This is a genomic window from Ascidiimonas aurantiaca (assembly GCF_037646345.1).
In the GTDB taxonomy this organism is placed as follows: domain Bacteria; phylum Bacteroidota; class Bacteroidia; order Flavobacteriales; family Flavobacteriaceae; genus Ascidiimonas; species Ascidiimonas aurantiaca.
On record NZ_JBBEWR010000003.1, the window covers coordinates 1 to 57,671 of the forward strand.

A 57,671-nucleotide genomic window follows, 5' to 3' on the forward strand; every position below is an offset into this window, starting at 1 on the left:
ATTTATGACTACATTCTGAGTTTGGGTAGTGGTATTTCCGTTACCGTCATCATACGTCCAGGTCACTACAGTGGTACCCTGAGCGGTGATAGGAAGGGTCGCATCGTTGGTAACGATCACTGTACCCCCACAATTATCGTTAGCTGTGGGCGGCGTCAGGGACGTTACTTCACACTGTGCGGTCACATCGGGCAGATTAGCCACATCGGGAACCGGGTCTGTAGTATCATTTATGACTACATTCTGAGTTTGGGTAGTGGTATTTCCGTTACCGTCATCATACGTCCAGGTTACTACAGTGGTACCCTGAGCAGTGATAGGAAGGGTCGCATCGTTGGTAACGATCACCGTACCCCCGCAATTATCAGTGCCGGTAGGGGCTGTTAACGAAGTTACTGCACATACGGAATTTACATCGGGCAGAGTGGCTACGTCAGGTACCGGATCTGTGGTATCATTTATCACTATATTCTGAGCTTGGGTAGTGGTATTCCCGTTACCGTCATCATACGTCCAGGTCACTACAGTGGTACCCTGAGCAGTAATAGGAAGGGTCGCATCGTTAGTAACGATCACCGTACCCCCGCAATTATCGGTAGCCGTAGGCGGTGTTAGGGAAGTAACTGCGCACTGGGCGGTCACATCGGGCAGAGTGGCTACATCGGGAACCGGGTCTGTAGTATCATTTATGACTACATTCTGGTTTTGGGTAGTAGTATTTCCGTTACCGTCATCATACGTCCAGGTCACTACGGTAGTACCCTGAACATTAATAGGAAGAGTTGCGTTATTAGTAACGATCACCGTACCCCCGCAATTATCGGTAGCCGTAGGCGGTGTTAGGGAAGTAACTGCGCACTGGGCGGTCACATCGGGCAGAGTGGCTACATCGGGAACCGGGTCTGTAGTATCATTTATGACTACATTCTGGTTTTGGGTAGTAGTATTTCCGTTACCGTCATCATACGTCCAGGTCACTACGGTAGTACCCTGAACATTAATAGGAAGAGTTGCGTTATTAGTAACGATCACCGTACCCCCGCAATTATCGGTAGCCGTAGGCGGTGTTAGGGAAGTAACTGCGCACTGGGCCGTGACATCTGGCAGATTAGCCACATCGGGAACCGGATCTGTAGTATCATTTATGACTATATTCTGGTTTTGGGTAACCGTATTGCCATTACCGTCATCATAGGTCCAGGTCACTACAGTGGTACCCTGGGTAGTGATAGGAAGGGTCGCATTATTAGTAACGATCACGGTACCGCCGCAATTATCGGTAGCCGTAGGCGGCGTCAGGGACGTTACTTCACACTGTGCGGTTATATCGGGCAGAGTGGCTACATCGGGAACCGGGTCTGTGGTATCATTTATGACTACATTCTGAGCTTGGGTAGTGGTATTTCCGTTACCGTCATCATACGTCCAGGTCACTACAGTAGTACCCTGAGCGGTGATAGGAAGGGTCGCATCGTTGGTAACGATCACGGTACCTCCGCAATTATCGGTAGCCGTAGGCGGTGTTAACGAAGTTACCGCACATACGGAATTTACATCGGGCAGAGTGGCTACGTCAGGTACAGGATCTGTGGTATCATTTATGACTACATTTTGAGTTTGGGTAGTGGTATTCCCGTTACCGTCATCATACGTCCAGGTCACTACAGTGGTACCCTGAGCGGTGATAGGAAGGGTCGCATCGTTGGTAACGATCACCGTACCGCCACAATTATCAGTGCCGGTAGGGGCTGTTAAAGAAGTTACCTGGCATTCTGCATTTATATCTGGCAGATTGGCAAGATCAGGTATAGGGTCTGTAGTATCATTAACGATCACGTTTTGATTTTGTGTTGTGGTGTTACCATTGCCGTCATCATACGTCCAGGTCACTACAGTGGTACCCTGAGAAGTAATAGGAAGGGTCGCGTTATTAGTAACGATCACCGTACCGCCGCAATTATCAGTAGCGGTGGGTGGTGTTAGTGAGGTAACTTCACACTGGGCGGTTACATCAGGTAAATTAGCCACATCGGGAACCGGGTCTGTAGTATCATTGATAATTACATTTTGCGTTTGTGTTTCTGTGTTCCCGTTTTGATCGTCATACGTCCAGGTAACTACGGTAGTACCCTGAGCAGTAATAGGTAACACAGCATCGGAAGTCACGATTACCGTACCTCCGCAATTGTCGGTAGCGGTAGGGGGCGTCAGGGACGTTACTTCACACTGGGCGGTTATATCGGGCAGATTGGCCACATCGGGTACAGGCGGGGTGGTATCGGTCGAAGCACAGGTAGAAGTAAGGGTTAAAGAAGACGGTATGGCGTTTACCGCTGCGTCATACGCTGGTTCCGTAATAGCATCTCCAAAAGTATAATTAGCCGGATCGGTTAATGCCAGTTTGGCACCAGAAATACCACTTCCGGAAAAATCGTACGAGCCGCCGTAAACGGCATTGTCTTGCTCTTCATCAGCCAACGGACCTGCTCCAAGGCCTAAGGCTGTTCTGGGTGAGGTTGTATCATCCAGTCCAAGAGGTAAGCCGGTTTCATTATTATCGCTTTTATTTCCGGTAAATAGTGTGGAAGCCAGGTTTGCCGCAAAGATAAACTGAGGATTATTACCGGCATTCGTGCTTCCCCCGGCACTGGAAGCATCCTGAAAGGCAATGATCTGATCACCTGTGGTGGATATCGCAAAAGATCCCGTTATACGGGAATCAGTATAGACTCCAAAATCAGAGCTTGAACCGGAAAATAGAATGATATCACCGGCAGTAAGGCCTCCCACAGGAACGGTATAGGAAAAAGCCCCTTCTATACAAGGAGTGTTAAACCCGGAACTGTCGGCCCCGCAATCAGTAAAGTAAATTACTGTACCGGCATCCATATCTACGAAAGTAACAAAGGCAAAATTATCGGGGGTATCTCCCTGTGCCCAAATAATGGCTATGTCACCTGCATTAAGTGCTGTTTGTGCATGGATATTGGTGAAAATACCACAGAAAACGACTAAAAAAAATGAGAGTTGAAAGGATAGTTTTTTCAATGTTTTTATTGGATTTGGTTAGTGACTATATTGAAAAAACCCCGAAAAAGATCGGGGCTCGTATTCAAATTGAAGGCTTAGTTCCTTGAAGGAAAGAGCCCTACCAGTGCAATCACATAATTTAATCCCAAATAAGGGTTTCTAATGTTGAAAGACTGGCTTCCTCCAGCATTTAGCGTGTTTCCGCCTATGGCAACATTTCCGGTAGCAGGGTTTGTACCCATAGTACCACTCGTACTAAAAGTATTATAAGGAGTAGAATCTCCAGAAACTCCAAAATTACGATTGTTGGGGTCTCCGTTATCCCCATCTTCTTCATTCACCTCTATTGCACCTCTTAGTGTCGAACCACCGTGATTGTGTATAGGCATTTCTAAAATACTGAGGGTATGACGCTCAAATCCGGAGCGTTGTCCTAGTTGAATTGGGGTTAAACCAGCTCCTGTTCCAAAATGAACAGCACTTCTTCCTCTGAGGTCAGGAAGTTGAAAGGTAGTACGGCCGTTTCCGCCATACGTAGTTCCCAGAATAGCAAAAAGAGCAGAATTATCTGCTATTGAAAGTACCTGGCCATCACAAAGTGCCCAGCCTCTGGGGGCAAAATTGCCGGCAAATAACATAATTTGCCCAATAAAAGGTTGATCCATAAGATAAAGTATTTAAATTCTTTATAAAATTACCGGGTTTAAATTCGTCTAATATAAGTATATTCACTCAAATTTAAAAACAAGTATTAATACTTAGTATAAATAGTATTAATTTTTTTATCGAATTATAGATCAATAGCTTAAGAATTAGCTATGTTTTACTTAAAACTTCACGTACATAAATATAATTAAATAATATAAACTTTGTTGTTAATCATGATCTTTGTTTGTTAAAAAGGCAGGAATATGGTCTTAAATATATTTTTGCAACGCATTACTACTATCGTGAGCAAGCTATGCATATTTAATGATTTTTTAACGGGTGAAGATGTATAAAATACGTAATATCGCTGTCTAATCTTCTTTTAAAAACACAGTGCTTTAAGGTTTATGATCGATCAAAAATTTAACGAAATCTCTGAATACAAAAGCTTACGTGAATTTTCAAATTATGTTTCCCAGCTTCTTGAGAATAAATTATGGGTCAAGGTACTGGTAGCCATGCTGTTGGGTGCACTGGCAGGCATGGTATTAAGCCCTGCGACCGGATGGGTACCGGAAACACTGAGTCTGGCGTTGGGCGACTGGCTGGCACTTCCCGGAAAGTTATTTCTTAAACTGGTACAAATGATCATGATACCTCTTGTAGTTACCAGTATTATGACGGGAATCTTAAGTGCGGGTATCGATAATCTGAAAAAAATGGGATTGGGTATTACCCTTTATTTTGTTTTTACTACGGCTGTGGCCGTTTTCATAGGAATTGTGTTTTCCATTCTTTTAAAACCGGGTACATATTTCTTTGAAAAAAGCGGCGCTCCCGAAAACCAGCCGGCACAGCAGAATATGGCTGCTGTGGAAGATATGGAAAACAAGTCTGCCATCTTAACCAGTATTCCCGATGCCGTGACCAACCTGTTGCCAGACAACCCCCTGGCCAGTATGGTATCGGGAGAAATGCTTCCCATTGTGCTGTTCTCTATTATTATAGGTATTGCCATCACACAAATTAAGCAAGATCAACGTAAAACGTTTACCGGTCTCTTAAGCGCTACCCAGGAAATATGTATGACTGTGGTTAACTGGTCTATGAAGTTAGTACCCTATGCAGTATTTGGCCTGGTAGCACAGCTTATTTCTACCATAGGGGTTTCCAGCCTTAAAAGTCTGGGATATTATGCTATGGCCGTTCTCTTAGGTCTTTTCACTCTTATGCTGTTCTATTTGGTAATAGTACGTTTTTTCGGAAAAGTAACTCCTTTGCATTTTCTAAGAAGTATTCGCGATCTGCAGTTGCTGGCATTTTCTACTACCAGTTCTGCCGCAGTAATGCCGCTCTCTATTAAAACAGCACAGGAAAAACTGGGTGTAGATAAAAGTACCAGTAATTTTATTATACCTATTGGGGCCACCATAAATATGGATGGCACGGCACTTTACCAGGTAATCTCTACTATTTTTATTGCGCAGGCCTACGGCATAGAAATGGGAATGCCTACCATTTTACTACTCACGATAACGGTAGTGGCCGCTTCTATTGGTACACCGGCTATTCCCGGTGGAGGTGTGGTGATCCTGGCTTCGGTACTTACCAGTGTTGGTATCCCTACGGAAGGAATTGTTTTGATCATAGGTGTAGAAAGAATATTGGGAATGTTCCGTTCTGCAGTCAACGTCACCGGCGATATGACCGCATGCCTGGTATTTAACAGACGTGAAGAGCAAGCCCTCCTAAAAGAGGATAAAAAAATAGCTGTGAATGTATAAAAGCAGATGCTTTGATTACAGAGATCTTTGTTTTTATAAGCTCTGGCAAAAGAAGCAGGTGTTTTTCCGGTTTTTTGCTTGAACCATCGGGAAAAATAGGCGTATTCTTTGGATCTACTTTTTTAAAAACACTAAAAATTAAAACAAAACGAGCCAGATTACGCCTCTTTCTCTGCATATAAATTTTCAAAAATCCTTTTTAGAGATCATATTATCAGTGATTTACACCCTGTACATTTAAGAGTTAACCCGGGTATTTTTCGGGTAATTATCCCCTTTCTATCAGAATAATTAACTACTACCTTAGTGATCTGTATTAAATTATTTTCCCGCTAACCTGTATATGACAAAGGTGGTAGCTACTACCGCCATTTCCGGATAGTATAGATCCGATATCTTTCCCTCCTGCCTGCTATACCGGTAAACGCTATAGAAAACGCTGTAGTTGCTTACTTTTTTTGCAAAAATTAAAACCTAAAAATATGGCTTGTTTAAACCTTACAAACGGATTATTTATTAACAGCAGTGCAGATCTGCTCTGGAACAGTGCCAATACGGTACTCAATTTGCCCAATGGAGCGACACTTACCTACACAGGCAGTGGCCCTAATCCTGGTATAGCAATAAGTAAAGGAGGTGATAATGAATTTTTTAGTAAACCGGCGACAGGCAATATTCATTATATGAATTTTGGTACTCCCAAAAACTATCTGCTTGTTCTCACTACGCAGGACAGTGCCGGTATGAGTACCCGCAGAGTATCGCTGGTAGATACTTCAGGATCTTCTATTCAAACTGCATTATTACTAACTGTTAATGCCAATACTTCTCAGTCATTGCCTGTAGTGCAAATGAGTCCGGGAGGTGGCCATTTGTTCTTTCTAAGGGCCGCAACCAGTGCGGGAACGGTAGCAGGTATGCAGATAGGGAGGTCAGACAATGGTGATACGCTTTGTTCTGCCGTGCCGTTTACCCCTTCGCTGGAACTGTTTGGGGAGGTAACACCCACGGCAATCCTTATAAAAGAAGGGGGCAGTACCATAAGCAGTTGTGCAAGGCCTGAGGCCGACTGTGATGTAAGTCCCGGTTCTCATACCTTTAATGACGTCGTGTTAGGGCCGGGCGTAGATCCATCTCTGGCCACACAAACGGAACAATTTACTATTGAAAATAACGGTACTGACTGCCTCTCTATAACTTCTATTTCTAATGCAGGGCCTTTTTCGGTGTCGGGTACATCCCAGCCACTGCCTGTGACCCTGGATCCCACGGAAAGTATCACGGTAGATGTTTTGTTTGCTCCGGGAAACCTGGGCAATTACAGCGAGCAGTTGCCCATTAATCCAACCCCATCAAACGGCGACACCTATCTGGAATGTAACGGGGAGGCACGTGCACCGGAACTCAGTATTTCTTTTTCGGGCAGTGTTTCGTTTGGTAAAGTGCCGTTGGGGGCTTCGGCAAACCGAATGGTCTCTATTTTAAACAACGGAGAAGCCACTGTAAATCTCAGTATCCCGGCATCACCGGGAGGCATTCCCTTTGCATGGGGGCCTTTTGGAGGGCCCCTTGCACCCGGAGCCAGTTATACGCTTACCATTACATTCGCCCCTATGGCTGAAGGCTCTTTTAACCACAGCATTATTTTTACCGGTAATGATCCCGACAGTCCGCATCAAATCAATCTTTCAGGCACCGGTTGTGTAGCTAATGCCGAAATGCAGGTGCTTACCCCTCCCGGGCCGTTTATTGATTTTGGGAATGTACAAAGAGGGTTTCGCACGGTGCGTATCATTCGTGTTCGAAACAACGGGGACGGCCCTCTTAACTTCAGTGCCCGGATACAGGGAGGAGACGACACGCTTTTTGGCATTCAAAGAGAAGGAGAGTCTATTACCAGTCCGCTTGCTACCGCTTCTTTTACCGTTTTACCCACCGATGCCTGTGGCGGTACTTCCGGAAGCGGAGAAGTTCTGTTTGGGGTTACTTTTTATGCAAATGATGCCCCTCGTACAGCACAGAGCCAGCTCGTTATATACAATCATAACGCTACCAACGGACTGCCGGCTGAGCTTACCTACGACCTGCAAGGCGAGATCACTGCACCGGTGGCGGTAGATGTTCAACTGGTTATGGATCGTTCAGGTAGTATGAGTGATCCTTCAGGAGATCGTATTAAAATTGATACCGCCATAGATGCGGGGCAGTTGTTTGTAGAAATGATGCGACCCGATGTGGAGGACCGCCTGGGGATTGTCAAATTTAACGATACCCCGGAACTGGTGAGCTCCATTCAAAATATTACAACGGCTAACCGAGCTGCCATTCGCGGGCAAATTAACCCTACGGAATTTAACCCTACAGGGTTTACTTCTGTAGCGGGCGGAGTACGGGTGGCTATAAAAAATATAGACGATACACCACGTACCACAGTGCCAGATGCCCTAAATACATCTGTTGTAGTACTTACTGACGGTATAGATAATACTCCTTATAATGATCCTGATGGCAATACATATTCCTTACTGGGAGGTGACGGCGCCCTGCCATTACCTACTCCCTCCGGAAAACGACTGTATGCCATAGGGATTGGGAACAGTATTGATTCGGCCCGGCTCAGTGTTTTGTCGCAGGCCACAGGAGGCAGTTTTCTGCATGTAAGGGATTTTAGCGGAACCGATTTTTTCTCACTTGAAAAACACTTTACCCAGATCTTTATGGAATCGGTAGATCTGTCTGTCATTAGCGATCCGGTATATACCATTCAGCCCAATGACGAGCACGTAACCCCTATTGATATTTTGAACGGAGATACCGGTTTAATGATAGTGGTGTACGATCGTGACTATATTCGTCTGCCGTTTTACCTGGAAAGTCCCTCCGGAGAGATCGTAACACTTACCCAGGTGCCGGCCGGTTTCCAGATACGGCCGGGTATTACTGCCACGGCCCGTTTTATGGAGGTTACCTTTCCCGAAGGAGCTCCCGAAAGATATGCCGGCCAGTGGAAGTTTATTGTTTATCACGACGGGAAAGCATGCGTATATAAGCCCAGGCAACCCAAAGAAACGCCGGTTACGCATGTGCCCAATGTAGATTCTCAGGAATTCGGTTTTGGTTTTCGGCCCACACGGTGTAAAGAAGGGTATGATAAACCGGTAATGTACGGTTTTGCGGTAGGAGCCGGTTCTAATTTCAGGATGTTCCCCTTTGTACAACCCGGTATTATAAAAGTAGGGGAATCTATTAAACTCAATGCGCTGATAAGTGAGTTTAGCCTGCCGGTAACAGGATGCACGGTAACCGTAAAAGCCGAAACACCGGGAGGTACGGTATATAATTATACGTTACTGGATGACGGACTCCATGCAGATGATGATAAAGATGACGGTAATTATGGTAAAGTGTTCACACAAACCTCAGAAGAAGGTTTTTATACCTTTACTTTTCGTGCCCATGGTTACAGTCGTGATAACGAGCCTGTGGTACGAGAAGCGGTACGCTCTAAATACGTAGAAGGCAATACACCTCTTATCCCTTCTGATGGAGGCAACCGGCCCGATGACGGTGACGGCAGTAGTACATCGCAAAGATGTTGTCGTACCATTACGTACCTGCTTTGGGTGATCATTGTACTTATCCTGATCCTTATCTATCTTCGCTGGTTTCGATAGAAGCTGATCCGATTTTAAAGTTTTCAAATAGCCTTTGACCATTTATTCAAGGGCTATTTTTGTTATTTAGCAGGCAGATCAGGAATTCTTTGTATAAAAGGAGCAGTAGTAAGGGTCCCTAAAAAGGCTTTTAGGGCTTCCTTTTCTTCACCGGTTAAATGCAGTTTTTTTAACAACGGAGAAGTTACCGGGAAAAGGGTATCTTTTTCCTGACTTTTTTTACGCCTCGGCCTGAGCATTCCCCCATTATAGGCATTAATTACCTCATCCAAATCTAAAAAGAGCCCGTTATGCATATAGGGCCCCGTCTGGCCAATCTCCCGTAAGGTGCCCGTTCTAAATTTCCCTACATCTTCTTTTTTACCGGTAATATTGTAAAGCCCCAGGTCCTCAAAAGGGCGACCGTAGTAAGACAGACCGGTATTGTGAAAGTGATTATCAGAAAAATATCCCGTGTTATGGCAATTAATGCATCGGGCCTTGGTTCTGAAAAGGTGCATGCCCCATACTTCCTCATCGGTAAGCTGTGTACTGTCTCCCTGTACAAAACGGTCAAACCGGGAAGTCCTTCCTTTTATGGTACGCTCAAAAGTAGCAATGGCTTTTCGAATACGTTTTTCGGTAATTACGGTATCTAAAAAGGCTTCTTTAAACAACGACCTGTAACCTTGTATGTGTTGAATGCGTTTTACCGCCAGGTCCAGATGAAAATTCATTTCAAGGCTGTCCTCTACCGGAAAACGTACCTGCGACTCCAGCGTGGCTGCACGGCCGTCCCAAAACAACGGTTGGGCCAGCCCCACATAAAACAGGGTCATCGCATTGCGTTTGCCCTGCTGGCGGTCATGCCCGTAACTCACTCTGCGGCCATCACCCCAGCCCAGTTCAGGATCATGACATGAGGCACAGGCAATCTGCCCGCTGCGGGATAACCTGGGATCAAAAAACAAAGTACGGCCCAGTTCTTTTTTGGTTTCGGAATACAGATTTTCTTCCGGAAAAACCACTTCAGGCACCACCCCAATATCCTCAAAATCCTGTACAAGCGTCGAATCCAGAAAAGGAGCGGGCCATTTTGCAGTATCGCCACTGCTGTAAAGAACCCGCAATTCGTTAATGTCATACTGATAGGGCTGATATACTTTAAAAGCAGTAAAACCAAGGAGTGCTGCAAAAACAATGCTGAAACCAATCTTTTTCATCTAGTAAAATAATCGCAAAGTTAATGAATGATCAAGACGCCTGGTATGCACATCCATAAAATCCCCCAGAGGAAAAAGAGCTCCTGTGCGTAAAGCTACCTGTATCTGTATGTTACGCGATGTAGAAAAATCGAGGTTTATGCCGGCATGAGCTGATATGGTATCTGAACTGAGATAAGCCATATCGGGAATAAGCACTTCGTTGTAATACCTTTGCAGGGCCAGCCCGGGAAAATCGTCAGGTTCTACCGACTCCAGAAAACCGGCATTACTGTTTATAAAATTCTCCTGTAAATTCAAATTTCCCGCTACACGCAATAACGGACCGATATGTAAATTTTTATTAGCCGTAAATCCTTTTAAAATATAGGCTTCCAGACCCAGGTTTTGTGTTTCGCCCAGTACTCCCGCCAGGGCATCACGCTGCCACAGCCTATGATAGGTGAGGTCTCCCCCCATATCCCATTCGGTACGGCCCCGGGTATTTTGCTGTAAATACGCAAAAGAGGCCCGTATGCGAGAACGCTCGGCCGCATAGGTTTTACCTGCTTTACTGGTTAAAAAATTACTGCCTTCCATATAAAAAGCCTCCACCTGAGCGCGCCATAACGAATGGTCGTTTATAAAATGGAACCAGGTACTCTGTACCTGAAATTCAACCGGCTCATACGTGCCAAAAAAATTGGCGGGGTCGTCTTCATCTTCTACAGAATTGTTCCTAAAAGTAATCTGTTCCCGGTTTCGTATAGAAGCATCTATAAGTATGCGGTTTTTATAAGTACTGTAGGCATACCCAATACTACCCCCGTAAGTAGTGTGGTTGCGCTGGGTGTTATTTGAAAACGGACTGATAAGGGAACCGTATCCCGCAACCCAGCGTACATAAATATCAAAATTGGCTATCTGGTTCTGTTCATTATTAGAAAAAGTAATCTCATTATCCACATTTGTGTATCCATAGAAAAAATGCGCCTTTACAAAATGCCCTTTGGTTATTTCATAGTTCGCCCCTGCCGTAAATTCAAGGTCGTTATAGGTTATTTTAGGACGTGGGTCCAAATTGGTACGAAAGCGGTTCTCCAGGGTATAGGCCACTCTGGCCAGTAAAGTAAGGGGTTTATTGGGTACAGGATACAGGATACCTCCGGTTACCCGGTAACGCTGATTGGACCAGTCACCGGGTTTGGAAACCCCAAAATAATGCGGATCTGGCATAATACCTTCATCTGGTAAAGTGTAAGAGAGATTCCAGCGCAAGCGGTCATAATATGTTTTTTCTATAGAAAAATCGCCAAAAAAGAGGAGGCCCAGAGAATCCCGATATATACCCTCTGTAGAAACCCCAAAGGTTTTTATGGCTTCCGGTTCGGCACCCAGTTTAAAAAGCCCGTCAGTTTTTTTATAAGATAATGATGAGGCCGTATAATCTCTTACCGGTATAAAGGGTAAATTATTGGGAGTCTCAGAAAAAATGCCGGTCATTTCTTCAAAGAAAATGGTGTTGGCAGGGTGATAACCGGGCATCCCGGTCTGAGCACTTAACTGCCAGCAACAGAACCCTAAAATACTTAAAAGATAATACGGCCTCATAAATTTACGGGATGTTTACTTCTGGTATGCTCAATACTTCAAAGTCATTGGTAGAGTTGTTGGTATCCTTATAAAAAATACGGCCTTCTGACTGGCTTTCTATTTTTCGGCGTACCGACTCCGAAGAATACGCACCTCTTATGGTACTGATCTCACCGGCGTCAATAGCATCAGAAAGTCTTTTGGGTTTGCCGCGGGAAGGATCATCTCTTTGTGTCTCTACCCCGTCAATAATGACTGAATTGGGTATGCGGAGAAAAGTAGCGGTAGTTTCTGAAAAGTTATCGGCACCTATACTGGGAAGCGGTACTGCTTTCCACCCTTCAAACTGGGTGTCGTCTGCAAAAAAGATAATAAACGCGTCTCTACCAAACGCATCCAAAATTAAATCCTGACTACTCACACTTTTAAATGCGATCTCTACATTAACCGAGTTGGGGTTGTCAATATCAGAATCCAGCCAGTTTTCTCCCTGACTTTCCTGGAAGGGCCTGAAATAGCCTTCAAAAGGGGCATTGCTAAGGTCTATGGTACGATTAGGTTCAGGCACTTCAAAAGTTACCGTTTCACCGTTTTCATCCTGTACTACCAGAGGTGCTCTGTGATTAAGTGCCGTAGCTGCCACGATCATACTTTTACCGGGTTCTAATGGATATTGGGTACCCGAACCAGGAATACGAAGCACCTCATCAGCATATACAAAATCAGTGTTAGAAGCGGCCCCGGCATCCTGGCCAATAGACTGGCTCCAGTCGTACTGGCCGTTAGGCAGGTGGTACTCTCTGGGGTTTGAAGGTACACGGGTGGTACCTCTTAGCTGTGCAAAATACAGCCCGTCAAGATATAAGGTCTGGTTAGAGTTGTTGTGAATTTCAAAGAACTGATCTCTCAAAGATGCTCCGAGCCGTACATCTGATCCGGCAAAGTAAATTTGCTTTAACACCAGATTCCCTATAAGTCCCGTAACCAGTTCCATAGAAGTATTGGCAGAAGTATTGGCATTGATCTGTACATTTTGTAAGGAAGCGTTAAACGTGACGTTCTGATTTACGGACTGCCCAAAGAACTGTTGGTAGGCTTCCGGGGTAAACACCCGGCTTACATTAATATTATATACCCCGGGAATAAGGCTCAGGGTTAGCAATCCGTCCGGGTTTACCGTTCCGGAATACGATCGTCCGTCCTCATTGTTTACCAGCGTAACCTGGGCTCCTTCGGCCGGGAGGTTCTCAAAATCGCTTCCATAACGAATACTCAGGGTATGGCTTATGGAAGTTATAAAATTATCGTCATCATTGCTGCAGGAAAAACAGCTTACCAGACATACTAAAAAAACTAATTTTCTCATGATTCTATATTTAAAAGGTATAATTAACAGTGGCTCCAAAACTTATTACCTGGTTTTGTATACTACGGTTCCCGTTTACTTCGACCACGGGACGGTGGTTTAAAAAATTATTAGCATACAATGACATACTTAAACCGCTTACCAGTTCTTTGGTAACCCGTAAATGAAAATTGTGATATGCGGGGGTAACGGCATCTTCCTCGGTAGAAGGGTTTAAGAACAGCGACTCAAACCGGGGCGAGGCCCGTTCTGCCTCGGGTATCGCAATGGTATTTAGTTCAGGATCTATATAAGCTATGGGGAAACGACTCGAGACCGCCGCATAGGTAGCGGTACGGGTAAACTGCTCTACAGTACCGGATATTAACAACCCTATTTCAGATATATGATGGGTTACTGTAGCCTGTAACCGTAAAATATCATTACGCACCGGTTCTCTTTCATATACACCATATAGCAAATTCTCTTCCAGGGGGTTCCGGTTAATGATCACCCGGGGCAGATCGTTGGTACTTTTACTAAAGGTATAGGTACCGTTAATATTGAAAGAGGTATTAATAGCCTTGATCTTGTCGATATTGATAAAAAATTCTACTCCTTTGTCAATAGACTCTACCGCGTTTACGGGCAGGGAATAGTCCAGAATAAAAGGGGAAAAACCGGTTACTTCATAGGTAGGAGGTGTATTGGGGTCACTAAATGTAAATTCTACTTCGGGGAAGTTAACACGTCTCAGGATATCATTATTGGTAAACCCGTTAGAGTTTTGGTTATAAAAGGCAGTAAAGGCAATGTCTATACCTTTGGGGTTATAATTTCCCCCCAGTTCATACCGCCAACTGGTAGAAGGTTCCAGGCTTAAACGGCCCAGTTCTTCTCTATAGGTTTGTACCAGGTTAAAAGAATAGGAAGAGGTACGAAAATCGGCTATCAATACGTCAAAATATTTATCTCCGGGGAAGAGTTGTGCCAATGAAGGGGCTTTTGTGGCAAAGCCCAGCGCACCGCGCACACTAAGTTTATCGGTGACCTCATAACCTATATTGATACGGGGGCTCACGCTACCTACCTGGTTTTGATAATCATAGCGTACCCCGAGATTGGCAAAGAGTTTTCGTTTATTGGCAAATTCATAGGTAATATTATCCTGAAAGAACAGCCCCCAGCGCCACTGCCCGTTTACCAGCGCATTAAAATCGGTAGCTCTGATACCCTCACCAGAAGTAATATTACCGGTGCCGCTTTTAAGGGTAACTTCTGAATGGGCATTTTCCGGCGAATAGCCCCGGCCCCGACCCCGGTTGTCACTGTACCATACATTTATACCGGTATCCAGATTATGCGTCCACCGGTTATGGGTCCATTTTTTTTCAATAATAATATTACCAGACAGGTTTTGCGGTCTCCCGAAAACTTCCCGTATCTGTAAATACGCTACAGGAGTATAGATACCCTCGGCCAGTCCCGTATCCAGACTTTGAGGGACTACGCGCCCCCCGTCATTAATAAATGACTGGCTAAAGGAATGCTGATTGGCAGAGGCATACCCCACGGTTACATTAAGATTATCGATCCAGCGAGATTCAGGCTGCCAGTTAAACCGGTTATTGATCTGAAAACCGCGATCTTTTCGAAAACGGGCATCCTGCCCCCCGTCGTCATTGTCAAGATCTACATTGGTATCATCCAGATTGTTATGAACAGTAAGTGAAAGTGTATTTCGAAAACGGGAGTCTTTACTGTTTACAGACCAGATGGCAGAAGCTGTTATACGGTCGTACTGCTCAAGGCTGTTACGGGGGTCGGCATTGGCATTGAGATAATCAAGCGACAAACTTAACAAGCCGCCTTTTTCACTAATACGAAATCCTTTCTGTACATTAAGAGAAGTAGTGCCTTCCCGTATATTGGCATTTACACGAAGAGGGGTAACCCCGGCTTTTCGGTCAATGCGTATCACACCGCTGGTCAGATTTCCATATCGGGCATCGGGCACTCCGGCAATTACCTCTATCTCTTCTATATTGGCCGCAGGAATGGTTCGGAGATCTATACCTGAGTTTACGTTATCATAGCGGGTTAATCCAACAGATCCATCTTCGTCTGTGGTATAGTTTTGCATGTTCTCATCGTTTGAGAGCTGTAAACCGTCCAGCATAAAGGCAACACCAAATGCATTGTTGGTATTTGGGTTGGCCGTACGCAGGGATATGGTATTTGTTTCGTTTAACGATGGCGGGGTTATTTCCTGACCGGGCAATTGCTGCAATACATCTGAAAGGCTGTACGACTGTACCTGATTTACCGCATACCCCCCCAGGGTAATGGCTGAGCCTACTTTGGCGCGTTTGGGAACCGCGGTTACGGTTACTTCATTAAGACGCAGGTTATCATCACTCATTTCTATGACCACCGAGGGCCCAAAAGGATAATCGGCACGGGTAAAAACTCTGGGAGCCTTTCCTAATATTCTGAATTCCAGTTCAAAATCGCCGGTAGTCACTACCAGCATGTAAGCTCCGTTTTCATCGGTAATAGTCCACTCGTTTCCTGATTTATTTAAAATAGTAACCCCGGGTAAAGGGCTGCCATCTTCAGCGCTTACTACAACTCCCTGTAAGGTTTGCTGCCCGTAGCTGCATAAACTGGCCAGAAATAAAAAGTAAAATAGCCTCACCGTAAACGAATTATGAGGCAAATATATTAATTTAGACTAATTAAAAATTAATAAATCCCGGGAAAATTTTAGCTGTTGAAGAATTGTGCTCAGAATATGTGTAAAATAGAAAAATATCTGGTACAAAGATACGTTCTCCGGCATACTTTGCCAAATTAGGCCGGTGTGTATTTTACGCAATTAATGATCTATTGTTTTTAACCGCTACAAAAATCTAAATTTTTGTCTTAGATAAAAAAAGGCTGCTTTTAAAGCAGCCTTTGTAGGGTTAAGCCCACCACCACGAACAGTCACAGTCTGGTTCGGTCCAGGTGTCTCCGCGACACTCTTCCATAGTACAGGGCCTGGTACCGCCCGTAATGTTTTTAACTTCTTCTCTTGTAAGCTTTTTTGCTCCTTTTAGATCTAGCATTTTTTGTAACATAGTATTACTTTTTTAAGTTCTTTTTTAAAGATACGGCTTTAGCCATATATTTTTATTACTTTAAGAGAATCTTAGTTTTAAATTAACAGTAGGGTCTTTCCTAAAAAAAGAATACAATACAAACAGGGCTTAAATTGTTAGTAATAGTGGTTTATAAATAGTGCGGGTATATGCTTAAACTATTTATTTGAGATGGTATATATTAAAAAAAATGACCCCTTTCGGGGCCACTTCAAATGTTTTCACAACGGAATAATCCTTATTGTGAATTGCTTTCATTACAAATATATAGATTATTTCTTGTATTGATATTACGCTTTTCCGTAATTAAATAAATGTTTTTTGTATTAGTTTAGTGATTAAATACTTTCTTTTTTATGAAAAAAATACTAGGATTAGACCTTGGCACAACTTCTATTGGCTGGGCATTTGTGCACGAGGCTCAGGCTAAGCATGAACAATCTCAAATCATAAAGACCGGGGTACGGGTGATTCCGCTTACTACCGATGAGAAAGAAGATTTCTCAAGAGGAAAAAGCATCACCACCAATGCAGACCGCACCTTAAAAAGGGCCATGCGGCGTAACCTGTATCGCTATCAAATGCGTAGGGACGCCGTTATTGCTGTTTTTAAAAAAATGGGTTTTATAGACGCTACCACCACTCTTTCGGAAAAAAAAGGAGCTTTGCACGAAACCTATCAATTACGGGCGAAAGCGGTAACTGAAAAAATTGGGAAAGCCGAACTGGTAAGGGTCGTGTTGATGCTTAATAAAAAAAGAGGGTATAAAAGCAGTAGAAAAAGTAAAAGCAATGAAGAAGATGGACAATTAATAGACGGTATGGCCATTGCCCGGCTATTGCATGAGAAAAATCAAACCCCGGGAACCTATAGCTACTATTTATTAAAAAATGGAAAAAAAGTACTTCCCGATTATTATCCCTCAGACCTTTTGCAGGAACTAGAGGCCATATGGAACTTTCAAAGATCATTTTATCCTGATATTCTTACCAAAAACCATCTGGAAGCACTTCGCAATAAAAATCTTTCTGAAACCATACAGTATCTGGAAAAAGAAATGGGCCTGGAGCGGGCAGAAAATAAAGGAAAAGATCGGAAAATTACGCTTTACCAATGGCGGGACAAGGCTGTAAAAGAAAAAATGGGCCTTTCTGAAATTGCGTATATCATAGCAGAGATCAATAACCAGATCAATAATTCAAGTAAATATCTGGGGGCTATTGGCGACCGAAGTAAAGAGTTGTATTTTAACAATCAAACCGTTGGCCAGTATCTTTATGAAATACTGAAGCAAAACCCTCATAATTCATTAAAAAACCGGGTGTTTTATCGCCAGGATTATATAGATGAATTTAATGCGATCTGGAAACAACAATCTTTATATTATCCTCAACTTACTGATGAACTTAAGAAAGAATTACGAGATATCACCATTTTTTACCAGCGCCCTCTTAAGTCTCAGAAAGGCCTTATCTCTATATGCGAATTTGAAGGTGCAGAGCGTACTGTACAGGTAAACGGTAAAGCGAAAAAAAAGAGTATAGGGCCCCGGGTAGCCCCCAGATCGTCCCCTCTTTTTCAACAAACCAAAATATGGCAAACCATTCACGACCTAAAAGTATCCCGAAAAGACGAGCCTGATAAAAAATACGATCTGGAACCCGAAACCCTGCATATGCTTTTTGATGAACTCAATGTAGTGCATGAATGGAAACCCTCCGAGTTCTTAAAATGGTTGTTTAAAGGCACTAAAGAAAAACCGGGGAACTGGAACCTTAATTTTAAGAGCCTGCAAGGCAATAGCACAAATGCCACTTTGTTTAAGGTATATAAAGATATTCTGGAATCTGAAGGGTACAATGGTATTGATTTTACACAGCCGGTTTCAGTATATGTAAAAGAAATGGGTACCTGCTTTAAAACTATGGGTATTGACCCTCGCGTTTTGGAACTGGATACTACCCTGCAGGGAGACCTGTTCATACAACAACCTGCCTACCACCTATGGCACTTACTCTATTCCTATCAGGACGACCGTTCCCTTACGGGTACCGAAGCACTGGTACACAGACTTGAAGAACATTTTGGTTTTCCGCAACCATACGCCAAACAACTGGCTGCCATTACATTTATACAGGATTATGGAAGTTTAAGCACCCGGGCGCTGCGTAAAATATATCCGTTCCTGGAGGCAGGTAACCCTTTTAGTGATGCCTGTGCACTGGCAGGTTATCATCTTTCTAATACCTTCACAACAGAAGAAAATAAAAACAGGCAGCTTCTGGATACCCTGCCGTTGGTTACCAAAAATGCGCTGCGCAATCCGGTAGTTGAAAAGATCTTAAACCAGATGATCCATGTGGTTAATACCGTAATTAAAGACCCTGCACTGGGCAAACCGGATGAAGTACGTATAGAAATGGCACGGGAACTCAAAAAAACCGCCAAACAGCGAAATGAACTCACCAAAAGCATTAACAAAGCCACCCGTGAGCACGAAGCCTATCGCAAGCTACTACAAAATGACTTTGGCCTTACCTATGTGAGCCGTAACGACCTTATTAAATACAAGCTCTATCTGGAATTAAAACCTCTGGGTTTCAAAACCCTGTACTCGGGAACGTATATTAAACCGGAAGAATTGTTCACTTCTAAATTTGACGTAGAGCATATTATTCCCAGAGCCTTGTTATTTGACGATTCTTTTTCAAATAAAACACTGGAACTAAGAAATATCAATATTGAAAAAGGAAATGAGACTGCATATGATTATTGTGAGCGAAAAGGCTGGCTACCGGCATTTGAAAGCCGTGTAAATACACTTTTTGCCGCGAAAGCCATTGGCTATGCCAAAAGGGAAAAGCTGCGTATGCAAAAAGAGAATTTGCCAGAAGATTTTCTGAACCGTGACCTCGGGAACACTGCCTATATTGCCCGTAAAGCAATAGCACTGCTTAAAACAGCTATACGCGACGTACACCCTACTTCCGGAAAAATAACCGATGCACTACGTTCAGACTGGGAGCTCATTGATGTGTTAAAAGAGTTGCAATGGGAAAAATATGAAGCACAGGGGCTTACCTACTACGAATATAACCGTGAAGGGAAAAAGCTTCCCAGGATAGAAGGCTGGTCTAAACGAGATGACCATCGGCATCACGCTATGGATGCCATTACGGTAGCTTTTACGAATAGGGCCATAGTTCAGTATCTTAATAATCTAAACGCGTCTGGAAAGCAGGAAAGTGAATTGTATGGCATACGAAGCAAGTACACCTTTAAAGACCCCGGAGGACAAAGAAGGTTTGTAAAACCTTTTGAAAACATACGGGAAGAGGCCAAAAAGCACCTAGCATCCATACTAGTTTCATACAAAGCCAAAAACAAGGTAGTTACACGCAATCGCAACAAGACAAAAGCAAAAGGAAAAAACAATTTTAAGTATAAAACCGAGTTAACACCCCGGGGGCAGTTACACAATGAAACCATCTATGCCCGAAAAAAGTTTTATATAGTAAAAGAAGAAAAAGTAAATGCTTCGTTCACTCAGGAGAAAATTACGCAGGTAACCAAACCCGCCTTTCGCAAGGCACTTGAGGAACGTCTTAAGGTTTGTGAAAACGATCCTAAAAAAGCATTTACCGGGAAAAACAGCCTTAAAAAAAATCCCGTTGTGATCGATGCCGAAAATTGTGTACCGGAAATGGTTAAACTAAAAATTCCGGATTACCAATATACCATTCGCAAAGAAATAAAACCAGAGAATTTTACAACGCTTAAATCCGTTGAAAAAATAACCGATGAAAGCATTAAACAAAAGTTACTGGCACGAATTAAACAACAGGGGGATCTGCAAAATGCACTTTCCAATCTGGAAGACCATCCTGTCTGGCAAAACAAAGATCAGGGTATTAAAGTAAAAAGTGTAACCATTACCGGAGTAAGCAATGCGGTGCCTTTACATATTGCCCATGACCATCATGGCAGGCCGCTAAAAAACGATCAAAACGGTTTTGTTCAAAGCAGTTATGTGAGTACGGGTAACAACCACCATCTGGCAGTGTATGCAGATGAGAACGGAAACCTTGATGACGCCATTGTATCCTTTTTTGAAGCTGTACAACGGGCCAAACTAGGGCAGCCGGTGGTTAGGGAAACCAATGAAAAAGGCTGGTCCCTGATATTTACCTTAAAGCAAAATGAAATGTTTGTCTTCCCTTCGGAAACGTTCCGTCCTAAAGAGATTGATCTTAAAAACCCTGCAAATAAGGCATTAATAAGCAAACACCTGTTTCGGGTACAAAAGTTTTCAAAACTGCAATACGGCAATTCGTTTGCAAGGGAATATGTATTCAGGCACCATCTGGAAACCCGCTTAAACGACCATAAAGCACTTAAGAATACCACGTATTATAATATAAAAAGCCTTCAACATCTGGCAGGTATTGTTAAAGTGCGTTTGAATCATTTAGGAAATATTGTACATATTGGAGAATACTAAAAATGGTTAAGAGAACACTTCTTTTCAGCAATCCGGTTTATCTGAGCACCCGCAATGAGCAACTGGTTGCCAGTTTTCCTGAGGAAGATACTCAGGACGTTACCATTCCTATAGAAGACCTCGGGTACGTAGTACTGGAAAACCCTCAAATCACCATTACGAGCGGGCTTTTAATAAAACTGACTCAAAACAAAACAGCCGTTATTACCTGCGATCGCCAACATCTCCCTTCCGGTTTTCTGCAACCCCTTACCGGGCATAGCGAGCAAACAGAGCGTATGCGGTACCAGCTTAATGCAAGTGTACCCTTAAAAAAGAATTTGTGGCAGCAAACCGTGCAGGCAAAAATTGCCAATCAGGCAACACATTTACAGGTACGTGGCAAAAACGCCCTTAAATTAAAACGCTGGGCAACCGAAGTAAAAAGCGGAGATACCGAAAATCATGAGGCCATTGCTGCCGCTTACTATTTTCAAAATCTCTTTAATATTGACGGTTTTAGCCGTAACCAAAAAGGGGTGCCACCCAACAATTTACTTAATTACGGCTATGCGGTTTTAAGAGCCGTTACCGCCCGGGCACTGGTGAGCAGCGGACTCTTACCTTCGGTAGGCATTTATCATAGTAATAAATACAATGCATTTTGCCTGGCAGACGATATAATGGAACCCTATCGTATATATGTAGATCAGCTCATAGCTGACCTGGTATTTCAGGGAGACAATTATGAAGAGCTCAACAAAGAAAACAAAACGCTTTTGCTGCGCATACCTGCTATGGATGTAGTGATAGAAGAAAAGAAAAGCCCGCTTATGGTTGCAATGAGCCGTACGACCAGCAGCCTCTTTGAATGTTTTAAAGGAAATTCACGAAAAATAAGCTATCCCGTTTTTTAACCATGAACACTCAGCATTATGAACGTATTAACCAATACAGGAGTATGTGGGTATTAGTGTTTTTTGATCTGCCTAACGAGACAAGAAAAGAACGAAAAACAGCTTCCCATTTTCGTAAAAGACTTTTGGACGATGGTTTTTCCATGTTCCAGTTTAGCATATACATACGTTTTTGCCCTAGCCGCGAAAATGCTTCAGTACATATAAAACGTACCAAAGTCATACTTCCTCCAAAAGGAAACGTATGTATTATGCAAATTACCGATAAGCAATTTGGGATGATCGAGTTGTTTCACGGACAGAAGCCTGAAGAACCGGAAAAACCATCCCAGCAACTAGAACTGTTTTAAAAAACACCTCTTTTTTCTTTTTCTAAAAAATACCCTAACAAAAAGGATACCAGCATTTTACAGCCGGTATCCTGTGAGTTTTCCCTAAAGTTAGAGAATTGAAAGCAATTCACAACGAAAAACGTACCGCAGAACTTTTTGAACAGCCTGTGAGTTTTCCCTAAAGTTAGAGAATTGAAAGCAATTCACAACTAAGGAGGCAAATCTTCCGCCTCTATCTGGCCTGTGAGTTTTCCCTAAAGTTAGAGAATTGAAAGCAATTCACAACACGATCTCATTGATAGTATTGGCTTTGATACCTGTGAGTTTTCCCTAAAGTTAGAGAATTGAAAGCAATTCACAACTCTGCGAACGGTCAGTCTTTACATTCTGAACCTGTGAGTTTTCCCTAAAGTTAGAGAATTGAAAGCAATTCACAACCGATTCAACGTTGTTACCAACTCTTACGAGCCTGTGAGTTTTCCCTAAAGTTAGAGAATTGAAAGCAATTCACAACAAGTTCTTGAAGTTGATTTCAACCAATTATCCTGTGAGTTTTCCCTAAAGTTAGAGAATTGAAAGCAATTCACAACTCATCGCTCATTTAGGTCTTGAAGAAGAGCCTGTGAGTTTTCCCTAAAGTTAGAGAATTGAAAGCAATTCACAACTGTTCATGCCAGCTGGCGAAAATCAAGAACCCTGTGAGTTTTCCCTAAAGTTAGAGAATTGAAAGCAATTCACAACTAGCATGGAACAAGATAGGATGGTTTCGCGCCTGTGAGTTTTCCCTAAAGTTAGAGAATTGAAAGCAATTCACAACTGGTATCCCATCGATTCATCTGTTTTTCCTCCTGTGAGTTTTCCCTAAAGTTAGAGAATTGAAAGCAATTCACAACTGGAATAACCCTGAAAAATATTTTGAATACCTGTGAGTTTTCCCTAAAGTTAGAGAATTGAAAGCAATTCACAACGGTAGTCGCGCCCAATACTCAAACGACTGGCCTGTGAGTTTTCCCTAAAGTTAGAGAATTGAAAGCAATTCACAACTAAAAGGGTTTGCTAATGTCATAAAAGATTCCTGTGAGTTTTCCCTAAAGTTAGAGAATTGAAAGCAATTCACAACGTAGATCTTCTCCAGAAATCCATCAGCAACCCTGTGAGTTTTCCCTAAAGTTAGAGAATTGAAAGCAATTCACAACTGATTCAGTAATTAAATGTTTAGATGATTTCCTGTGAGTTTTCCCTAAAGTTAGAGAATTGAAAGCAATTCACAACATGCAAAAAGAACCAACACTAACAGTATTACCTGTGAGTTTTCCCTAAAGTTAGAGAATTGAAAGCAATTCACAACACAGAAGAAGCCTTAATGCGATTGATCGGCCTGTGAGTTTTCCCTAAAGTTAGAGAATTGAAAGCAATTCACAACCTAAGATACCAATACAGTTTCAAACAAAAACCTGTGAGTTTTCCCTAAAGTTAGAGAATTGAAAGCAATTCACAACAAAGTAATAATGGAGGGAGAAGCTTTGCCACCTGTGAGTTTTCCCTAAAGTTAGAGAATTGAAAGCAATTCACAACACCCAGACAGCAAAAGAAGGGGTTGCTCCGCCTGTGAGTTTTCCCTAAAGTTAGAGAATTGAAAGCAATTCACAACTGTTCCGTGCCGGTGTTCCCTTCATTGATCCCTGTGAGTTTTCCCTAAAGTTAGAGAATTGAAAGCAATTCACAACAAGAAATTAGAATAGTAACATTCTAAAAATCCTGTGAGTTTTCCCTAAAGTTAGAGAATTGAAAGCAATTCACAACATGTTCTGGCCCCGGCTCACCATTAAAACCCCTGTGAGTTTTCCCTAAAGTTAGAGAATTGAAAGCAATTCACAACTACGGCTATTTTAAGAGTGTCCGTTGTTATCCTGTGAGTTTTCCCTAAAGTTAGAGAATTGAAAGCAATTCACAACCAAATGAAAACACATGAAGCAATGGTTCTCCCTGTGAGTTTTCCCTAAAGTTAGAGATTTGAAAGCAATTCACAACTAGATGTCGCCGTAGTATTGAGGGGCTTTCCCTGTGAGTTTTCCCTAAAGTTAGAGATTTGAAAGCAATTCACAACATGAGGCCATTGCTCTTGTTGAATTAGTATCCTGTGAGTTTTCCCTAAAGTTAGAGATTTGAAAGCAATTCACAACGCTCCATATCGGTCTAACATCATCTGGTTTCCTGTGAGTTTTCCCTAAAGTTAGAGATTTGAAAGCAATTCACAACTCAATGGTGTTTACTATGAAACAGACTTAACCTGTGAGTTTTCCCTAAAGTTAGAGATTTGAAAGCAATTCACAACATCTAAGTAGAAGTACATTTTTTATCTTTACCTGTGAGTTTTCCCTAAAGTTAGAGATTTGAAAGCAATTCACAACTTTCCCGTGATGTATTATAACTGGAGCATTCCTGTGAGTTTTCCCTAAAGTTAGAGATTTGAAAGCAATTCACAACAATCAAGTTATTCAAATTATGGTTGATGAACCTGTGAGTTTTCCCTAAAGTTAGAGATTTGAAAGCAATTCACAACCAAGCTCTTCGTATTCTTTTACGACGGTGGCCTGTGAGTTTTCCCTAAAGTTAGAGATTTGAAAGCAATTCACAACCGAATAAGAACAATATAAGAAACGCGGTTTCCAGTCGGGGTTTTCTGTATCCGTAGCCTGCTTCCAGAACCATCCAACAAACAAATAGGATTAAATCATACCCGGTATAGCCATATTGCACCTACCCATACCTAAAACGGCAGGCTTGTTCTTTTAAAAAACGTAAATGGTTTTCAATATGATTATATCTCTCTTTAGTAACCTCGGCTTTGAGTTCTTCCAGAAGTTCATCCATAAGTATAATCTGGTACTTTTCCTCATTGGTATAAGCCTCTATTTTCTTTGAAAATTTATTATGATACACCTCTTTGGCTACCTGGTATAAACAGGATATCTTCTCAGTGGTATTCATTTTTTTCTTTTTTAGCTATGCCCATAAACCCGGTTTTATTTTAATTAATGAGTGTACTCGTCGTATGAAAACAAAATCTCCTGAATAAATGCATCCGGCTTCTTAATATCTTTATCGAAAAATTTTCTTTATTCCTTATAAACCGACTGAGCCTCTCTTTGGTTTAGGTCACGTAACCTTTAAATATGTATTTTTACTATAAAACGCAATACAAATATACGCTTTTAGTTCTTTTTTTTAAATAATATAGTAAAAAGTGAATAAAAAGTGAATAAAAATATGGAATCAGAAGAGTTTAGACGTATCCGAAAAAATGCCGGCCTGAACCAGGAAGCTCTGGCAGCCCTTATTAAAAAAAGCAAACGCACCGTTCAAAGTTATGAAGCGGGCACTTTTAATATTCCGGCCAATGTGGTTAGGAAAATGAGGGAGCTGGAGGCTGAAACGGAAAGCCTATATGTCAAAAAGAAAAAAGTATCCAATTCCATATACATGGATGTCTCGAAATTGAAGCGGATTTCGTTACGTGATGCCGTGGATTTCTGCATTGCTTATAAGGAAGTATTTTTGGAAGAACCGGAAATAAAATCACTTTTAGAAAAAGAAAGGAATGCCGGCAAGATAGAGATCATGGAAAAACATATTGTCTTAAAGAGCCAAAATGATAATAAAACTACCTGATCTTACGAGTAGTTAATATTTTATTAATTTCTTCTTCTTTAAAAAAACATCCTTGAAAAAAAAGACATCAAAACTTCACTCACGGTGCTCTTTACGTTTTTCTTTAAGGATAGAGATCTAAAAACAATACATAAAAAAATATCCCTGTTATAATTTTCCAAAACCAGGAAGCGTAAAAAGTTTGTGGTTTTAACGTATGTATTAATCAAAAAGCAGCCTCTAACTTTAGTGTCAGCTCATATAAACTGTGTAGTAATTAACTTTTAAAATTATTAAACAATGAAAAAGACACTTGTTTTATTAACAACCGTATTGATAACAACGGTTACCACTTTTGCCTCGGTTTCCGGGCCCAAGATCGAAGAGAACCCGATTCTATGTGAAGATTATGCATTTAATGCGGCAGATTTCTGGTTTATTATAACAAGAAACGGTTTTGTCTCAGGGGCCGCGTTTGAACACGCATATGAAGAATGTATGGCAATGTTCCAATCATAAGCCCTGTTGTATCCATTAAAAAACGCGGGAGGAAGCTTTCCTGTTTGTTTTTATAAAACCAATCTATTAATTCAATGATAAAAAAACTGATAATCATAACCCTGGGCATTCTTATGAGTTTTGGCCGTATAGGCTGGGCACAGAATACTATCACCCACGGAAAAGTAACCTATAGTGTTAGTATGGAACATCTCTATGCAAATGCTTCGGAAAAATTGAGAAAGTTTCCCCAAACAGAACAATACTTTAAAGATATTGCCTCACTAGCAGAAAATTTGAAACTGGAACTTACATTTTCCGGAAACCAGTCAAGTTTTCAATTAACCAGGGTATTGAACGTTGGAGAACATAATACAAAAATGAACTTTGTTCAGATGGTAGTCTCAAACGGAACTTACTACACTGATCTGGATAAAAAAACACAAATTTTGCAAACCCAACAAGGTAGAGAGGTATATAATGTGCGTTCTGAAATCAAAAAAATCAAATGGCAGCTTACCAGCGAGAAAAAAAAGATCGGGGATTTTACCTGTTACAAAGCTGTTAGCATGAAAACATTGGGCGATAATACTTTACGGGAAGTTGTCGCCTGGTATGCCCCCAGTATTCCCCTGGCCTTTGGGCCCAAAGAATATGTTGGCAGCCTGCCCGGGCTGATCATGGAAGTACAGGATCCGGTGGCTTTTTTTAGGTGTACTTCCATTACACTTAACCCCAAAGAAAAGATCACTATTCCCTTTCCGGACGAAGCCACTATTACCACCATAACCGAAGAGGAATACCGGCAAAAAGGAAATACTGCCTACCAAATGCTTAAGAAAAATAAACCCTAGACCTGTTGTGAAAAAACTAATGACCTTAGTATTACTATGTACCTTTTATTTAGGTATGGCGCAAAATGCTTTTACCCAAGGAAAGGTAACCTATCATGTAAGTTTAGAACCTTTATTGGCATTGGAAAAAAAGAGAGCCAATAACCCTATGGCAAATCGCTATTTTCAAAACTTATCCAGTATAGCAGAAAATATAAAACTAGAGCTTATGTTTTCCGATAACCTTTCTTTTTTTAAGCGATAAAAAATATAAATTTTCCAAAACCAGGAAGCGTAAAAAGTTTGTGGTTTTCCCATAGCAACCAATTTAAAAGACTACGATATTTTTGAACAAGTACGTACTAAAAATATAAGTATTAACCTTTAAAATTATTTAATCATGAAGAAGACATTTCTTTTGTTAGTAACCTTGCTAATGACGACTACACCTACTTTTTCATATAGTTCTCAAAAGACACTTAACAATGATTCGTTTTGTGAAAATCGAGCTTTTGACATGGCAGATGATTGGTTTGATCGTACAGGTGATGGTTTCGTTGCCGGAAAAGTGTTTGAAATAGCATATAATAGTTGCATGAGTTTAATGGGTATTTAAAGTAAACAGGAGAGGACGCTCTCCTATTTTACAAAACTATATCTTATGAAAAAAATCATAATTGCACTTCTGTTGTTTTGTGCTTCTTATAAAGGTATCTCGCAAAACCAGATAACTCACGGAAAAGTAACATACAGTGTGAGCTTAGATCGCACTTATAATGAATTGTATGAAAAAATTAAAGATGACCCTTTCAAGTTAAACCATTTTAAAGAAGTGGCAAACTTGGCCAGAAACTTTCAATTGGAGTTAAATTTTTCAGATAAGATTTCAAGTTTCCACATACAAAAAGGATTGCATATAGAATCAAAAAACGAAATGTTAGGTTTGGTAGAAATGCTCATTTCCAAAGGTACTTATTTCACTGATCTAGACCGTAAAATACAAATTTTACAGACTAGACAGGGAAACCATGTCTACAATGTAAAAGCAAACATTAAAAAAGTCAAGTGGCACCTTACTAGGGAGAAAAAAAAGATCGGGGATTTCATTTGTTATAAGGCCACGTACCAAAAAAAAATATTGGATAATTTTTTTCTGGTCACCGCATGGTACACCCCTAGTATGCCCCTGGCCTTTGGCCCCAAAGAATATGCAGGCAGTTTGCCGGGATTGATCATGGAACTTGACGATCCCGTAACGCACTTCATATGTACTTCTATAGAACTTAACCCCAAAGAAAAGATTACCATCCCTTTTCCGGACGAAGCTACCATAACTGAGGATGAATATCAGCAACAGGGAAGTACTGCCTATCAAAAGCTTAAGAAAAATAAACCCTAGGCCTGTTGTGAAAAAACTAGTGACCTTAGTATTACTATGTACTTTTTATATAGGTATGGCGCAAAATGCTGTTACCCACGGAAAAGTAACTTATCATGTAGATTTGGAGCCGTTTTATAAAGCTGGAACAGAAAAAATCAAAAATCCAATAGCAGAAAAGATATTTAAGGATCTGTCAATTGCGGCGGAAAGAATGGAACTGGAACTTACATTTTCCGATAATCTGTCCCGTTTTCGTATAAAAAAAGGCTTACGCGTAGGTAAAGAAGAAAGATCAAATTTTATGCTTGCAAAAACACTGGTTTGTAAAGGTACCTATTATACCGATTTAGATAAAAAAATACAGATACTACAAACCCGGCAGGGAGGAGAGGTATATAGTATAAAATCCAGTACTGAAAGCATTCAGTGGCAACTTACCGACGAGAAAAAAAAGATCGGGGATTTTATTTGTTATAAGGCCACCTATCAAAAAAAAGTGTTGGATAATTCTTTTCTGGTCACTGCCTGGTACGCTCCTAATATTCCTTTAGCCTTTGGCCCCGGGGAATATGCAGGAGGCTTACCGGGATTGATTATGGAAGTATACGATCATATAACCCATTATCGATGTACTTCTATAGAACTTAACCCCAAAGAAAAGATTACCATTCCCTTTCCGGACGAAGCTACTATTAGCACTATAACCGAAGAGGAATACCGGCAAAAAGGAAATGCCGCCTACCAAATGCTTAAGAAAAATAAACCCTAAAATAATAACTTTAAAATTATTAATGAATGAAAAAGACACTTGTTTTAGCCACGGCCATACTAATAACAGCAACCCCTGTTTTTGCAAACGGCCCGGAAATTAAAAAAGACATAATTGAAGGAGATCCTGAAACTTGCGAAACTTTTGCCTGGGCCGCATCACATTTGGCGTATGCAATGACCCATGATGGTTTTGCAGCGGGAGCTACATGGTATTCTGTTTATAATAACTGTATGGCCGGTAGTGCATAACACCAAACATTAAAAGCACCAACAGGAGGGGACGCTTTCCTGTTTAGTTAAAAACCTTGATTATGAAAAAATATTTAATTGTTTTCATACTGCTCCTCGGAAGTATTTTTTTTGGTACAGCGCAAAACCCTGTTACAAATGGAAAAGTAACTTATAGTGTGGATCTGCAGCCTTTTTTGGCCTATGTACGGAGTGCTCCGGAAACAGCAAAATACCCGCAGATGGTAACATTTTTTGGTGATATGCCGGGTTTGGCAGAAAGAATGGAACTGGAGCTTACGTTTTCGGGAAAACAATCCCGTTTTCGCATTAAAAAAGGCTTACGTGTAGGGAGAGAAGACATTAATATGGCTATTGTAGTAAAACGTTTTGTTTCCAAGGGTATTTATTATACAGATCTGGATAAAAAGATACAGATCTTGCGAACCCGGCACGGAGGTACGGTGTATAATGTAAAATCGAACATAGGAAATATCAACTGGAAACTGACCCGGGAGAAAAAAAAGATCGGAGACTTTGTTTGCTATAAAGCTACCCACCAAAAAAAGGTGCTGGACAAATATTATGAAGTAACGGCATGGTATGCCCCGGGTATCCCGCTGGCTTTTGGCCCCGGGGAATACGCCGGCAGCCTGCCCGGCCTCATCCTCGAGCTATACGACCATGTAAAACATTTTAGATGTACCTCTATTACCCTTAACCCTGAGAAAAAGATCACGGTTTCCTTTCCCAACGAAGCTGCCATTACCACCATAACCGAAGAAGAATACCAGCAAATAGGGGATGGTATATATCAAAGTTTCAAACAATAAAAACCTTACTAATTTGCTCCCATTACAAAAAGTGGTTTGAAAATATATCTCTTAGTATTATGTGCATTAGCCTGTTCCCTGGTTCACGGCCAGGAAATTACCTTAAGCGGTACGGTAAAGGACAGCCTGAATACCCCTCTTGCCAATGCCAATATTCTGGCTTTCCCAACTACCGATACAGATAAGGTGCGCTTTGCCATTTCTGACCAAAAAGGGCGCTATACCTTAAAGCTGGCCAAAGCGGTTAGCTATACGCTGGAAGTAAGCTATATTGGTTTTACGAGTTACACGGCCACCCTAACGGCCGAAAAAGATCTGGTAAAAGATATCATCCTGCAACCGGCTGCCACTGCGCTGGACGAAGTAGTGCTTACCTACAAAATTCCCGTTACCATTAAAAAGGATACCATTATTTACAATCCGGAAGCTTTTGTGACCGGAAAAGAGCGAAAACTGCGCGAAATGCTTAAAAAACTGCCCGGCGTGGAAGTGGACCGGGAAGGAAACGTGCTGGTAAAGGGAAAAGAAGTAAATACACTTCTGGTGGACGACCGCACTTTTTTTACAGGTGACACTAAACTGGGCGTTAACAACATTCCTGCCGATGTGGTAGATAAAATAGAAGTATATGAAAATTACAGCGCGATCCCGTTTTTAAAAGGCCTGGAAGATTCTGATAAAACGGCTCTAAACGTAAAGCTAAAAAAAGATAAAAAGCGGTTTACCTTTGGCGATATTGAAGCAGGTGCAGGTATTGAAGACCGGTATGCGGTGCATCCCAATATATTTTATTACGCCCCCAAAACCAATATCAATTTTATTGGCGACCTGAACAATACCGGTGAAAAATCGTTTACGTTGCGCGACTTTTTTAATTTTGAAGGCGGGTTCCAACGGTTGTTTGGCAAGACTGCCAATACACTGGGTCCCGACCTTACCCGTTTTCTGCTCAACGAGGATTTTACAGCGTTGAGGAACCAGTTTGGCGCGCTAAACATTCGCCAGGACCTCTCCCCAAAAACCACCATAAATGCGTACGCCATTCTTAATGACTCCCGCATAGATGAGAGGACGGTTAACGAGAACCAGTTTATCAATACCGATCAAATTACGACTGAAAACCGGGAGGCCACCAACAACAGTAATACCTTTTTTGCACTGGGAAAAATGGCACTTACCTATCAGCCCGGGTTTAATGAAGATCTCTCGGTTACCACTTTTATCAAAGCTTCCAAAGGCGACCAGAATGGTGATACCCGCACCACTACCGGCGACAGCACCACTCGTTTTAATACCCGGCGGTTCCTGGATGTGTTTGATCTTACCCAAAATGTGGGGTACAACAAAAAGTTTTCCAGAGCTCAAACCCTAAAAGCAGAGGCCACTTTTACCCTGCAAAAAAACCGGCCGGATAACCGGTTTACAGGCGATATTCCTTTTTTAGAGGCTTCGCTGCCCCTGGAACCAGACCCGGTTACCGATGTTTTTCAGGAAAGCCGTACCGATCGCCTGTTTTTTGATGTTTTTTTTAAAAATTACTGGGTGCTTAACAATACCAACCACATATATACCTCTATAGGTACACAGCTTACTCTGGAAGACTATTTTACCCGCGATGGCCAACGCCTCTCTGATAACGGTGTAAACGAGTTTGAAGAGGGTTTTGGTAATAATGTGGATTACCGCCTGCACGATACATTTCTTGGGGTTGAATACAAAATGTTACTGGGGGTCTTTACCCTAAAAACCGGATTGTTTTTTCACCATTACCAGTGGCAAAACAGGCAATTAGGCCAGGAAGTGGTGCAGCGCACCAACCTGCTGCTCCCCGAAGCCGGTATAGAGGTTGAACTCAGTAATATTGAACAACTCACTTTTAACTATAAACGGGATGCCCGGTTTCCGCAGGGTTCGCAACTGGCACAAAACTTCACCCTATTAGATTTTAATCAGCTTTTTAGAGGGGATGCCGCATTGCAGCATGACCGTTCACACCTGTTTACCCTTAACTATTCAAAATTCAATTTATTGAAAGGCACTTCTTTTAAAGCTTTTACCAATTATACCCTTAAAACACAAAACATAAAGAACGCCTCTTTGCTGGAGGGCATTAATCAGGTAAATACCGTACAAATCCTGGGGCTACAGGAAAAGATGCTTTCCACCAATATCCATATGAGTAAGACCTTTAGCAAAATAAAATATGGTATAAAGGCCCGGGCCAGTTATAACGATTTCTTTCAGATCGTAAACAATGTAGTCTCCAAGAATATTTCCAAAAGGCTCTCGGCCGAAGCAACTATTGCTACCCGGTTCAAAAAGTTCCCCAATGTAGAAGCTGGGTACCGCTATGAACCTTCCCGGTTCCAGTCAGAAAGAGGAGTTAACAATTTTATTACCCAGGTATATAGTTTTGATATGGAGTACACTTTTCTGAGAGATTTTACCTTAAAGGGAGACTATGAACGCACCAATTTTAGCAATACCTCAGGTACGAGATCCATATACGATCTGGCAAATGTTTCTCTTTTTTATCAAAAAGAAGACAGCCCCTGGGGCTTTGAGCTAAGCTGCACCAATATACTGAACACCACATTCAGGAGACAGAGTTCATTTTCAAATATTCTGATCTCAGACCAACGTATATTTATTCTACCCAGGATTATTATGGCAAAGGTGAGTTTTAAGTTATAAAGGCTTTTTTTGCCGCAGCCGCGAAAATGCTTCAGTACCCATAAAACGTACCAAAACCATACTTCCTCCAAAAAGAAACGTATGTATCGTGCAAATTACCGATAAACAATTTGGTATGATCAAGTTGTTTCACGCATAGAAACCTAAAGAACCGGAAAAACCATCCCCGGAAAAAGTTTTATTTATTTTAATGTGTGCTTTAACTAGCACGGTTTTTGCTAATAGTGAAATAAGCAGCGTAACAGGCCAAGAGAATATTGTTTATGAAAAAACAACATTCTATTCTTTGGAAGAGGTTATAAAGGAGCTTGAATTCAGTCCCTGTACACAAGGTATTGTATCAGCAATCATCGTAATTGATTGTGGCGATGGCACTGGCACTACCTATAATGGTAATTTTTGTGCAGAACATACAGAAGCGATGGTTGAACATCTGGTATCTTTTTGTAATTAATTAATAATTTAACAATAAAATTCTATGTTAGAACAGTTTCTTTTTAATAAACAAACATGAAAAAAAAACTATCTTTTTATATCTGTATTAGTTTTATTTTAGTAGGGCATACTCAAGAAAACAATCAGGGTATTGTTTACTATGGGCATAAAGAAAGTTTTGGAATGGGTGCTCCCATAGGTTTAGACTACAATGCTTATTTGGTTTTCAATTCAAACACATCTACATACGTTTCTCAAAAAGATTCTCTAGAAGGAGGTCCTGTTAAAGAATTCGTGAGAATTAAAACTGAAGATAAGCGTCTTTTTGTTCATACAAAAATTACGAATACACATGGCTTTATACACCATGTTGACCGAAAGAAAGGACTTTTTATAAGCAGGGATATCGGGTTTCGGTATGTAAAACAGTCTATCCCAAAAATTAAATGGAATATTGGTAAAGAAACGAAAGTAATAGGTAATTTAAAGTGCTATAAAGCAACCACAGGCTTTAGAGGTAGGGAGTATACAGCTTGGTTTACTCTTGAAATACCTTTGCCATTCGGGCCATGGAAGCTGCAGGGTTTACCAGGATTGATACTTGAAGCGTACGACACAAATAAAGAAGTTTATTTCTATTTCAAATCTATCAAATATCCTACTACCAAAAATATCCCTATCATTAAACCTAATCCTGTTGCCGAAAACAAACATTGGATAACATTTGAAGAATATAGAACGCAGTTGTATGACACGCATAGAAAAAGGATTGAAAACGGAAGGTTAATGATCGAGCAGGCCGGAATAGATTCTGAAGAAAATAAAGCTTCTATGAAAATATCATACATTGAAGTTTTTGACAATCTACAATAAAAAAATCTACCCGGCCAATAAACGAATGCTATTAATATTCGTTTTTGTGAGTGTATTGTTCTCCCAAATATATGCTCAAAATGTAGTTATACATGGATTTGTAAAAAAATCTAAAAGCGAAGGAATAGAGAATGTCTCTATAGTTGTAGAAAGTAAACAATCAAGTATTATAGGCTACACTTTCACCGATGAAAAAGGTCAATACTCTTTACTTCTTTCATATAATAAACAAGACAGTATCAAAGTTATTGCAGACCGTTTAGGTTATCAACGAAAAGAAGTAATTTTTCAAATACCCCCTGATCAAACTAAGTTTGAAATTAGCTTTATCCTCAACGAAGAAGCCGAAAAGCTCAACGAAGTAGTTCTTGAAGCATGGGAAAAAATCAAAGTAAAAAAAGATACTATAGTTTACAGAGCATCCGCGTTTAGAGACGGAGCGACACAAACCCTGGAAGATCTACTCAAAAATATACCCGCAATAGATATAAATCAAAGTGGAATGATCAGTGTTAATGGCAAAAGCATTAGTAAACTATTAATTGAAGGCGATGATCTTTTTGATGATAAATACAAAATCCTTTCAAGAAACCTGGATGCGGAGGTAATTGATGAAATAGAAATATTAAACAATTTTGAGGACAATCCAGTCTTAAAAAGTTTTCAGGAATCTGAGAAGGTGGCACTGAATTTAAAGTTAAAAGCAGATAAAAGAAATATATGGTTTGGTAACATAGACGCAGGTACAGGAAGCAATGAACAATACCGTGCCTCCATTAATCTTGGATTACTAAAGAAAAAAATTAAGTTTTTTAATTTCTTCAGCGCCAATAATATTGGCAATACATCTTTTGAGCAAATTGACAATGGCAATACCATTACGGTCTCTGCACAGCAAACCACAAAAAAAACAGAAAAATCAAATAATGAATTGGTAAGTATCGATAATGTATCTGACATTAATTTTTCAAGAAACGAAGACATCTTTAACGATTCCTTCATTAATTCCCTCAGTTTTGTAACCTCTTTGTCAAAAAGCACAAAACTAAGAAGCCTTACATATTATTCATTTGATCAAATAGAGAAACAAAATTCTAACTTCGTTCAATTCTTCATTCAGCCAGATATTGTGACATTTAATGAAAACAATAAACTAAACATCCGCAATATTGCTTTTGGTAAAGAGTTAGAGTTAAAGTACACTAATAAAGATAAAACCTTTATAAGCTATGATTTCACTTTTGAAAACAGACCTACTTCTGTTAATAACAAACTAATTTTTAACACCGATACTATAAATCAACAACTTAACACCAATGCGGTTAACTTTTTTAACCACCTGAATATCACTCAAAAGCTTTCTGCCAATAAATTATTGGTAACATATGCCTACTTGGGTATTAATAATACAAATCAGGATTTTACTATCCAACCTAACATTTTTGAGGAAAACAATCAAGGTGAATCGTCAATTAACCAAAATTTAGATACCCCTCTAAATTACTATGGGATATCAACCGAACTAATAGGTAAAAACGAACACTCCAATTACAGCGTTGAGTTAACGGCGCAAGTTGATGTTGACAAGATAAATTCTCGATTTAGTTCAAACAATTTTTCGATTGACAGCCTTTTAAACAACACAAAATATCAAAATTCCAGTTTAGGTGCTATTGGCACTTATAAATATAAAATTTCTCAAAAATTAAGTATTAATAGTTCTATTTCTTTATCTCAGAATCTTATTGATTATAATAACAGGAAATATCGTTTCTTTTTTGTGAATCCTCAAATGCAAATAAAACTTAGGAAAACGCGGCTGGGAGATTTTACTTTGGGATATCATTTTCAAAATGAGTTACCTGTAATTGATTATTTAAACGAAAATTTTGTTTTAAGGAATTATAGAACGTTTAATCGCGGATTTAATGATATTGAGACCCTTGCTAATCACAACCTCAGGTTCAATTATTTTTTAAATAAACACAAGAAGCGCTTTTTGATCAATTCTTTTTTGATTGTTGGTATATCTAACAACAGTTTTGGTATTGAAACTAATGTAAACGAAAACCTGAACCTAAACCAATTTCGCTTACTGGATGGAAAAAGATTTGTAAGCTATAATTTTAATTTTACCAAATACATAAGACCTCTTTCAACCAGTTTTAGATTGAGTACACAACATACATGGACAGATATACCTATTAGCATCAACAGTATTACCAGTAAGCTTAATAACTATAATGCCAACTACCGGTTTCAGGGTACTACTTATTTTAATATACCCGTTAACTTCAAGTTTCATTTACAGGCTAATTTTTCAAGAGGAGACTTCCAAGGCCAAAGTTCTACCAATCAATATTTTGAAAGTGAACTTACTAGTAAATTAAAGCTTTCGGAAAAATGGTATGCGCAATCTACCAATAATTTCTATCGAATTAACCAAAATGACTTTCTCTTTGTTAATTTTTCTGTAAACCATACTCCTGAAAAAAGTCGATGGTCATATCAACTCACCGGAAACAATTTGACCAATATTAATAATTATGAAAATGTTCTTATTACAGAATTTCAAAGAAACGAATCTCGTTTTAGAATTATACCCAGATATATAATATTAACTGCAAAATATAGGTTTTAAAAATGCTCTATGGTTTCTTTCAAAACGCATTATTGTTTTTTAACCTTTTTAAATGTTTGAACATCAAAATTTTGTATAACATATTACACAATAGCGTAAAAACCTATTTTTTTCAAGATAAATTACTTACTTTTATAACCCTAGGAAAGGTATATCTTACCTCTACACTGTTTAACATGGTATAAACCCTTTCTACAAACTATGTATATGGCCGATACCCCCCTAAAATTCCCGTTCTCTATCTAAAAAACTTTCCAAAAAGTCTGAAGTATGCGTATCCCTTTTGAGAAAACAGAACCACGTACAAACCCTGCACTCTCAAAAACGAGTGATCTCCAACAAAAGCAGGTATCTGCTCATAATTTCCCCAAAAATGCATTGCAGCACAAATTGTACGGGTACGCCAATACCAGTGACCGGGTATTGCAACTAAAAACCGTTCAGGGTATGGCAAACAGCAGTGTTCAGTCACGGCAGATGCAGCAATGGGCAACAAAGGCACATATATATGCTGAGCAGCGAAACCTGCCGGTTCAGCCAAAAACGAACCAAACAGGACTGCCCGACCAGCTTAAAACTGGAATTGAAAGCCTTTCAGGCTATGCTATGGATGATGTAAAAGTACATTATCATTCTGCCAAACCGGCACAGCTACAGGCACATGCCTATACCCGGGGTACAAATATTTATGTGGCACCGGGGCAGGAAAAACACCTGCCACACGAAACGTGGCACGTAGTACAACAGAAACAGGGACGGGTACAGCCTACTTTGCAACTAAAAGGTAAAATACCGGTAAACGATGACCCCGGACTGGAAAAGGAGGCCGATATAATGGGTGCCAGGGCACTATCTGCCACCAGCACTTTGCAGACACTGCAAACCGCCGGCCAGTCATTTGGCTCACAGTTAACCGTTCAGCGTGTCGGGTTGGGAGGCTGGCTGAGCAGTTATTACGGTGACGGGATGAAAAAAGAAGAGGGACAGCCAGATATGCCTGTATCCAACTCCCGCCGTATCTGGGGCGGCTGGCTCGACTCTGGTATATCACTGGCCAAAAACTGGTATGGCAGGCACGACCCGGAAAAGCATCCTGAAGGACTCGCTCCACATGATTTGGAAAATGAGGAAACCCTGGAAGCTTTTGAGGCCCGTAAAAAAAGCTGGGAAAGTGGGGAAAGAAGAAAGGGGAAGGCTGCTGGGGCCGCAGGTGGCCTCCTCGGTAGCCTTGGAGGCATTTTCCCTAATCTGGGATATGATGCATATACCCTCTGGCCTGCAGCAAAAGGTTTGCATAAGCATACCAAAAATGCTATGGATCTGGCCGATAAAGATGTAGAAGATGTACCCGAATCCAATTCATGGTACGGGGTGCTGGGCAGAAAAGCACAGTCACTGGGAACTTCAGTATTATCGCCTGTGATACGCGGCGTGGGTAGTGCCTTTAAGCAACAGGGAAACAACGAGGAAAAATCACCGAAATATGGCGCTATGGGTGATACTTTTCACTGGATGAGCGACAAAGGTGATGGAACAGAAGGCAGCGGATGGGATAAATTTGGTGCGCTGTTGCATACGGGCATCGGTACTCTGGCCCAACTGGGAGTAGGTACTGCCACCGGTATTATGAAAAGTGGCAAAAACATTACCGATTATGTTGCCGGGAAAATAGGCCCCGGCCCCATCTCATCAGTTACCGGGCCTTTTATGTTACACCAGGGGCTGGAAGCAGGAGGAATGACCGGCGATACACTGAAAAAAATTCAGGAAGCCATTGACGGCAATAAAACCGATACCGGAAAAGTTGAAAAAATTGATGAACTTCTAAAATCGCATGAAAAAGACGGAAAGGTTAGTACAACCCTGGGTGAAATAGGGAGTTCGCTGGATCAGGCAGGGGCCCTTTCACAGGTAGTTTCCGGGGCTATGAATATCCCCTCTGCACTATTAAACTACATATATGCCGATAAAAGCACTCCTGTTAAAAAAGGGGTAGCAAAACACAGTGGCCTGGAACAGGGAAAAGAGGCTGCCAGTAACCTGCTACGTGGCGGATTCTTTGCTGCCACGGATATTGCCAAAGGAGATGAAGCTACCAAAACTTCACAATGGCTGGGGCTTACCAAGCTTTTTGGAACCAGCGGCTCAAAAGCCGGTACTACCGCTTCTGCCCTGGGTTATACCTCTACCGGAATTTATTCTGCTTATCATCTCTGGAAAGCCGGTTGGGCAGGAAAAGCCTGGTATGACCTGAATAAGGTTAAAAACGCAGCTCATACTGATGACCATATGAATTCTATGGATGATAACGTGCCTTCTCCGGTTACCCCTACCGATAAATTTCTCAATTATGCTACCGATAAGAAAAAAAGTGCTTTCTACAGAAATTCCTTAGCTTTGGCAGGAACCGGAGCCGCCCTGTTGGGTGGCGCAGGTGTGGCCACAGCCATTGGCCTGGGGCTGGGAGGCGTACAGCTTTGGCACTGGCTCTCTTCTAAAAAAGGAGGAAGCGAGCGCCAACGAAAAGCCACATGGCTGGTGAACCAGTATATGGATCACGCAAAATATACAAATAATGCACATATAGCCAACATTGGTAAGGCCCTTATCCCGTCTGATTTAAGGAAGCTTATGGACAACGTACGACAACAAAGGCATGGTAACGTGCAGGATCCGAATCCCGATTTTGTTGACCCGGATCACGGTAACAAACTTCGTGACGAGGCGATCACTGCCGTAGAAAATGAATTGTCCAGCTGGTAACCCTTTTGTGCCAGGATCTTAAAAAATACTCTGTTATGTTAGCAATTGCAAAAAAATTTGAAGAAGAAGGGTTTACATGTTCCCTTATCAAAGCCGGATCTGACGGCGTTACTCCTTTTGATCAGTTATTCATTTTGATGGAAAGTAAAACACAGGAGGTTCAGGCGCGCCTGGAGCTCATGAAAATTCCCGATGCTTCCGGAGAAGATATCTATCAGTTTGTCATGCCACTGGCTGCAGGTATAAACGGTGAAAGATTTGCCGATGTAAGCAGGCTGCTCCTTTTTATTAACGAACAACTTCCGCTTTTGGGTTTTGGGCTCAATGAGGCCCATGCACTGGTATATTTTAAAAGTATGTTACCGGTAGAAGGTAATGCTATACCCCATACTGTTTTGATAAAAACGGCCCGCCTTATCTATACCTTTGCCCGGATTTTTGAAGCTCCTATTCTGCAACTGGCCAATGACCGCATTACACACACGCAGGCCGTAGAAATGGTAAAAGGGCTACTGCAGAAAGCCACGGCAGCCAAAGCACTTGACGATCTTTATAAAAAGGCATCTGCCAGTGATACATAGTGTTTATAAAACCTTCTTGTTTTTATTATTCTGCGATACCCTGTACCCTGTACATTTTGCCTGTGAAAGCGTGCGAAAACAGTTCCTGAAAAAAGTACAGTGAATTTTGCAGTTGCCAATTGAAAGGTCATGGCTAAAAAAGACAATACCAGTAAGAAAGTAATCATTAGTGCAGCATCTGCAAACGCTTCAGGCCTCAGCCAACGACCCAGCAACACATTGTACAGATAATTACCAGCATTTACCAGCAACATACCCAGCATAAAAAACCGTCCGGAAGTTAAATTGGATACACGTAATTTAGATAATTGCAAAAAATTGGTTTTAAACGATTTAGGAACATGGATTTGTACAAATATAAGTTTTTAAAGATTTATCCTACCTGTTAATGAAAAAAGAACGTGTGAAATAGTCATATAGTATCAAAACAAAAGCCTTTTTTCTAACCTGCTTTTTTCCGTTTTCTTTTCTCAAAAAAGATTTCCCGGGAGTAACCATCAAGTTTGTTTCCCGTTTATCACATACATCAAGTTATTTTCATACATTCGATATACCTGATCTCCGCTTTTTATATACCAAACTTTGTTGTTCAATATGAAATTAGTGGTTGGGGGTATTCTTCTCTTTTATTCGATTTGCAGCATTTCGGGGCTTTGCATCATTAAAATAGCAAAAAATGGCCTATACGCAAGACTAGCAGAGATACGCCTGTTTTTATTTATATTTGTTAAAATGATTGCTATAAAATGTTAGAAAAAATAAAAGTACATTCAAAAAGTACTAAGCACAATCTTTGTGATATGATGTCTTTGGATATTTATCTTTCGTATTTAAATACGGAAGATTATCAAAAAATTAAAGACACTATAAAGCCACAAACTACCAGGGTTATGCCTCTTTTAAGCTGGGATCTGTACAGTGAGCATTATTTTAATATCTCGAAGACTTTTAAAAGAACACGGGATATTCTGGAGGTAAAATCGCTGGCAGAAAAATGGAACTGGCGAAACAATATTGATGCTATTTTTAAAGATCAGTCTTTTGAAGCACTCATTATAACGAATGCAGAACGCCATATTTTATGGGTAAATGATGGCTTTACAGAGATGACCGGTTATTCAAAAAAATATGCGCTACAAAAAGTACCGGGGTTTTTGCAGGGGCCCAGTACCTGTGAAAAAACAAGGATGCGATTTCGGGAAAAACTAAAAGCCAATAAACCGTTTACCGAAGTTATCACCAATTATAAAAAAGACCACACGCCTTACACATGCGAAGTAAAAATATTTCCTCTTTACGATTATGATACTACGCATTTCCTGGCACTTGAAAAACAGGTGGTATAGCAATTCACTTTAGTTTCTGCTTACTAAATATAAAAATTAAAATAGCGGGCAAGCCCGCTATTTCTTTAATACATAATGTTTGACAACCATAGGTTGTACTTAAAAATGGTCTACTTTCTTAACTTTTTGAGAGTATGGTTATTTCATTTGCACTTAGCGGGCGATTGTAGATCCTAACTTCATCAATAGCCCCGTCAAAAGGATAACAGGGTCCTCTGAAACAGCTACCCATCCCTATTTGAAAAGGCCTTTCTGACTCCTGAAATTCATCACAATTTACCGCACCCTGTTCAAAATTACGTTGATCGCTTTGTATGCCGTCAATATACAGTTTGAATCCGGAGGGGTCATAAGTGCCGTTCCAGGTGGCTGCTACATGGTACCATTTTTCGGTTTCCAGTTCTGCGTCTAAAGTAGCTCTTCCGGTAAGGTCATCACTATCAACTGCATAAAATACATTGAGTTGCCCTCCTTCTATTAAACCAAACACAAACCCAATTCTTTCATTACAGCTGCCGCCGGCTCCGGTACCGTTATAATTGGAAAGTATTCGATGCGTACCATCGTTAGCAGTTAAATAGATCCAGGCCGCAAATGTGGCCCCTTCACTCAGGTTCTGGTCTATTTCTACCGAGGTCGTGATCGAATCGTTTACGCCGTTAAACAAATATGCCTGGTCTTCTTTATCATTTCTGTCTTTAAATAGGGAAAGTCCCGGTGATAAGGTACCATTAAAACTGTTCTCACTTTCATCCTGAGCATTTCCTGAAAAAGGGTAAAAAGCGAGAAGGCCCCTGGTAGGTACTACCACAATCTCTTTTTTTATGGTGCTGGTTTCCTCAAGGCCAAAAACTTTTAATGATACTTCATATATTCCCGGTTCTGAAAAGGTTATTTCAGGATTTTTTTCTGTAGATGTGGAGGGAGTACCTCCTTCAAAAGTCCACTCTCTTCGAAAAGGCAATCCTTTGGATAAATCGGTAAATTGTATCTGTTTGTCTTCATCTACCACAAAATCACTGTCTATCTCAAAAAGGGCGGTTAGGTTTTCCAGTTTTTCATCATCATCGGAACATGCCGACAATACGATAAAAGAGGTAAGCATAAGTTTCAAAAAAAGGTTTTTCATTCTTGAACAGTTTAAATATTTAATAATTAACACTTAGAGACGCCTTATGACGGTTATAGAGAGTGTGAAGGCCGTTTCAGCGTGCAAAATTAGCTTTTGCCATTCCTAACTATTTGTCAAATAATCTTTTTTTAGGATCGTTGTCACGACCATTCTCTATTTATATAGAAAAACTGATATTTAGGAAAGCGTTGCGATGGGCAAAAAACAGGGTTGTGCAGAAGTTGTTACAGATAAACGGTTACTTACCTGTTTGTGTATATCATTTTGTCGTCCCTGCTACTTTTGCTTACGCAATTACAAAACAGGTCTTTTTTGATGAACGTCAGGCAACCTTTTTAAAGGTTTTTTCATCTTATTATTGGTATGATTTATTAAATTTGCCAACATTTCCGTACACTTATTGCACTTAAAAAATCAAATCTGAAAAATGCTAAAAACCAGGGTTGTCTTATTTTTAAAATTAGTCCTTTTACTACCTGCATGCCTACTGGCTCAATTTACAGAATGTGCAGATGCTAACTATACAGATGCCTTAAAGTCGTCTCTTTGTGCTACTTTAAAAACACCTTTGTATCACCAGGAAGGTGATGATAAAACTATTGACTTATTTGTCAGGAAGTTTCCATCTGTTAAAGAAAAACAGGGTTCACTTTGGTTACTTTCCGGAGGGCCGGGAGAATCGGGAGCAAGTTTATATCCTTTGGTTCCTATGTTCGCAAAAATGTTCCCTCATTTAGATATTTTTATACCCGATCACAGAGGAACCGGATTATCGGGAAAAATATGTCCTGAAGAAGAAGGCATAGACTCCCCAAACGGTATTGCACTGGCAAATAATGAATGGGGGCCATGCTATAACTATATGTATAGCCATCCCGCCTATGTACAGGCATTTTCCATTACCAACGCCGCAAAGGATTACAATAGGATAATTAATGAGTTAAGCGGAGACGGAAAACGTTATGTATACGGTGTATCTTACGGAACTCAATTGATCTTGCGAATGCTTCAATTAGGGTCATTGCAGGTAGATAAAGTAATTCTGGATTCTATGGTACCTCTGCAAAATGATAGTGAGTATGACCTGAGTAAAAGGTCATTTGTAACGGATGATGTAGGGCGCTCTTTTCTGTCAAACAGGGGGGTAGCAGATTCGGGAACATCTCTCATAACAGAAATGCAAAGTGTTCTTAAGCGGGCAGAGCAGGATACCGTATTCGCAAAAAATTTACCAAAACAAAAACTCTCTGTTATTTTTGGGATGATGCTGGATCTTCCTAAAGTTAGAAATCAGATTCCAAACATATTAAAAGCATTAACGAATAATGATTTTGCTCCTTTAAACACTGCGGTTGATGATATCTCTACTTTTTATGAGGAATATGGAGCCTATCCAACATCACCCAGTTCTATACCCCTTGTACAGGTAATCACGGCTTCTGAAAACAACTTAAGGCCCCAATTGACCAAAAGTGAAGTACTGGCAGAATCTGAAGATTTATTGTTTACCAGTAATTTGCCTTATTTAATGGCGGAAAACGCTACACCTGTTTACGAACCTGATGCATACTTTGGAAAAATTCCTGAAAATATGCCCCCTACCTTAATTATTCATGGCACTTTAGACTCTAAAACCCATTATAAAGGGACCATACGCCATTATAAAGCATTGTCTGAAAAAAGTGATCATGTACAATGGGTACCGGTAAAAAATGCACCCCACTTCATAACTCTCTTTGCTCCAAAAAGTTTTGTTGCTGCAGCTACTGCATTTTTACAAGGAGAGCCCGTAGAAAACAAGCCTATATATGATAAAGAAGTATTGCTTAACTAATACAAAAGCATATAATACTTCTTTATCATATATAACCTGTTACGATTACACGGCCGAAGCCATGTGTTTTTAAAACAATGAATACCCCAGTATTACTGAAAAGGTAGTATAGTCTGAGCTCCAATTCCTGGTTTGACCAAAAAAATCACCCAAAAGCTCTCTGTTGGTAAAATATCTAAATTCTACACTATATCTGTCGTTGTGCTTATAACCTACCCCAAACGCCATGTTATTTCGTGTTTTAAATTCATCCAGATCCGTCCCAGGATCAAAATCAATTACAGATGATTCATTATTCAAATCAAAAACTACGGAGCCATTAATAAAAAGTTTGGAATTCTCATTGAGAAAAAAATAGTGTCTTATTCCAACGGGCAACTCAATAGATTTATAATCAACACTAACATTTGTTTGTTCATCAAGCTGTTGTTCTGACTTATAATACTGATAGGTAGGTTCTACAATAACGGCCCATTTATTTTTATTAAACGGTAAAATAAACTCGGCTTCTATTCCAAACCTGAACCCCAACTCACTATCAAAGTCTGTATTTAAGGAACTGTTACGATTATTTTCTATGGAAAGTGAGGAAACATTGAGGCCCGGCCTGATGGTTAAATTAAACAGGTCCTTTTTCTCACTTTGTTCAAAATCGACAAACTCCTGATCGTTGCATTTTATATAATCTGTAAAGAAGTTTACCAGATCTTTTTTCTTATATTCTAATCTTTCAATTTTATTCATACTGAAATCAGGACATTTCAGATCAACCCATAACTGCTGTTTAAACCTGTTGTTTTCTCCTATTTTATTTCCTTCATCAATATATTTTTTATAGACCAACGGCTCTATAGCTGCGTCTCCTTTGTTATAAAAGTATCTTTTGAGGTTTCCATCTTCATACATATACAAATTAGCCTTCCCTTCTACCAAAACTTTTAAAAAAAGTTCTTCTTCTTTGAATTCAGGGTTTCTTTTATTATCCAGAAAGTTAACATTTGAAGCAGATCTATCCATATTTACCGTGGCCCGTATGTATCTGGATACACCGTAAACACCAAATTCTTTAACGGTTTTAATGGTTGCTACCTGTATTTCACTCCCCTCAGACAATTTGTATTGAAAATCAACAGGATTATTTTTCCAGTCTATATTTTTGATCAAACAATCTATCTTTTGATCTGAATCATTAATATAATATCCTTTTTCAAAGATGATTTGGGAATGTGATGTAACTGCTAAAACCAAGAGTAGCAGAAAGAGTAACTTTTTTTTCATTTTGTTTTATTTATTAGATAGTTTGGGCTAGCATAATATATCCATAAATAAAAGTTTGGAGCGGGCCAAACATACCTAAACAAACTGACTCTTCCAAGTATTTTATAGCTTCTAAAAGTTAAAATTAGGTAGTACTTTGTGTAGTGTGTTATCCTTTTTGCCTTATAGTATATTTGCAACTTTTATCGTTGCCTACCTTATTGCAAAATCAGTACGTTATCTTATATATTTGTCTTTCTGGTATTTTGGTGTAAGACTAAAAAAATAGCCCGGGCAAGAACCCAGGCTATTATAAAGTACTTATTATTTTTATCTAATTACATACAACGGCATGTGCTATTACATAGATATCACCTGATAGGTCTTCCTGTATAGTATATTGCCCCGGAGCAACTGTAGGTTTTCCTTTTTTCTCAGGGAACATACTATTACCGGCATAGGTATGTGTTTCCTCTACCGTATATAAATCATCAATATGGTAAGTTACAGTTACGTTACCGTCTATATAGCTTACACTAACGGTTCCTACCAGTGTTCCTTTTGAGGTATTGCATTGTCCGGCACCTGCATACACGTCGTATGATGCTTCGGTACCTTCAGAAAGTGGCCCTATGGTCCAGCCCCAACGCCCAAAACCTTGATCCAGGAAACAGGTATTGCCATTGTCTCCTCTTGCAAATGCGGTTTCACATCCTGAAAACGGCTCGGGCTCACACTCCAGGGTGATGGGGATAAAAACAGGCTGCCTGTTGTTTGTAGGGATCAAGACTATAGCAAGCTGATCACCTTCTCCGGGCTCATACCCTTCTCCATTGGCTATGGCAAGGTCAACTAACTCCTGCCCTTTCTCTTCGCTCCAGTTATCTCCCAGAAAAGCACAGGCCAGGCAGTTTTTGTCATCAATCAATTCCCAAATGGCCCATTGTACATCACCAAAGGTATAAGTACCTCCTTGCTGACTGGTGGTTCCTGTAAAGTTTTGATTTAAAATCCAGTTAATCAAATCAAAGTTGTCGGGATTCTCAAATATTCCTGCCGGTAGTTCTTCATAACTTGAATATACATTGGCTTCAAAGCATTCATCACCAGACAGTGAACGATCAATATCAATACACCATGCTCCATAATCTCCGGCAAGGTTGGTATCATTTATAGTAAGATCAAAATAGGTGCCGTTTGCCTCAACACCTTTTGCAGTGGTACAGGCACTTACCAGAGAAGGTAAGTTTGGAAAAAGGGTAACTTCACATTCTCCTGTTCCTCCGGTATCTTTTCCATTTTTTACTTTCCCTCTGGCTTCAATGGTTTCCAGGGAACCATCATCAACGGGTTCTAACTCACAAGAATAAAAACCCACAATTGTCAGGGCCCAAATGGCCACAAGTAATTTTTTCATGCCTCTTTATTTAATTGGTTAATAAATGGTTAGGGTCTGGAAAGATTAGAGTTTGTTAAAGTAGCTTATTGATTATCAATTAAGTACAGAAGTACGATAAACAACTTAAAAAATCGTTAAATAATCAAATAAGATACATTGGGAATTGAAGCGAAATAGTTACCTGTCTAAAGAGAATTACAGGATAACACTAAAAAAACAGAACCTTTTATACGAATTTATATATCTGTTAGTCAGATTTTTAGCTTGTTTTCTATAATTATCATTTGTTATATGTTTATGCTATACTTTAATTAAAATACTGACTTCCTCTTAATAAACAGGACAGTTTAAAACCGGTGTTTTTCTTAAAAACTTAAGGGTGGCTCATTTTCAGCAACTCTTTTTGTTAAGGCAAATTTCTGTTAAGGGCAGACGGAAAACGGGCATATACAGCTATTTCTCCCGGGGTCATTAATATGTACATGTAAATTGTAGTTCTGCGCTTTCATAGTGCTCAAAACTGCTACCACCGTAATTTTTTTGTTTGATTGCGCAAAACTTCCCTGCTGTAAACATTTCAAAGGCATATATACCCTAGTGGGGTAATATTTCTTTAAGCCCTATAATCTGAACGCCTGCCTGGCTAAAAACTGTTACAGTTTTTTAGGACTCGTTAAAGGTTAAAAGGCAGATTATTTTTACTTTATATTTTTATTATAATCTGAGAGTTTCCAAGACATATTAATTTTTCTTTTCTATCATCTGTTTCAGAGCATCCAAAGCAATCATCAAAAGTAGTATCATACATATCGGGTGTACTCTCTGCTTCATATCCTCCGGATAGATTTATTGAATTATTTAATTTAGCAACGGTAAACTTATCTATACGCAACTTCTTTTTTTTCATAATTTCTGTTTTAGAACTTTTAAATAAAGTCATTAACAGAGAGTTAAAAAAAAAATTGCCGTACATATTGGTCTATATTTATGAATACAGACTAATTTTTACCATCTAGTTTATCTAACTCTTTTAAAAAGTATGAAGGTTTAATTCCTTTAATTTTATAAAATGCTTTTGAGAAAGACTCGGCATTTCTAAACCCTACTTCGTGTGCCATTGCTTTAATGGTATATCTTCTCATTATGGGGGTTGCTCTTAGCATGGAAACAAAATACTCTACCCGCAATGTGCTTATATAGTTTGAAAACGATTTGCCTTTGTAATGATTGATGATCTTTGAGAGATAATTTGTATTTGTATTAAGGTCTTCTGCCAGTGAACTTAAGGTTACTTTAGGTGATAAATACTTTTCATTTTTCTCAAACGACCTTAAACCTTGAAGCACATTATTAACAATTTCTTCGGAAATATTTAGTTTCTTTTTGATTTTTGGTTTTTCTGAACTTGTATCTTCATTACTATGCATTATATCTTCAAACCTCTTTTTATACAGCTGTTTTTTGTTGTACTGTAAAACTAAAAAGCCCACTGCTAGCAATAGAAAACCTGAGATTAAGTAGATAACTATTTTATATTGTACACTGTTTTTTTTCATCTTATTCATAACTTCTTTCTTTTCAGATCTTAATCTGGGTATATCATACTCTTTAAATATGCCCTTGTTTAAGTACAGCTCTTCCGAATGTAATAAGCTATCTACTTTTATGAGTTGATTTATATACAAAAGTTGATTGTTTAGATCTCCTTTTTGTTTGTAATATGTGATAAGCTCCAGATATGCCTGTCTCGAAATAGGATAAATGATCGCTTTCTCCTGAAATATGGTATCTACTTTTTTAAAATACAGAAGGGCTGAGTCTGCTACTTTTACATTGGCATAAGACTTTCCCAAATAATAATAGCCCAACGATAAATTTGATTTTTCAGGGGTGTTTTCAAAAAAAGGGATATGCTTTTTTAAACTGTCTATCGCTTCTTTATAACGTTGTTTGTAATAGAGAGAAACTCCCTCGTTAAGTGAAAAATGATGTGTATAGTACTTTTTCCCGAAAGCTTTAGACTCTTTAAACCCTAATTGATTATAGTATGAAGCAGAGTCAGCCAATTCCAAATCATTATATATGTTTGCTAAAAACGTTATAGAATTCAAGTAACTTAAGGTGTCTATTGATTTTAAGTTTTGTTTTGCATACTTAAAGTTTGCTTTAAATAATTGTAGAGCTTCTTCTTTCTCATTAATCTGTCGTTTAATAACACCGATATTTTCATTTATTTTAAAATACTGTTTTTCATTTTTATATTTTTTGGCAATTTCAGAAACCAAAAGATAATTATCGAGTGCTCTTACATAATCCTTTAAGTTAAAAAAATAATCGCCTTTTAATTGATACGCTTTTAAAGGATAGTATTCATTGCTATTCAACCTGGTAAGCTCAATTATACTGTCACAATATACCAACTGGGTAGCATCGTTAAACAAGACAGCCATTGTGTGATAGCCCATTACCAAAAACTCACTATTATTTTCTTTTTTGGCTTTCTCAATAATAATACGGGCATACCTCTTTTTATGTTCTAAAATGCTCTCATTATTCAGATCTTGAAACAGCTCTATATATGTCTTGTTTTGAATGGACTCATTCTCATTTTGGGCATTAATAAAACCACATGAAATTAAGGTTATAATAAGACTGTGTTTAAAAAAGAGAAGCTTCCAGTTTATCATACCCTGCAAATTCAGATTATATTTTCTATAGAAAAAGTCGTAGATTATCATTTTATATGATCGTCGTTTTAAATAAAAACCTACCACCATGCATTTAAAATACGCATGAGTTCATTTTTTACTTAACAATGTATTTATACAAGTCTTTAAAACAATGATTTTTAAAGATATCTTATTTAAAAATGATTTTTTCCTATTTACTCATTTTTATAATAAAATATATACTAAACTATATTACTTTTCCTAGAAAAATATGTACTTTAAGAACAATAAATTGATACGTAAATCCTCATATTTTAGCAACTTTATAAAGACGATCAATCCATTTATTTTTCTGATTGTTTATACTACCCAATTAATTTATTAAAGAGAAGTATTCTCTTCATATCTATCAAATCGTTCTTTATTTGACTTAAAATACTACATAATAACCACAATATACTCAGTTTCTCAAACTTTTCACAACCTTTAGTATCGTCCATAAAGTTCTTTTTTCAATCTAATTTGTTACCTTTTAAATTATCCCAACCCCCTTTAGAGGTATTAGTGTTCTTCACCATTTTGCGAATTCCTCTAAAGCCATAATTTATTTAGTAAAACAAAGGATGTTTTCCAAACTTTATGTGTGGTAAAAAACTTTCTTTCTGAGTGTTTTTATAATCTATTTTTACAAATAATATACAGTAATATAATACAGTTATTGGTAGGTAGTTTTTTATGAATACAAAATCTATATTTATGAATATAGACTTACTTTGTTTTGAAAAGTGGATCATAGTTGGTTGCTTTACTGTTGGAGTTAGTTGCAACAATTTCGGGCGGAAACCGAAAAGCCATGAATAGAGTAGGTAAATTTAATATTAAAAATATGAAAAATTTGTTTTTATCATTAGTATTCATACTTGGTACTGTTTCAAGTTTTGCAGGAAATATGCAATCTTTAGAGGAACCACATTGCGTTCATGTTACTCTTTCTTGTGATGTTGAATATGATATATGTAATTTCACAGGAACAACAACACAATTGATTAATATGGTTATTGGCGACAATAACGATGTTTGTGGTACAGACATTAACAAACTATAAGTTATGTATTTAAAGGGAGTTAATTAACTCCCTTTAACTTTTAATTAAAGTTGAATATTATGATAAAATCATATTTTAAAATTGGCTTATACTTGTTAGCTTGTTATTCCTTTGGTCAAGACAAGTCCATTCAGTTTAACTATCTGGCCAATTATCAATTATATTGGCAGCCCGATTCTTTGGATGTTAACTCAAAGATCAAAACTGAAACGTATAGTTTATTATTTAATAATAACAATTCCTTTTTCATTAGCAGTAATCGTTTAGCCTTAGATACTCTTATTTTTGACAACAAGGCATCGCTTAATAACATAGACAAGTTAATAGCAATGCCCCAGCCTACTTCTAACAAAAGGATCTATAACTCTGTAAAGTCAGATACTTTAACCGTAATAAACGAAGTAAGAGGTCAATTGTTTTTATACAAAGATTTCGTTAAGTTAAAATGGAAATTACTAGAAGGGGTAGATTCAATACAAGGTTTAAGGGTAAAAAAAGCAACCACTTTTTTTCGTGGACGAGAATACTTTGCATATTACAGCGAAGAAATACCTATTTCATTTGGGCCCTATAAGTTTTCTGGCTTACCAGGTTTGATTGTAAAAATATATGATACTAAAGATCACATTACCTATAATCTTGTGGCGTTTAAACCTTATAAAAAAGAACTTTCTTTAAATTATGTTAATGAATCCAGTTTCGTGTCAAAAAAAGAATTTAAAAAGGCCGAAGAACAATATAGATTAAATCCTATACCGTATATGGAAAGTCAGGGTGCTGTTTTTTCTGAAGAAACAAAAAGGAAAATAAAAGAAAAATTTAAGCAAAGAAATGCTAAAAGTAATAATAAAATAGAGTTAATAGACAGGTAACATAACGGTTGATGAAGTATTACTTTTTTCTTTTTCTTATGTTTTCGATTTCTAGTTTTTCTCAAACGAAAATAAGTGGTCATTTAAAACAAGAAAATGAAAAGCCTGTTTCTGGTGTGAGCGTTATTATTACAGAACTGAACACCGACAACATTTTAAAGTATGATATTTCCAATAGTAAAGGTAATTACTCAATAACCATAAAAAACGATTCCGAAAAACTACAGCTCATTATAAGATCAATGGGTTACAAAAAGATTGTTAAGATAATTGATAACCAAACTCAAACCCTAAACTTTACACTGCAGGAGGAAATTACGGAGTTAAAAGAAGTCATAATAAAAAGTACTCCTATAACACGTAAAGGTGATACACTAAATTACAGTGTAAACGCTTTCACTAAACAGGAAGACCGTAGCATAGGTGATGTGCTTAATAACATGCCTGGTATAGAGGTCTTATCTGATGGTAAAATATTATATCAGGGTAAGCCCATAAACAAATACTATATAGAAGGATTAGATTTACTGGAGGGTAAATATAATCTTGCTAATAAAAATCTACCTTATAAAGAAGTACTAAAAGTACAGGTTATAGAAAACCATCAACCCATTAGGGTATTAGATAATTTAGTATATTCTGATCAAGCAGCTTTAAATATAAAGCTTAAAAATAATTACACCTTTACCGGGCAGGTAGAGTTGGCTAGTGGTTTTAGCCCTTTACTTTGGGATACTAATATTACCCCTATGGTGTTTTCCAAAAAACGTCAAATGCTCAGCTCTTACCAATCTAATAATAGTGGTAATAACATAGCATCCCAATTAAAAACTTTAACTATTGATGATTTATTAGAACAATTTGAACGAAATGACGAAAAACGAGATTGGTTAGGTATTCAGCAATTAGCGATACCTAACTTCACAGAACAACGTTGGTTGGATAACAATGTACACCTGATAACTACCAATTATTTGCATAGACTGAAAAAGGATTATGAAATACGGCTAAATGTATCATATCTTAACGATTACCAGCAGCAAATAGGGTTTACCAATACTCAATTTTTTACTATTAATGATACTATTGCATTACTTGAAGAAAAGTACAATCAGATATATGCCAATAATCTAAAAACTAATCTTACGCTGCAAAAAAACACGGAAAAGAATTTTTTAAAGAACAGTTTGATTTTTCAAGGCTTTTGGGATCACCAGCAAGGTAACATTCAACTAAATGCTAATAATATTTCCCAGAACCTAAACAATCAATACTTTAAACTGTCTAACGATTTTAAAATATTATTCCCTTTAGGTAAACAAATAGCTACTTTAAAATCATATTTCGGTTTTAACAAAACACCACAATCTTTAGTTGTACAACCAGGACAGTTTAATGATTTGCTTAACAATGGGACTCCCTACGATGAAGTGGTTCAAAATGTTGATTTACAAACCTTTTATACTAATAATTCGCTGGGGTTTACAAAAGGTTATAAAGCCTTTAGTTTTAGTCCAAAAATAGGTGTTCAGTTTGAAGATCAAAACTTGGACAGCTATATAACAACCTCATCTTTTCAGGATTTGTCTGATAGCTTTAATAATAGTTTAGACTGGACGCGTTCTAAACTCTATTTATCATTATTAACACAGTATAAAAAAGATAAATTGCGGTTTCAATTAGCTACACCGATAAACTTGCATACTTATGACCTGGAAGATAATGGCTTACAATTAGGTCAAAACTTAAATCGTTTTACTTTTGAACCACGTTTGTCTGTAACCTATGACCTTACATCATTTTGGCGTTTAAGGGCTTCAACAGACTTAAACAATCAGTTTGGTACTATAAATGAAATACATTATGCATATATTTTACAAAACTACAGAAGCATTCAACGAATAAATACACCTTTACCAGAACTACAAAATTTTAGTTATTCAGCATCTATAGGCTACCGCAATGCTATTAAATCGTTCTTTTTTAATCTAGCGTATAATAATACACATACCGAAAACAATTTGCTTTACAATAATAGTATTTTAGAAAATGGTGCTACTGAATTACAAGCATTACAAAGAGATAATAATAGACGCAGCCAGAACCTAATTGCAAGAGTTAGCAAATATTTTGTTGTTTTTAATACCAATATAACTTTTGGCGCAAACTATAATACACAGGAATTTCAACAAATCTTAAATTCTGAAATTACAGATATTACTACTCAAAGCTGGCGTTTAAACGGAAAAATAGATACCGATATTACTAATTGGTTAAACACAGAGATAGAATCAATTTTTCAATTTTCAAATAATGAAATACAAGGTCAGGACAATCAAACCATCATCCAGCAATTTCATAAAGCCAATATTAATATCTATCCCAAAGACGATCATTATTTTGCTATAAAGACAGAGTATATAACTAATGATTTATTTTCTGAAACCACTGAAAACTTCTTTACAGACCTTTTGTATCGCTATTCCTGGAAAAAGAAAAACATAGACTTTGAAATACGGGTTAATAATCTTTTCAACACGGGTAATTACAGGACCATAAATGTTGATAACTTTAGCTATGTAGAAACAAACTTCATGCTGAGACCCAGACAGGTTTTGTTTAGCGTACAATTTGCACTATAATATTTTTGAAATTAGAAGTCTTAGGGCAGGCTACACTTAGAATAAACTTCTCACCTGGCTTGCTTAACAAAAAAACCTCAGCTTTCGCTAAGGTTTCTGTTACTTTTTAGTGGTCCCACCTGGGCTCGAACCAGGGACCCCCTGATTATGAGTCAGGTGCTCTAACCAACTGAGCTATAGGACCTCAATTTTTGGAGTGCAATATTAGCACTTTTTTTTAGCTCCTGCAACATTTATTCTATTGTTTTATTTCCTGACACAACTCTATAAGTACACCATTAGTGGACTTAGGATGCAAAAAAACGACCCATTTATTATCTGCTCCTTTTTTGGGGGTTTCATTTAAAACAACAAAACCTTCTTCCTGTAAGCGGGCAGTTTCTGCATGAATATCTTCTACATCAAACGCAATATGATGAATACCTTCTCCCTTTTTTTCAATAAACCGCGCAATAGGGCTATCTTCCCGGGTAGCTTCCAGTAATTCTATTTTGCTTTCCCCCATCTTAAAAAAAGAAGTAGTAACCCCTTCTCCTTCTACTTTTTCAGATTTGTAAGGAGGTACTCCCAATAGTTTTTCAAAAAGCTCATTGGACGCTGATAAGTTTTTTACAGCTATCCCCAAATGTTCTATCTTTTTCATGGCAAAGTACTTGATGATTATAGTTTGTCCATTCAAAAATAATACATTCAGTCATAACCGTATAATATTGTATTTTTGTCTTATGGAGACAAACAGACAGCACAAAATTGCCGGAGTCCTTCAAAAGGACCTGGTAGATATTCTGCAAAAGGCAGTACGTGATGAAGGAATGAAAGGAACGCTTATCTCAGTAACTAAAGTAGCTGTTACTGCAGATCTGTCTCTGGCACGGGTATATTTGAGTATGTTTCCTTATGATAAAGGGAAAGAGCTCTTAGAGGATATTGTAGCTAAGCAACCCGTTATTAAACATGAACTGGCCCAGAGAACGCGTAATCAATTGCGAAGGGTACCCCGGCTGGATTTTATACTGGATGACTCACTGGAATATATTGACCGTTTGGATCGCTCTCTGAAAAGAGATGAAAATCCTATTGAAAACCCGGATCTTCTTGATAAAAGGAAGAAAGCATAAGCCTTGTATTTCCCATTTTACATAGCAAAAAGGTACCTCATCTCAAAAAGTAGCCAGAATGCGGTAAACATTATTAACTGGGTTACTTTTCTGGTAATTGTTATTGGGGCAGCTTCTTTATTCATTGTGCTTTCGGGTTTTGCGGGATTAAAAACTTTTAGCCTTTCATTCAGTAACTCTTTTGATCCCGATCTAAAAGTATTTCCTGCTAAGGGCAAGTTTATTACAATTACTGCCCAACATGAACAAAAACTCAAAGAAATACCAGGGGTTGCTGTTTTTTCCAAAGAACTGGAAGAACGTGTTTTTCTTACCTATCGCCAAAAAAATCACGTAGCATACCTAAAAGGAGTAGATGCTCAATATGCGCGGGTAACGGGAATTGACAGTCTTGTTTTTTTTGGTGAATGGTTTAACCAGTCAAAAGAAGTAGTAACCGGTATAGGAATATCAAACCTGCTGGGCCTGGGTATCAACGATTATCAAAATCCACTCTACATTCTGGTACCTAAACCGGGAAAAGGAAGTTTAAGCACCCAAAGTAAACCTTATAACGAAGCGGGCGTATTGGTAAGCGGCGTATATTCGGTTACAGAAGAGCTGGATAAAAAGTATGTTTTTGGAAGCCTCTCTACGGTTCGTGAGCTTCTGGAAAAGGATGAAACCCAATATTCGGCTATTAATATTAAAACATCAGGTTCTCAAAGTGAAACCGGGCTGAGAAATGCGCTTGCCTCGGTTTTTGGCGAAGAGACCATAGAGATTAAGAACCGCGCACAGCTTAACGATGCTCTTTACAAAATGCTCAATACAGAGAATCTGGCTATCTACCTTATTTTTACTCTGGTGCTTATCATTGCTCTTTTTAATGTGGCAGGTGCTATTATGATGATGATACTGGATAAACGACGCGATTTGAAAACGTTGCTAAACCTGGGTACCACGGTAAAGCAGTTAAAACGTATCTTTTTTGTTCAGGGTATGTTGCTGGTTGTTATAGGCGGTTTAACCGGTATTGCTTTGGGAGTGGCTATTACATGGCTGCAAATTGCGTTTAAGCTGGTCATGATCACTCCTTCCCTGGCCTATCCTATGGAAATACGGTTTGTAAATATGATAATTGTGGCAGCTACTATTTTTGTATTGGGGCTCATTGCCTCCCGTATTTCTTCGGGGCGTATCTCTAAGCGTTTACTTACCTGAGGGTACTAAGCAAACTGATGGTCTCCAAATCTCTCAAGAACTTCATCAAAAGTGGCAAAAACATCGGCTGAAGCATCACTGGTTACCATTTTTTGCCGGTATTCTTTAAAATTGGGGATCCCTTTAAAATAGTTGGTATAATGCCGGCGGGTCTCAAAAACGCCCAGGCGCTCTCCTTTCCAGTCAATTGACATTTGCAAATGCCGGCGGGCTGCGGTAACGCGCTCTTCTAAAGTGGGAGACGCCTTATGTGTACCGGTTTTAATAAAGTGTTTTACTTCATTAAAAAACCAGGGATACCCTATACTGGCACGTCCTATCATGGCACCATCCAAACCGTATCTATCTCGCATTTCCACTGCTTTCTCGGGAGTGTTTACATCACCATTCCCAAAAACGGGAATATACATCCTGGGATTGTTTTTTACCTCAGCTATAGGCTGCCAGTTGGCTTCACCTTTATACATTTGTACACGGGTTCGACCGTGAATGGAAATGGCCTGGATGCCTACATCCTGAAGACGTTCGGCCACTTCTACGATCTTAATACTGTCTGTATCCCAACCTAATCGGGTTTTTACGGTAACAGGCAATTGAGTGCGTTTTACCATTGCTTCGGTAAGTTTTACCATAAGCGGTATATCTCGTAATATGCCGGCACCCGCATTTTTACAAACTACTTTTTTAACAGGGCAACCAAAATTAATATCTATAATGTCTGGATTGGATTTTTCTACAATGTCAATGGCCTGAAGCATGGAATCCATTTCGGCACCAAATATCT

43 protein-coding genes, 1 tRNA gene and 1 CRISPR repeat array (1 of these 45 running past the window's edge) are annotated in these 57,671 nt (G+C 39.2%); of the genes, 27 read left to right on the forward strand and 17 right to left on the reverse strand.

What is annotated here, in order from left to right:
- Both WAO84_RS04755 and WAO84_RS04760 read right to left on the reverse strand, forming a co-directional pair.
- On the reverse strand, positions 1–3,048 hold a 3,048-nt coding region (locus tag WAO84_RS04755; RefSeq protein ID WP_422614474.1), incomplete at its 3' end, for a beta strand repeat-containing protein.
- 77 nt (positions 3,049–3,125) lie between these two features.
- Positions 3,126–3,695 carry a phage tail protein gene (locus WAO84_RS04760; RefSeq protein ID WP_340063985.1) on the reverse strand — a complete coding sequence of 190 codons (570 nt, stop codon included), beginning with the start codon at positions 3,693–3,695 and terminating at the stop codon, positions 3,126–3,128.
- Between the two features lie 390 nt (positions 3,696–4,085).
- On the opposite strand from WAO84_RS04760, the gene WAO84_RS04765 reads away from it, so the two are divergent.
- Positions 4,086–5,462, forward strand: coding sequence for a dicarboxylate/amino acid:cation symporter (locus tag WAO84_RS04765; protein ID WP_340063987.1), 1,377 nt, complete (start codon positions 4,086–4,088; stop codon positions 5,460–5,462).
- Positions 5,463–5,944: 482 nt separating this feature from the next.
- Positions 5,945–9,136, forward strand: a complete 3,192-nt coding sequence (locus WAO84_RS04770; protein WP_340063990.1) for a choice-of-anchor D domain-containing protein — start codon at positions 5,945–5,947, stop codon at positions 9,134–9,136.
- Between the two features lie 62 nt (positions 9,137–9,198).
- Here the strand turns inward: WAO84_RS04770 and WAO84_RS04775 are convergent, their stop codons facing one another.
- The 5 genes from WAO84_RS04775 to WAO84_RS04795 form a co-directional block, all read right to left on the reverse strand.
- Complete coding sequence (locus WAO84_RS04775) at positions 9,199–10,338, reverse strand: cytochrome-c peroxidase (protein WP_340063992.1); 1,140 nt, start codon at positions 10,336–10,338, stop codon at positions 9,199–9,201.
- Positions 10,339–11,928: a DUF6850 family outer membrane beta-barrel protein gene (locus WAO84_RS04780; protein WP_340063994.1), complete on the reverse strand. Its 1,590-nt coding sequence runs from the start codon at positions 11,926–11,928 to the stop codon at positions 10,339–10,341.
- 4 nt (positions 11,929–11,932) lie between these two features.
- A complete protein-coding gene (locus WAO84_RS04785) occupies positions 11,933–13,276 on the reverse strand; it encodes a DUF4876 domain-containing protein (protein ID WP_340063996.1) in 1,344 nt (447 codons plus the stop codon).
- A 10-nt stretch (positions 13,277–13,286) separates the two neighbouring features.
- On the reverse strand, positions 13,287–15,953 hold the full coding sequence (locus tag WAO84_RS04790) for a TonB-dependent receptor (protein WP_340063999.1): 2,667 nt from the start codon (positions 15,951–15,953) through the stop codon (positions 13,287–13,289).
- A gap of 268 nt (positions 15,954–16,221) precedes the next feature.
- Entirely contained in the window at positions 16,222–16,377 is a 156-nt protein-coding gene (locus WAO84_RS04795) for a hypothetical protein (protein ID WP_340064001.1), read from the reverse strand.
- Positions 16,378–16,754: 377 nt separating this feature from the next.
- On the opposite strand from WAO84_RS04795, the gene cas9 reads away from it, so the two are divergent.
- Genes cas9 through cas2 form a run of 3 tightly spaced genes read left to right on the forward strand, consistent with a single transcriptional unit; the run spans position 16,755 to position 22,146 of the window.
- The gene (cas9, locus tag WAO84_RS04800; protein WP_340064004.1) at positions 16,755–20,900 is read left to right on the forward strand and encodes a type II CRISPR RNA-guided endonuclease Cas9; all 4,146 of its coding nucleotides are present in this window, start codon (positions 16,755–16,757) and stop codon (positions 20,898–20,900) included.
- A gap of 2 nt (positions 20,901–20,902) precedes the next feature.
- Complete coding sequence (gene cas1 / locus WAO84_RS04805) at positions 20,903–21,796, forward strand: type II CRISPR-associated endonuclease Cas1 (RefSeq protein WP_340064007.1); 894 nt, start codon at positions 20,903–20,905, stop codon at positions 21,794–21,796.
- Between the two features lie 2 nt (positions 21,797–21,798).
- Positions 21,799–22,146, forward strand: coding sequence for a CRISPR-associated endonuclease Cas2 (gene cas2, locus WAO84_RS04810; protein WP_340064009.1), 348 nt, complete (start codon positions 21,799–21,801; stop codon positions 22,144–22,146).
- A 70-nt stretch (positions 22,147–22,216) separates the two neighbouring features.
- Positions 22,217–24,767: a CRISPR direct-repeat array (repeat unit 46 nt; unit sequence CCTGTGAGTTTTCCCTAAAGTTAGAGAATTGAAAGCAATTCACAAC).
- Positions 24,768–24,888: 121 nt separating this feature from the next.
- Here the strand turns inward: cas2 and WAO84_RS04815 are convergent.
- Complete coding sequence (locus WAO84_RS04815; RefSeq protein ID WP_340064011.1) at positions 24,889–25,119, reverse strand: hypothetical protein; 231 nt, start codon at positions 25,117–25,119, stop codon at positions 24,889–24,891.
- Between the two features lie 279 nt (positions 25,120–25,398).
- Here WAO84_RS04815 and WAO84_RS04820 point away from each other — a divergent pair, with 279 nt between their 5' ends.
- The 15 genes from WAO84_RS04820 (at position 25,399) to WAO84_RS04890 (ending at position 40,310) form a co-directional block, all read left to right on the forward strand.
- Positions 25,399–25,800: a helix-turn-helix domain-containing protein gene (locus WAO84_RS04820; protein ID WP_340064013.1), complete on the forward strand. Its 402-nt coding sequence runs from the start codon at positions 25,399–25,401 to the stop codon at positions 25,798–25,800.
- Between the two features lie 279 nt (positions 25,801–26,079).
- Entirely contained in the window at positions 26,080–26,298 is a 219-nt protein-coding gene (locus WAO84_RS04825; protein ID WP_340064015.1) for a hypothetical protein, read from the forward strand.
- Positions 26,299–26,372: 74 nt separating this feature from the next.
- On the forward strand, positions 26,373–27,131 hold the full coding sequence (locus WAO84_RS04830) for a GLPGLI family protein (protein ID WP_340064017.1): 759 nt from the start codon (positions 26,373–26,375) through the stop codon (positions 27,129–27,131).
- A gap of 19 nt (positions 27,132–27,150) precedes the next feature.
- Entirely contained in the window at positions 27,151–27,375 is a 225-nt protein-coding gene (locus WAO84_RS04835; protein WP_340064019.1) for a hypothetical protein, read from the forward strand.
- Between the two features lie 171 nt (positions 27,376–27,546).
- Positions 27,547–27,726 carry a hypothetical protein gene (locus WAO84_RS04840; protein WP_340064021.1) on the forward strand — a complete coding sequence of 60 codons (180 nt, stop codon included), beginning with the start codon at positions 27,547–27,549 and terminating at the stop codon, positions 27,724–27,726.
- A gap of 45 nt (positions 27,727–27,771) precedes the next feature.
- Positions 27,772–28,509, forward strand: a complete 738-nt coding sequence (locus tag WAO84_RS04845; RefSeq protein ID WP_340064023.1) for a GLPGLI family protein — start codon at positions 27,772–27,774, stop codon at positions 28,507–28,509.
- Between the two features lie 7 nt (positions 28,510–28,516).
- A complete protein-coding gene (locus WAO84_RS04850; protein WP_340064025.1) occupies positions 28,517–29,260 on the forward strand; it encodes a GLPGLI family protein in 744 nt (247 codons plus the stop codon).
- A gap of 26 nt (positions 29,261–29,286) precedes the next feature.
- Complete coding sequence (locus WAO84_RS04855; RefSeq protein WP_340064028.1) at positions 29,287–29,511, forward strand: hypothetical protein; 225 nt, start codon at positions 29,287–29,289, stop codon at positions 29,509–29,511.
- Positions 29,512–29,573: 62 nt separating this feature from the next.
- On the forward strand, positions 29,574–30,323 hold the full coding sequence (locus tag WAO84_RS04860) for a GLPGLI family protein (protein WP_340064030.1): 750 nt from the start codon (positions 29,574–29,576) through the stop codon (positions 30,321–30,323).
- A gap of 36 nt (positions 30,324–30,359) precedes the next feature.
- Positions 30,360–33,017, forward strand: a complete 2,658-nt coding sequence (locus WAO84_RS04865) for a carboxypeptidase regulatory-like domain-containing protein (protein ID WP_340064032.1) — start codon at positions 30,360–30,362, stop codon at positions 33,015–33,017.
- A gap of 190 nt (positions 33,018–33,207) precedes the next feature.
- On the forward strand, positions 33,208–33,471 hold the full coding sequence (locus WAO84_RS04870) for a hypothetical protein (RefSeq protein ID WP_340064034.1): 264 nt from the start codon (positions 33,208–33,210) through the stop codon (positions 33,469–33,471).
- A gap of 56 nt (positions 33,472–33,527) precedes the next feature.
- Positions 33,528–34,325 (forward strand): GLPGLI family protein, encoded by a 798-nt coding sequence (locus WAO84_RS04875; protein WP_340064036.1) that lies wholly within the window; start codon positions 33,528–33,530, stop codon positions 34,323–34,325.
- A gap of 25 nt (positions 34,326–34,350) precedes the next feature.
- On the forward strand, positions 34,351–36,966 hold the full coding sequence (locus WAO84_RS04880) for a carboxypeptidase-like regulatory domain-containing protein (RefSeq protein ID WP_340064038.1): 2,616 nt from the start codon (positions 34,351–34,353) through the stop codon (positions 36,964–36,966).
- Positions 36,967–37,236: 270 nt separating this feature from the next.
- Positions 37,237–39,729: an eCIS core domain-containing protein gene (locus WAO84_RS04885; protein ID WP_340064040.1), complete on the forward strand. Its 2,493-nt coding sequence runs from the start codon at positions 37,237–37,239 to the stop codon at positions 39,727–39,729.
- A gap of 35 nt (positions 39,730–39,764) precedes the next feature.
- Positions 39,765–40,310: a type III secretion system chaperone family protein gene (locus tag WAO84_RS04890; RefSeq protein WP_340064042.1), complete on the forward strand. Its 546-nt coding sequence runs from the start codon at positions 39,765–39,767 to the stop codon at positions 40,308–40,310.
- On the opposite strand, the gene WAO84_RS17195 is transcribed toward WAO84_RS04890, so the two are convergent.
- On the reverse strand, positions 40,280–40,624 hold the full coding sequence (locus WAO84_RS17195; RefSeq protein ID WP_422614475.1) for a hypothetical protein: 345 nt from the start codon (positions 40,622–40,624) through the stop codon (positions 40,280–40,282). The two genes, WAO84_RS04890 and WAO84_RS17195, sit on opposite strands and share 31 nt — an antisense overlap.
- A 486-nt stretch (positions 40,625–41,110) precedes the next feature.
- On the opposite strand from WAO84_RS17195, the gene WAO84_RS04900 reads away from it, so the two are divergent.
- Entirely contained in the window at positions 41,111–41,656 is a 546-nt protein-coding gene (locus tag WAO84_RS04900; protein ID WP_340064044.1) for a PAS domain-containing protein, read from the forward strand.
- A 118-nt stretch (positions 41,657–41,774) separates the two neighbouring features.
- On the opposite strand, the gene WAO84_RS04905 is transcribed toward WAO84_RS04900, so the two are convergent.
- Positions 41,775–42,785, reverse strand: a complete 1,011-nt coding sequence (locus tag WAO84_RS04905; RefSeq protein WP_340064046.1) for a LamG-like jellyroll fold domain-containing protein — start codon at positions 42,783–42,785, stop codon at positions 41,775–41,777.
- Positions 42,786–43,215: 430 nt separating this feature from the next.
- Here WAO84_RS04905 and WAO84_RS04910 point away from each other — a divergent pair, with 430 nt between their 5' ends.
- Complete coding sequence (locus tag WAO84_RS04910) at positions 43,216–44,622, forward strand: alpha/beta hydrolase family protein (RefSeq protein WP_340064048.1); 1,407 nt, start codon at positions 43,216–43,218, stop codon at positions 44,620–44,622.
- 69 nt (positions 44,623–44,691) lie between these two features.
- Here the strand turns inward: WAO84_RS04910 and WAO84_RS04915 are convergent, their stop codons facing one another.
- The 4 genes from WAO84_RS04915 to WAO84_RS04930 all read right to left on the reverse strand — a co-directional run bounded on the left by WAO84_RS04915 (position 44,692) and on the right by WAO84_RS04930 (position 50,016).
- Positions 44,692–45,900 (reverse strand): outer membrane beta-barrel protein, encoded by a 1,209-nt coding sequence (locus WAO84_RS04915; RefSeq protein WP_340064051.1) that lies wholly within the window; start codon positions 45,898–45,900, stop codon positions 44,692–44,694.
- 313 nt (positions 45,901–46,213) lie between these two features.
- A complete protein-coding gene (locus tag WAO84_RS04920) occupies positions 46,214–47,296 on the reverse strand; it encodes a hypothetical protein (RefSeq protein ID WP_340064053.1) in 1,083 nt (360 codons plus the stop codon).
- A 685-nt stretch (positions 47,297–47,981) separates the two neighbouring features.
- Positions 47,982–48,185: a hypothetical protein gene (locus tag WAO84_RS04925; protein ID WP_340064055.1), complete on the reverse strand. Its 204-nt coding sequence runs from the start codon at positions 48,183–48,185 to the stop codon at positions 47,982–47,984.
- Between the two features lie 91 nt (positions 48,186–48,276).
- Positions 48,277–50,016, reverse strand: coding sequence for a helix-turn-helix domain-containing protein (locus WAO84_RS04930; RefSeq protein ID WP_340064057.1), 1,740 nt, complete (start codon positions 50,014–50,016; stop codon positions 48,277–48,279).
- A gap of 784 nt (positions 50,017–50,800) precedes the next feature.
- Here WAO84_RS04930 and WAO84_RS04935 point away from each other — a divergent pair.
- Genes WAO84_RS04935 through WAO84_RS04945 form a run of 3 tightly spaced genes read left to right on the forward strand, consistent with a single transcriptional unit; the run spans position 50,801 to position 54,566 of the window.
- Positions 50,801–51,052 carry a hypothetical protein gene (locus WAO84_RS04935; RefSeq protein ID WP_340064059.1) on the forward strand — a complete coding sequence of 84 codons (252 nt, stop codon included), beginning with the start codon at positions 50,801–50,803 and terminating at the stop codon, positions 51,050–51,052.
- A gap of 59 nt (positions 51,053–51,111) precedes the next feature.
- Positions 51,112–51,924: a GLPGLI family protein gene (locus WAO84_RS04940; RefSeq protein WP_340064061.1), complete on the forward strand. Its 813-nt coding sequence runs from the start codon at positions 51,112–51,114 to the stop codon at positions 51,922–51,924.
- A gap of 11 nt (positions 51,925–51,935) precedes the next feature.
- On the forward strand, positions 51,936–54,566 hold the full coding sequence (locus WAO84_RS04945; RefSeq protein ID WP_340064062.1) for a TonB-dependent receptor: 2,631 nt from the start codon (positions 51,936–51,938) through the stop codon (positions 54,564–54,566).
- Between the two features lie 110 nt (positions 54,567–54,676).
- Here WAO84_RS04945 and WAO84_RS04950 read toward each other — a convergent pair.
- Together WAO84_RS04950 and mce are read right to left on the reverse strand one after the other, a co-directional pair.
- Positions 54,677–54,750, reverse strand: a tRNA-Ile gene (locus tag WAO84_RS04950).
- Positions 54,751–54,804: 54 nt separating this feature from the next.
- Positions 54,805–55,209 carry a methylmalonyl-CoA epimerase gene (gene mce, locus WAO84_RS04955; RefSeq protein WP_340064065.1) on the reverse strand — a complete coding sequence of 135 codons (405 nt, stop codon included), beginning with the start codon at positions 55,207–55,209 and terminating at the stop codon, positions 54,805–54,807.
- 82 nt (positions 55,210–55,291) lie between these two features.
- On the opposite strand from mce, the gene rbfA reads away from it, so the two are divergent.
- A complete protein-coding gene (gene rbfA, locus WAO84_RS04960) occupies positions 55,292–55,684 on the forward strand; it encodes a 30S ribosome-binding factor RbfA (RefSeq protein WP_340064066.1) in 393 nt (130 codons plus the stop codon).
- A gap of 3 nt (positions 55,685–55,687) precedes the next feature.
- Positions 55,688–56,887 carry an ABC transporter permease gene (locus WAO84_RS04965; RefSeq protein ID WP_340064067.1) on the forward strand — a complete coding sequence of 400 codons (1,200 nt, stop codon included), beginning with the start codon at positions 55,688–55,690 and terminating at the stop codon, positions 56,885–56,887.
- 5 nt (positions 56,888–56,892) lie between these two features.
- Here the strand turns inward: WAO84_RS04965 and dusB are convergent, their stop codons facing one another.
- Positions 56,893–57,671 carry the 3' portion of a tRNA dihydrouridine synthase DusB gene (gene dusB / locus WAO84_RS04970; RefSeq protein ID WP_340064068.1) on the reverse strand. Its footprint extends 214 nt past the window's final position, so the window shows 779 of its 993 coding nt (coding positions 215–993); its start codon lies off the right edge, out of view — the gene reads right to left on this strand; the stop codon is at positions 56,893–56,895.

Bases quoted from the DNA above. Each gene is read 5' to 3' on its own strand.
- WAO84_RS04840 (WP_340064021.1), top strand. From the start codon at position 27,547: ATGACGACTACACCTACTTTTTCATATAGTTCTCAAAAGACACTTAAC.
- WAO84_RS04830 (WP_340064017.1), top strand. From the start codon at position 26,373: ATGATAAAAAAACTGATAATCATAACCCTGGGCATTCTTATGAGTTTT.
- WAO84_RS04925 (WP_340064055.1), bottom strand. From the start codon at position 48,185: ATGAAAAAAAAGAAGTTGCGTATAGATAAGTTTACCGTTGCTAAATTA.
- WAO84_RS04765 (WP_340063987.1), top strand. From the start codon at position 4,086: ATGATCGATCAAAAATTTAACGAAATCTCTGAATACAAAAGCTTACGT.
- WAO84_RS04775 (WP_340063992.1), bottom strand. From the start codon at position 10,338: ATGAAAAAGATTGGTTTCAGCATTGTTTTTGCAGCACTCCTTGGTTTT.
- WAO84_RS04870 (WP_340064034.1), top strand. From the start codon at position 33,208: ATGTGTGCTTTAACTAGCACGGTTTTTGCTAATAGTGAAATAAGCAGC.
- cas2 (WP_340064009.1), top strand. From the start codon at position 21,799: ATGAACACTCAGCATTATGAACGTATTAACCAATACAGGAGTATGTGG.
- WAO84_RS04935 (WP_340064059.1), top strand. From the start codon at position 50,801: ATGAATAGAGTAGGTAAATTTAATATTAAAAATATGAAAAATTTGTTT.
- WAO84_RS04855 (WP_340064028.1), top strand. From the start codon at position 29,287: ATGAAAAAGACACTTGTTTTAGCCACGGCCATACTAATAACAGCAACC.
- WAO84_RS04785 (WP_340063996.1), bottom strand. From the start codon at position 13,276: ATGAGAAAATTAGTTTTTTTAGTATGTCTGGTAAGCTGTTTTTCCTGC.
- WAO84_RS04875 (WP_340064036.1), top strand. From the start codon at position 33,528: ATGAAAAAAAAACTATCTTTTTATATCTGTATTAGTTTTATTTTAGTA.
- WAO84_RS04915 (WP_340064051.1), bottom strand. From the start codon at position 45,900: ATGAAAAAAAAGTTACTCTTTCTGCTACTCTTGGTTTTAGCAGTTACA.
- WAO84_RS04760 (WP_340063985.1), bottom strand. From the start codon at position 3,695: ATGGATCAACCTTTTATTGGGCAAATTATGTTATTTGCCGGCAATTTT.
- WAO84_RS04940 (WP_340064061.1), top strand. From the start codon at position 51,112: ATGATAAAATCATATTTTAAAATTGGCTTATACTTGTTAGCTTGTTAT.
- WAO84_RS04835 (WP_340064019.1), top strand. From the start codon at position 27,151: ATGACCTTAGTATTACTATGTACCTTTTATTTAGGTATGGCGCAAAAT.
- WAO84_RS04900 (WP_340064044.1), top strand. From the start codon at position 41,111: ATGATGTCTTTGGATATTTATCTTTCGTATTTAAATACGGAAGATTAT.
- WAO84_RS04890 (WP_340064042.1), top strand. From the start codon at position 39,765: ATGTTAGCAATTGCAAAAAAATTTGAAGAAGAAGGGTTTACATGTTCC.
- WAO84_RS04860 (WP_340064030.1), top strand. From the start codon at position 29,574: ATGAAAAAATATTTAATTGTTTTCATACTGCTCCTCGGAAGTATTTTT.
- WAO84_RS04825 (WP_340064015.1), top strand. From the start codon at position 26,080: ATGAAAAAGACACTTGTTTTATTAACAACCGTATTGATAACAACGGTT.
- WAO84_RS04945 (WP_340064062.1), top strand. From the start codon at position 51,936: ATGAAGTATTACTTTTTTCTTTTTCTTATGTTTTCGATTTCTAGTTTT.
- cas1 (WP_340064007.1), top strand. From the start codon at position 20,903: ATGGTTAAGAGAACACTTCTTTTCAGCAATCCGGTTTATCTGAGCACC.
- WAO84_RS04820 (WP_340064013.1), top strand. From the start codon at position 25,399: ATGGAATCAGAAGAGTTTAGACGTATCCGAAAAAATGCCGGCCTGAAC.
- WAO84_RS04880 (WP_340064038.1), top strand. From the start codon at position 34,351: ATGCTATTAATATTCGTTTTTGTGAGTGTATTGTTCTCCCAAATATAT.
- WAO84_RS04920 (WP_340064053.1), bottom strand. From the start codon at position 47,296: ATGAAAAAATTACTTGTGGCCATTTGGGCCCTGACAATTGTGGGTTTT.
- rbfA (WP_340064066.1), top strand. From the start codon at position 55,292: ATGGAGACAAACAGACAGCACAAAATTGCCGGAGTCCTTCAAAAGGAC.
- WAO84_RS04885 (WP_340064040.1), top strand. From the start codon at position 37,237: ATGCGTATCCCTTTTGAGAAAACAGAACCACGTACAAACCCTGCACTC.
- mce (WP_340064065.1), bottom strand. From the start codon at position 55,209: ATGAAAAAGATAGAACATTTGGGGATAGCTGTAAAAAACTTATCAGCG.
- WAO84_RS04815 (WP_340064011.1), bottom strand. From the start codon at position 25,119: ATGAATACCACTGAGAAGATATCCTGTTTATACCAGGTAGCCAAAGAG.
- cas9 (WP_340064004.1), top strand. From the start codon at position 16,755: ATGAAAAAAATACTAGGATTAGACCTTGGCACAACTTCTATTGGCTGG.
- WAO84_RS04780 (WP_340063994.1), bottom strand. From the start codon at position 11,928: ATGAGGCCGTATTATCTTTTAAGTATTTTAGGGTTCTGTTGCTGGCAG.
- WAO84_RS04795 (WP_340064001.1), bottom strand. From the start codon at position 16,377: ATGTTACAAAAAATGCTAGATCTAAAAGGAGCAAAAAAGCTTACAAGA.
- WAO84_RS04910 (WP_340064048.1), top strand. From the start codon at position 43,216: ATGCTAAAAACCAGGGTTGTCTTATTTTTAAAATTAGTCCTTTTACTA.
- WAO84_RS04930 (WP_340064057.1), bottom strand. From the start codon at position 50,016: ATGATAATCTACGACTTTTTCTATAGAAAATATAATCTGAATTTGCAG.
- WAO84_RS04845 (WP_340064023.1), top strand. From the start codon at position 27,772: ATGAAAAAAATCATAATTGCACTTCTGTTGTTTTGTGCTTCTTATAAA.
- WAO84_RS04905 (WP_340064046.1), bottom strand. From the start codon at position 42,785: ATGAAAAACCTTTTTTTGAAACTTATGCTTACCTCTTTTATCGTATTG.
- WAO84_RS04770 (WP_340063990.1), top strand. From the start codon at position 5,945: ATGGCTTGTTTAAACCTTACAAACGGATTATTTATTAACAGCAGTGCA.